The 57671-nt window shown below is 71.0% G+C and carries 57 protein-coding genes and 2 pseudogenes (2 of these 59 cut by a window edge); 34 read left to right on the top strand and 25 right to left on the bottom strand.

Annotated elements, in window-relative coordinates; translation table 11 throughout:
* On the bottom strand, positions 1–455 hold the beginning of the coding sequence (locus O7608_RS30105) for an acyl-CoA carboxylase subunit beta (protein WP_289211098.1). Its footprint begins 1138 nt before the window's first position; 455 of the gene's 1593 nt are visible here — the first part of the coding sequence; its start codon is at positions 453–455; the stop codon falls past the left edge of the window.
* Between the two features lie 132 nt (positions 456–587).
* On the opposite strand from O7608_RS30105, the gene O7608_RS30100 reads away from it, so the two are divergent.
* From O7608_RS30100 to O7608_RS30090, 3 genes and pseudogenes are all read left to right on the top strand, one after another.
* Positions 588–1079 carry a hypothetical protein gene (locus O7608_RS30100; RefSeq protein WP_289207761.1) on the top strand — a complete coding sequence of 164 codons (492 nt, stop codon included), beginning with the start codon at positions 588–590 and terminating at the stop codon, positions 1077–1079.
* 20 nt (positions 1080–1099) lie between these two features.
* Positions 1100–2029 (top strand): annotated as a pseudogene (locus O7608_RS30095) (biotin--[acetyl-CoA-carboxylase] ligase); the annotation flags it as partial.
* 158 nt (positions 2030–2187) lie between these two features.
* Complete coding sequence (locus tag O7608_RS30090; RefSeq protein ID WP_289207759.1) at positions 2188–2775, top strand: PH domain-containing protein; 588 nt, start codon at positions 2188–2190, stop codon at positions 2773–2775.
* A 68-nt stretch (positions 2776–2843) separates the two neighbouring features.
* On the opposite strand, the gene O7608_RS30085 is transcribed toward O7608_RS30090, so the two are convergent.
* The 3 genes from O7608_RS30085 to O7608_RS30075 all read right to left on the bottom strand — a co-directional run bounded on the left by O7608_RS30085 (position 2844) and on the right by O7608_RS30075 (position 4584).
* Complete coding sequence (locus tag O7608_RS30085; protein ID WP_289207758.1) at positions 2844–3341, bottom strand: MaoC/PaaZ C-terminal domain-containing protein; 498 nt, start codon at positions 3339–3341, stop codon at positions 2844–2846.
* Between the two features lie 8 nt (positions 3342–3349).
* Positions 3350–3979, bottom strand: a complete 630-nt coding sequence (locus O7608_RS30080; RefSeq protein WP_289207757.1) for a GtrA family protein — start codon at positions 3977–3979, stop codon at positions 3350–3352.
* Between the two features lie 68 nt (positions 3980–4047).
* A complete protein-coding gene (locus tag O7608_RS30075) occupies positions 4048–4584 on the bottom strand; it encodes a GtrA family protein (protein ID WP_289207756.1) in 537 nt (178 codons plus the stop codon).
* Between the two features lie 328 nt (positions 4585–4912).
* Here O7608_RS30075 and O7608_RS30070 point away from each other — a divergent pair, with 328 nt between their 5' ends.
* From O7608_RS30070 to O7608_RS30055, 4 genes are read left to right on the top strand one after another with little or no spacing between them, the layout of a single operon-like run.
* Entirely contained in the window at positions 4913–6760 is a 1848-nt protein-coding gene (locus O7608_RS30070; RefSeq protein WP_289207755.1) for a phosphoenolpyruvate carboxykinase (GTP), read from the top strand.
* A 20-nt stretch (positions 6761–6780) separates the two neighbouring features.
* Positions 6781–7686: a hypothetical protein gene (locus O7608_RS30065; protein ID WP_289207754.1), complete on the top strand. Its 906-nt coding sequence runs from the start codon at positions 6781–6783 to the stop codon at positions 7684–7686.
* Between the two features lie 12 nt (positions 7687–7698).
* On the top strand, positions 7699–8871 hold the full coding sequence (locus O7608_RS30060; protein WP_289207753.1) for a geranylgeranyl reductase family protein: 1173 nt from the start codon (positions 7699–7701) through the stop codon (positions 8869–8871).
* A gap of 10 nt (positions 8872–8881) precedes the next feature.
* Positions 8882–9652 (top strand): isoprenyl transferase, encoded by a 771-nt coding sequence (locus O7608_RS30055; RefSeq protein ID WP_289207752.1) that lies wholly within the window; start codon positions 8882–8884, stop codon positions 9650–9652.
* Between the two features lie 78 nt (positions 9653–9730).
* On the opposite strand, the gene otsB is transcribed toward O7608_RS30055, so the two are convergent.
* From otsB to O7608_RS30040, 3 genes are all read right to left on the bottom strand, one after another.
* The gene (gene otsB / locus O7608_RS30050; RefSeq protein ID WP_289207751.1) at positions 9731–10555 is read right to left on the bottom strand and encodes a trehalose-phosphatase; all 825 of its coding nucleotides are present in this window, start codon (positions 10553–10555) and stop codon (positions 9731–9733) included.
* 103 nt (positions 10556–10658) lie between these two features.
* Positions 10659–11033 (bottom strand): hypothetical protein, encoded by a 375-nt coding sequence (locus O7608_RS30045; RefSeq protein WP_289207750.1) that lies wholly within the window; start codon positions 11031–11033, stop codon positions 10659–10661.
* A 165-nt stretch (positions 11034–11198) separates the two neighbouring features.
* Entirely contained in the window at positions 11199–11639 is a 441-nt protein-coding gene (locus tag O7608_RS30040; RefSeq protein WP_289207749.1) for an XRE family transcriptional regulator, read from the bottom strand.
* Between the two features lie 265 nt (positions 11640–11904).
* On the opposite strand from O7608_RS30040, the gene O7608_RS30035 reads away from it, so the two are divergent.
* The 6 genes and pseudogenes from O7608_RS30035 (at position 11905) to O7608_RS30010 (ending at position 17551) form a co-directional block, all read left to right on the top strand.
* Entirely contained in the window at positions 11905–12249 is a 345-nt protein-coding gene (locus O7608_RS30035) for a hypothetical protein (protein ID WP_289207748.1), read from the top strand.
* Between the two features lie 22 nt (positions 12250–12271).
* A pseudogene (locus tag O7608_RS30030) lies at positions 12272–12469 on the top strand (hypothetical protein); the annotation flags it as partial.
* Between the two features lie 943 nt (positions 12470–13412).
* Positions 13413–14687, top strand: coding sequence for an RNA 5'-3' helicase PhoH2 (gene phoH2, locus O7608_RS30025; RefSeq protein ID WP_289207747.1), 1275 nt, complete (start codon positions 13413–13415; stop codon positions 14685–14687).
* Between the two features lie 301 nt (positions 14688–14988).
* Positions 14989–15675: an aggregation-promoting factor C-terminal-like domain-containing protein gene (locus O7608_RS30020; protein ID WP_289207746.1), complete on the top strand. Its 687-nt coding sequence runs from the start codon at positions 14989–14991 to the stop codon at positions 15673–15675.
* A gap of 147 nt (positions 15676–15822) precedes the next feature.
* A complete protein-coding gene (locus O7608_RS30015; protein ID WP_282225647.1) occupies positions 15823–16470 on the top strand; it encodes a rhomboid family intramembrane serine protease in 648 nt (215 codons plus the stop codon).
* 112 nt (positions 16471–16582) lie between these two features.
* On the top strand, positions 16583–17551 hold the full coding sequence (locus O7608_RS30010) for an NAD(P)/FAD-dependent oxidoreductase (RefSeq protein WP_289207745.1): 969 nt from the start codon (positions 16583–16585) through the stop codon (positions 17549–17551).
* A gap of 56 nt (positions 17552–17607) precedes the next feature.
* Here the strand turns inward: O7608_RS30010 and glpX are convergent, their stop codons facing one another.
* Positions 17608–18648 carry a class II fructose-bisphosphatase gene (gene glpX / locus O7608_RS30005; RefSeq protein WP_289207744.1) on the bottom strand — a complete coding sequence of 347 codons (1041 nt, stop codon included), beginning with the start codon at positions 18646–18648 and terminating at the stop codon, positions 17608–17610.
* A gap of 202 nt (positions 18649–18850) precedes the next feature.
* On the opposite strand from glpX, the gene O7608_RS30000 reads away from it, so the two are divergent.
* The 5 genes from O7608_RS30000 to O7608_RS29980 all read left to right on the top strand — a co-directional run bounded on the left by O7608_RS30000 (position 18851) and on the right by O7608_RS29980 (position 22218).
* Positions 18851–19486 carry a DUF4245 domain-containing protein gene (locus tag O7608_RS30000; RefSeq protein ID WP_289207743.1) on the top strand — a complete coding sequence of 212 codons (636 nt, stop codon included), beginning with the start codon at positions 18851–18853 and terminating at the stop codon, positions 19484–19486.
* Between the two features lie 78 nt (positions 19487–19564).
* Complete coding sequence (locus O7608_RS29995) at positions 19565–20230, top strand: GntR family transcriptional regulator (protein ID WP_282225651.1); 666 nt, start codon at positions 19565–19567, stop codon at positions 20228–20230.
* Positions 20231–20339: 109 nt separating this feature from the next.
* Positions 20340–21029: a biuret amidohydrolase gene (gene biuH, locus O7608_RS29990; protein ID WP_289207742.1), complete on the top strand. Its 690-nt coding sequence runs from the start codon at positions 20340–20342 to the stop codon at positions 21027–21029.
* Entirely contained in the window at positions 21026–21727 is a 702-nt protein-coding gene (locus O7608_RS29985) for a cysteine hydrolase family protein (RefSeq protein ID WP_289207741.1), read from the top strand. Before biuH ends, O7608_RS29985 begins: the two co-directional genes overlap by 4 nt.
* Complete coding sequence (locus tag O7608_RS29980) at positions 21724–22218, top strand: AtzH-like domain-containing protein (RefSeq protein WP_289207740.1); 495 nt, start codon at positions 21724–21726, stop codon at positions 22216–22218. Before O7608_RS29985 ends, O7608_RS29980 begins: the two co-directional genes overlap by 4 nt.
* Positions 22219–22237: 19 nt before the next feature.
* Here the strand turns inward: O7608_RS29980 and O7608_RS29975 are convergent, their stop codons facing one another.
* Both O7608_RS29975 and xseA read right to left on the bottom strand, forming a co-directional pair.
* Positions 22238–22513, bottom strand: a complete 276-nt coding sequence (locus O7608_RS29975) for an exodeoxyribonuclease VII small subunit (RefSeq protein WP_289207739.1) — start codon at positions 22511–22513, stop codon at positions 22238–22240.
* A gap of 13 nt (positions 22514–22526) precedes the next feature.
* Entirely contained in the window at positions 22527–23756 is a 1230-nt protein-coding gene (gene xseA, locus O7608_RS29970; protein ID WP_289207738.1) for an exodeoxyribonuclease VII large subunit, read from the bottom strand.
* 91 nt (positions 23757–23847) lie between these two features.
* On the opposite strand from xseA, the gene O7608_RS29965 reads away from it, so the two are divergent.
* The 3 genes from O7608_RS29965 to O7608_RS29955 all read left to right on the top strand — a co-directional run bounded on the left by O7608_RS29965 (position 23848) and on the right by O7608_RS29955 (position 26366).
* Positions 23848–24855 carry a 4-hydroxy-3-methylbut-2-enyl diphosphate reductase gene (locus O7608_RS29965; protein WP_289207737.1) on the top strand — a complete coding sequence of 336 codons (1008 nt, stop codon included), beginning with the start codon at positions 23848–23850 and terminating at the stop codon, positions 24853–24855.
* Positions 24856–24860: 5 nt separating this feature from the next.
* Entirely contained in the window at positions 24861–25310 is a 450-nt protein-coding gene (locus O7608_RS32235) for a hypothetical protein (RefSeq protein ID WP_289207736.1), read from the top strand.
* A 156-nt stretch (positions 25311–25466) separates the two neighbouring features.
* Positions 25467–26366, top strand: a complete 900-nt coding sequence (locus O7608_RS29955; RefSeq protein ID WP_289211097.1) for a sulfotransferase domain-containing protein — start codon at positions 25467–25469, stop codon at positions 26364–26366.
* Between the two features lie 124 nt (positions 26367–26490).
* Here O7608_RS29955 and O7608_RS29950 read toward each other — a convergent pair whose 3' ends face one another.
* Positions 26491–29748 (bottom strand): S8 family serine peptidase, encoded by a 3258-nt coding sequence (locus tag O7608_RS29950; RefSeq protein WP_289207735.1) that lies wholly within the window; start codon positions 29746–29748, stop codon positions 26491–26493.
* A 171-nt stretch (positions 29749–29919) separates the two neighbouring features.
* Complete coding sequence (locus O7608_RS29945) at positions 29920–31164, bottom strand: DNA recombination protein RmuC (protein ID WP_289207734.1); 1245 nt, start codon at positions 31162–31164, stop codon at positions 29920–29922.
* A 93-nt stretch (positions 31165–31257) separates the two neighbouring features.
* Between O7608_RS29945 and O7608_RS29940 the strand changes: the two genes are divergently transcribed.
* Entirely contained in the window at positions 31258–32028 is a 771-nt protein-coding gene (locus O7608_RS29940; RefSeq protein WP_289207733.1) for a hypothetical protein, read from the top strand.
* Positions 32029–32064: 36 nt separating this feature from the next.
* A complete protein-coding gene (locus tag O7608_RS29935; RefSeq protein ID WP_289207732.1) occupies positions 32065–32706 on the top strand; it encodes a hypothetical protein in 642 nt (213 codons plus the stop codon).
* Positions 32707–32757: 51 nt separating this feature from the next.
* On the opposite strand, the gene O7608_RS29930 is transcribed toward O7608_RS29935, so the two are convergent.
* Both O7608_RS29930 and O7608_RS29925 read right to left on the bottom strand, forming a co-directional pair.
* The gene (locus tag O7608_RS29930; RefSeq protein WP_289207731.1) at positions 32758–33513 is read right to left on the bottom strand and encodes an SGNH/GDSL hydrolase family protein; all 756 of its coding nucleotides are present in this window, start codon (positions 33511–33513) and stop codon (positions 32758–32760) included.
* A 101-nt stretch (positions 33514–33614) separates the two neighbouring features.
* Positions 33615–34232, bottom strand: a complete 618-nt coding sequence (locus O7608_RS29925) for a GNAT family N-acetyltransferase (protein ID WP_421357523.1) — start codon at positions 34230–34232, stop codon at positions 33615–33617.
* Between the two features lie 383 nt (positions 34233–34615).
* Here O7608_RS29925 and O7608_RS29920 point away from each other — a divergent pair, with 383 nt between their 5' ends.
* A complete protein-coding gene (locus O7608_RS29920) occupies positions 34616–38671 on the top strand; it encodes a beta strand repeat-containing protein (protein ID WP_289207730.1) in 4056 nt (1351 codons plus the stop codon).
* 127 nt (positions 38672–38798) lie between these two features.
* The gene (locus O7608_RS29915) at positions 38799–39629 is read left to right on the top strand and encodes a class I SAM-dependent methyltransferase (protein WP_289207729.1); all 831 of its coding nucleotides are present in this window, start codon (positions 38799–38801) and stop codon (positions 39627–39629) included.
* Positions 39630–39651: 22 nt separating this feature from the next.
* On the opposite strand, the gene O7608_RS29910 is transcribed toward O7608_RS29915, so the two are convergent.
* The 5 genes from O7608_RS29910 to O7608_RS29890 are packed head-to-tail and all read right to left on the bottom strand — an operon-like array spanning position 39652 to position 46699.
* Positions 39652–41532: an ABC transporter ATP-binding protein gene (locus O7608_RS29910; protein ID WP_421357521.1), complete on the bottom strand. Its 1881-nt coding sequence runs from the start codon at positions 41530–41532 to the stop codon at positions 39652–39654.
* Positions 41529–43313 (bottom strand): ABC transporter ATP-binding protein, encoded by a 1785-nt coding sequence (locus O7608_RS29905; RefSeq protein ID WP_289207728.1) that lies wholly within the window; start codon positions 43311–43313, stop codon positions 41529–41531. Before O7608_RS29905 ends, O7608_RS29910 begins: the two co-directional genes overlap by 4 nt.
* 30 nt (positions 43314–43343) lie before the next feature.
* Positions 43344–43865, bottom strand: a complete 522-nt coding sequence (locus O7608_RS29900; RefSeq protein WP_289207727.1) for a methylated-DNA--[protein]-cysteine S-methyltransferase — start codon at positions 43863–43865, stop codon at positions 43344–43346.
* Positions 43865–45415, bottom strand: a complete 1551-nt coding sequence (locus O7608_RS29895; protein WP_289207726.1) for a DNA-3-methyladenine glycosylase 2 family protein — start codon at positions 45413–45415, stop codon at positions 43865–43867. Before O7608_RS29895 ends, O7608_RS29900 begins: the two co-directional genes overlap by 1 nt.
* A 51-nt stretch (positions 45416–45466) precedes the next feature.
* Positions 45467–46699: an MFS transporter gene (locus O7608_RS29890; protein WP_289207725.1), complete on the bottom strand. Its 1233-nt coding sequence runs from the start codon at positions 46697–46699 to the stop codon at positions 45467–45469.
* Between the two features lie 164 nt (positions 46700–46863).
* On the opposite strand from O7608_RS29890, the gene O7608_RS29885 reads away from it, so the two are divergent.
* From O7608_RS29885 to ychF, 5 genes are all read left to right on the top strand, one after another.
* Entirely contained in the window at positions 46864–47787 is a 924-nt protein-coding gene (locus tag O7608_RS29885) for an ABC transporter ATP-binding protein (RefSeq protein ID WP_289207724.1), read from the top strand.
* Entirely contained in the window at positions 47784–49373 is a 1590-nt protein-coding gene (locus tag O7608_RS29880) for a fluoroquinolone export ABC transporter permease subunit (RefSeq protein WP_289207723.1), read from the top strand. Before O7608_RS29885 ends, O7608_RS29880 begins: the two co-directional genes overlap by 4 nt.
* A gap of 116 nt (positions 49374–49489) precedes the next feature.
* A complete protein-coding gene (locus O7608_RS29875; RefSeq protein WP_289207722.1) occupies positions 49490–49954 on the top strand; it encodes a hypothetical protein in 465 nt (154 codons plus the stop codon).
* Positions 49955–50035: 81 nt separating this feature from the next.
* Positions 50036–50542 carry a hypothetical protein gene (locus O7608_RS29870; protein WP_289207721.1) on the top strand — a complete coding sequence of 169 codons (507 nt, stop codon included), beginning with the start codon at positions 50036–50038 and terminating at the stop codon, positions 50540–50542.
* Between the two features lie 33 nt (positions 50543–50575).
* Positions 50576–51661 carry a redox-regulated ATPase YchF gene (ychF, locus tag O7608_RS29865; protein ID WP_282225676.1) on the top strand — a complete coding sequence of 362 codons (1086 nt, stop codon included), beginning with the start codon at positions 50576–50578 and terminating at the stop codon, positions 51659–51661.
* Here ychF and O7608_RS29860 read toward each other — a convergent pair.
* Positions 51651–52025: a Uma2 family endonuclease gene (locus tag O7608_RS29860; RefSeq protein WP_289207720.1), complete on the bottom strand. Its 375-nt coding sequence runs from the start codon at positions 52023–52025 to the stop codon at positions 51651–51653. The two genes, ychF and O7608_RS29860, sit on opposite strands and share 11 nt — an antisense overlap.
* A 74-nt stretch (positions 52026–52099) precedes the next feature.
* On the opposite strand from O7608_RS29860, the gene O7608_RS29855 reads away from it, so the two are divergent.
* The 3 genes from O7608_RS29855 (at position 52100) to O7608_RS29845 (ending at position 53352) form a co-directional block, all read left to right on the top strand.
* On the top strand, positions 52100–52339 hold the full coding sequence (locus O7608_RS29855; protein ID WP_289207719.1) for a hypothetical protein: 240 nt from the start codon (positions 52100–52102) through the stop codon (positions 52337–52339).
* Entirely contained in the window at positions 52336–52731 is a 396-nt protein-coding gene (locus O7608_RS29850; RefSeq protein WP_289207718.1) for a PIN domain-containing protein, read from the top strand. The genes O7608_RS29855 and O7608_RS29850 overlap by 4 nt, the downstream gene beginning before the upstream one ends.
* Positions 52732–53112: 381 nt before the next feature.
* Positions 53113–53352, top strand: a complete 240-nt coding sequence (locus O7608_RS29845) for a GntR family transcriptional regulator (RefSeq protein ID WP_289207717.1) — start codon at positions 53113–53115, stop codon at positions 53350–53352.
* A 95-nt stretch (positions 53353–53447) separates the two neighbouring features.
* Here O7608_RS29845 and O7608_RS29840 read toward each other — a convergent pair whose 3' ends face one another.
* The 4 genes from O7608_RS29840 to O7608_RS29825 all read right to left on the bottom strand — a co-directional run bounded on the left by O7608_RS29840 (position 53448) and on the right by O7608_RS29825 (position 56398).
* Positions 53448–54050: a hypothetical protein gene (locus O7608_RS29840; RefSeq protein ID WP_289207716.1), complete on the bottom strand. Its 603-nt coding sequence runs from the start codon at positions 54048–54050 to the stop codon at positions 53448–53450.
* 443 nt (positions 54051–54493) lie between these two features.
* Positions 54494–55597 carry a hypothetical protein gene (locus tag O7608_RS29835; RefSeq protein WP_289207715.1) on the bottom strand — a complete coding sequence of 368 codons (1104 nt, stop codon included), beginning with the start codon at positions 55595–55597 and terminating at the stop codon, positions 54494–54496.
* 53 nt (positions 55598–55650) lie between these two features.
* Complete coding sequence (locus O7608_RS29830; RefSeq protein ID WP_282225679.1) at positions 55651–56013, bottom strand: PH domain-containing protein; 363 nt, start codon at positions 56011–56013, stop codon at positions 55651–55653.
* A 73-nt stretch (positions 56014–56086) separates the two neighbouring features.
* Entirely contained in the window at positions 56087–56398 is a 312-nt protein-coding gene (locus tag O7608_RS29825) for a 4a-hydroxytetrahydrobiopterin dehydratase (protein ID WP_289207714.1), read from the bottom strand.
* Positions 56399–56565: 167 nt separating this feature from the next.
* On the opposite strand from O7608_RS29825, the gene O7608_RS29820 reads away from it, so the two are divergent.
* On the top strand, positions 56566–57000 hold the full coding sequence (locus O7608_RS29820) for a (deoxy)nucleoside triphosphate pyrophosphohydrolase (RefSeq protein ID WP_421361332.1): 435 nt from the start codon (positions 56566–56568) through the stop codon (positions 56998–57000).
* Here O7608_RS29820 and O7608_RS29815 read toward each other — a convergent pair.
* Positions 56994–57671, bottom strand: the 3' portion of a protein-coding gene (locus O7608_RS29815) for a GH12 family glycosyl hydrolase domain-containing protein (RefSeq protein WP_289207713.1). 99 nt of this gene lie beyond the right edge of the window; 678 of the gene's 777 nt are visible here — the last part of the coding sequence; the start codon falls outside the window, past its right edge — the gene reads right to left on this strand; it ends in the stop codon at positions 56994–56996. The genes O7608_RS29820 and O7608_RS29815 overlap by 7 nt on opposite strands.

Here is a 57671-nt window from a genome sequence, read left to right as displayed (position 1 = left end):
ACCACGCCCTCCTGGATCCGGGCGCCACCGGAGTCGTTGATCCCGACAACCGGGCAACCGACCTTCATCGCCAGGTCCATCACCTTGACGATCTTCTCGCCGAACACCTCGCCGAGGGAGCCGCCGAAGACCGTGAAGTCCTGGGCGAAGACGCAGACCTGCCGGCCGTCGACGGTGCCGTAGCCGGTGACCACCCCGTCGCCGTACGGGCGGGTGCGCTCCAGCCCGAAGTTCGTCGACCGGTGCCGGGCCAGCTCGTCCAACTCGACGAAGGACCCCTCGTCGAGCAGCATGGCGATTCGTTCCCGGGCGGTGCGTTTGCCCCGGGCGTGCTGTTTGTCCACCGCGCGGGCCGAGCCGGCGTGCACCGCCTCGTCGACCCGGCGCTCCAGGTCCGCCAACTTGCCGGCGGTGCTGTGGCGGTCGGTTCCGGTCCCTGCCTGCTCACTCGTCACGCCCACACCGCGGATGGTATCGACGCGCGGCGCGTCGGGCAGGTGCGGTCGGTGTGCGGTTCGCCTCAACCCGCTCGGTGCTCCGGTGCGACGGCGACGTTTCCTGGTTGTTGTCCGGTTCGTTACCCCACCGTGACGATGTTCGGAGTCGCGCTGTTCGCCGCCGGTCTGACGGTGCTGCTGGTCATGTGGCCGATGCTGCGCCCGGCCCGGCCCGCCACCGAGGCGTGGACCGTCGACGAGGCCACCGGGGCGTGGACCGTCGAGGAGACAGATCCGTCTGCTGACCGGTGGCCGGGTGGCCGGCGGCCCGCGCCCCGGCACCGGCGGGGTGGGCGTCGCCGTGCCGGCCGGGCCGGGCTGCCGCGTCGCCGCGTACCGGTGGGTGTGGCCCCGACGGCGTCGGTGCCCCGGCAGCGGCGCGGCGGCCGGGGTGCCGGCGACCTCCCGCCCCGGCCGGGCGCGGTGGGCGCCGTCAGCACCCCGTCGGAAGGCACCCCGTGGCAGGGTGCCACGCCGGCGGGGCCGCCGCCGGCCACCGTGCCGGTGATCGGTACGACAGTCGCCGGTACCCCGTACCGGGGCGTTGCGCCCGTACCGGACGGTCTCCGTCGGTTTCCGTGATCGCGCCGTAGGCTGGGCGGATGTCCGCTTCGCCGTACACCGATCTGGACCGTCCGCCGCTCGATCAGCGCGGGCTGCGCCGGGCGTTGGTCGTCCCTGGTGGACTCTGGACGGACCTGGAGGTCCGGCCGGTGACCAGGTCGACGAACATCGACGTACTGGCGGCGGCGCGGGCCGGAGCAGCCGAGGGCCTGGTGGTGGCGGCGGAACAACAGACCGCCGGGCGGGGGCGGCTGGGCCGCGACTGGGTCTCGCCGCCCCGCGCCGGGTTGGCGGTGAGCCTGCTGCTGCGTCCGGCGCTGGCCCGGCCCTCGCGGGGCTGGCCGGCGGTGCCACCGGCCCGCTACGGCTGGTTGCCGCTGCTGGCCGGGGTCGCGTTGGTCGAGGCGGTGTCCCGACTTGCCGAGTTGCCGGCCCGGCTGAAATGGCCCAACGATCTGCTGATCGGGGAGGCGAAGTGCGCGGGGATCCTCGCCGAGGCGGCTCCGGTCGGACCGGCCGCCCTCGCCGCTCCGGCGACACCACGGGAGGAACCGCAGTCGGATGCGTCGCCGACCGGCGGAGCCCCGGCGGTGGTGCTGGGCATCGGACTGAACGTGACGCTGAAGGTCGACGAGCTGCCGCCGTCGAGCTCCGGGCTGCCGGCCACCTCGCTGCAGTTGGCCGGGGCGGCGGCGACCGACCGCGACCCGTTGCTGCGGGCGCTGCTGCGCGGCGTCGAAAGCTGGTACGGGCGGTGGCGGGCCGCCGGTGGCGACCCGACGGCGGCCGGGCTGCGGCCGGCGTACCTGCGGCACTGCGCGACCATCGGCCGTGCGGTCCGGGTGACGCTACCGACCGGGGCGGTCCGGACCGGGGTGGCCGTCACCGTCGACGACGGCGGTCGGCTGGTGGTCCGGACCGCCGCCGGTGACCTGCCGGTGGCCGCCGGTGACGTGCTGCACGTACGGGCCGCCGACGCGGTGGACGGGTCAGCCGCCGACGACGCGCCGGGAAACGGTACGCACGGTTGACGGTCGCGGTGGCGGGAAGCCGCTACGGTCTTGCCGGCGCCGGTGTGCGGCGCGCCGGCCGGGCCGACGGCCCGGTTGTGGGCGAGGAGGTTGGCGTGGCGTTTCCCGAGGACATGCTCACCGATGACGAGCATGTCGTGTTGCATCTGCACCCGCACTGGAAGGCCCTGGTGGGGCCGGTAGCCGTGCTGGTGCTCGCGGTGGCCGCCGTGGTGGCCGGGTTCCTGTTGCTGCCCGCCGGCACCGGCGGCACCGTCGCGCTGTACGCGATCGCCGTCGCCGGGCTGGTGGCCGTGTCGTGGTTGACGGTCCGCCCGTTCCTGATCTGGCGGACCACCCACTACGTCTTCACCAACGAGCGGGTGGTGCTGCAGCACGGAGTCTTCTCCCGGGAACGGCGGGACATCCCGCTGAACCGGGTCAACGACCACTCGATGAGCCAGCGGTTCAGCGAACGGCTGCTGGGCTGCGGCACATTGACGATCGAGTCGGCCGGTGAGCGGGGGCAGACGGTGCTGGCCGACATTCCCGGCGTCGGTCGGGTGCAGACCACCCTGTATGAACTGGTGGAGAACCACCACGACCGGCACAGCCTGGGTGACGGCGAGATGCGGGAGATCCTCGACGAGGTCCGCCAGGACCGGGGCCAGGACCGGGCCGACGACACTCCGGCGGCCACCTGACCCACGCCCGGCCGGGTCCCGGCCCGACGCGGGCCGGGTCGGCCTGACCCGGTCCGCGTCAGGCCGGGTCAGGCCGGTGGGCCGTCGTCGCGCAGTGCGAACCAGCCGCGGAACCGGGTCCGCAGCACCTCCCGTTCGGGGCGGTCGTAGGTGTCGAGCCGGGTCAGCGACCCGACCAGGGTCACCGTGCCGAGACCCGGCCGGGCGTGGGACAGCCGACGGCTGAGCACGTCGAGGCGACCGGCCAGCCGGTCACCGGCGTACACCGGTGCCAGCCAGCGCAGTTCCTCCAGTCCGGGGGATGCGTCGGCGGCCGCCCGGGAGAGCACCGCGTCCACGTAGGCCCGCATGAACAGGCTGACGGTGAAGAAGCCGCTGGCGATCAACGCTCCGTGGTGACTGGTCCGGGCCAGCCCGGCGTCGACGTGGTACCACTGCGGGTCGAACCGTTGCGCGAAGCTGACCATCTCGCTGCCGTCGACCGTGGTGACGCCGAGGTCGAAGGATCCGCCGGGGGCGAGGTCCTCGAAGAACAGGTCGGCGTCAGCACCGGTGCCGGAGCGCACGACGTGGGTCAGTGGGGGGCCGGGCGGGACGCCGCTGTGGCGATCTCCGCAGGGTGGCGGGCCTCGCCCGGTTCGGCCAGCAGCGCGGGGCTGTCCGGCACCTGGACCGACGTCGACAACTGCGGGTCACGGTGCAGCTGCTGCGGGACGCGGCCGGTCGGCTGCGCCGGGTCGCTCGGGGCGGGTCCGCCGGCGGCCGCCCGAGGTGCCGGCCGGAAGACAAACGTCCGGTACGCCCAGAATCGGAAGATGGTGCCGAGGACCAGGCCGACGATCTTGATGATGTTCAGCGCCAGCAGCCCGTGGATGGAGAAGCCGTACTTCGCCAGGGCCAGGATCCCGACCTCGATCAGCAGGCCGGTGATGTTGAACAGGAAGAAGAGCACGTACTCCCGCTGGAGCGCCGACTTGGGCCGGTCCCGGTAGGTCCAGTACCGGTTCATGAAGTACGAGCTGGTGGTCGCCACGATGGCCGCGACCACCGTCGCCTTCAACTGGCCGTCGCTGAGCACGGTCAGTGCCAGCGCGTTGAACACCGCGAAGTTGATCACCGTATTGATGCCACCGACGGTGCCGAACTTGACGACCTCGCGGACGAACTTCTGCCAGCGCTCGGGCAGAAGGTTGAGTACTCGCATCAGATCACCATACGGTAGTTCGGTCCCCCACTCGGGTCGACCGGCGATCAGCCCCGCGCGACGTGCGGTTACTCACGTTCGGTCGCCGCCGCCGGGACCACGGCCGCAGCGGTGCCGACGAACACGAACCGGCGGTAGGCCCAGAACCGGAACAGAGTGCCCAGCGCGACCCCGACGACGTTGGCCGCGATGTTGTCCGCCAGCAGGGTACGGAACACCTCCGGCCAGATGCTGCCCAGCCCGTAGTGGCTGATGGCCAGGCAGCCGAGGCCGATGCCCAGACCGACGGCGTTGAAGAAGAAGTAGAGCCCGTACTCCCGGGCCAGCCCGGACCGGCCCCGGTGCCGCCAGGTCCAGAACCGGTTGCCGACGAAGGCCACCGAGGCGGCCACCACCGTCGACAGCGTCTTGGCGGTCAACGGCCCCAGCCCGAGCACACTGGCGGCGACGTTGAACCCAACGATGTCGATGATGAAGGCGATCCCGCCCACGATGCCGAACTTGCCCAGCTCGCGTACCAGTTGGCCGAACCGGTCGCGGAGCCGGTGGATCAACCCTGGAGGGGAGGCGGGCGCGGATGGCTCGCCGGTGGCGGACACGGACACGGCCCCGAGCGTAGCGGGTGCCACCCGTCGGCGGTGGACGGCACCGGTATTGCCGTCCGCACCGACTACCGTCTGTAGCTGGCGTTCCGGGTGGCCGAAGACCGGAAGAATGTGCGTAGAGCTGCGCGTGGGAGCGAGAAACAGCTCGTCAGATTGCATTCGTCGACATCTTGTGCAGTTCTTCACAAGCTCCCCAGCTGTCCTGAACGGTCGATCGGTTTACCCTGAGTCCAACTCCCGGACCTGTATCCCGGCGGTTGGACCAGTCCAGCCGCCGGTGCGGTGCACTCCAGGAACGAGGTCAGCGCCGACCATCGAGGAGATCGCCATGACTGCAACGGCCACCACGCCCGTACCGTCGAACAGTCCGAGCCCCGCTCCCACCGACCACCCCCGCCTGCTGTCCTGGGTGCGCGAGATCGCCGCACTGACCACGCCGGACCGCGTGGTCTGGGTCGACGGGTCGACCGCCGAATGGCACCGGCTCACCGACGAACTCGTCGACGCCGGCACCCTGGTGCGACTCGACGCCGAACGCCGCCCCAACTCCTTCTGGGCCCGTACCGACCCGACGGACGTGGCCCGCGTCGAGGAACGCACCTTCATCTGCTCGCCGGACGCCGCCGACGCCGGACCCACCAACAACTGGATGGACCCGGCCGAGATGAAGCGGGTGATGACCGAGCTGTACCGGGGCTGCATGCGGGGGCGGACCATGTACGTCGTCCCGTTCTGCATGGGCCCGCTGGACGCGCCGTCGCCGATGTTCGGGGTGGAGATCACCGACAGCGCGTACGTCGTCGCCTCGATGCGGATCATGACCCGGATGGGCGCCGAGGTGCTCGCCGCGATGGGCGACGACGCCGAGTTCGTACCGGCGCTGCACTCGGTCGGCGCGCCGCTGGAGCCGGGCCAGACCGACGTGCCGTGGCCGGCCAACGAGACCAAGTACATCTCGCACTTCCCGCAGACCCGGGAGATCTGGTCGTACGGGTCCGGCTACGGCGGCAACTCGCTGCTCGGCAAGAAGTGCTACGCGCTGCGGATCGCCAGCGTCATGGCCCGCGACGAAGGCTGGCTCGCCGAGCACATGCTGATCCTCAAACTGACCGCCCCGGACGGCCGGGTCCGCTACATCGCCGGGGCCTTCCCGTCGGCCTGCGGCAAGACGAACCTGGCGATGCTGGAGCCGACCATCCCCGGCTGGAAGGTCGAGACGATCGGCGACGACATCGCCTGGATGCGCTTCGGCGACGACGGCCGGCTCTGGGCGGTCAACCCCGAGTACGGGCTCTTCGGCGTCGCCCCCGGCACCGACTGGCGGACCAACGCCAACGCCATGCGGACCCTCGACCGGGGCAACTCCATCTTCACCAACGTCGCGCTGACCGACGACCGCGACGTCTGGTGGGAGGGGATGGGGGAGCCGCCGGCGCACCTGACCGACTGGCGGGGCCAGGACTGGAATCCGGGCCGGGGCACCGACGCCGCCCACCCGAACAGCCGGTTCTGCACCCCGATCACCCAGTGCCCGATCCTGGCCGACGAGTACCACGACCCGCGCGGGGTACCGATCGACGCGATCCTGTTCGGCGGCCGGCGGCGGACCACCGTACCGCTGGTCACCGAGGCGCGTGACTGGGTGCACGGCGTCTACCTCGGGGCCACGCTCTCCTCGGAGACCACCGCAGCGGCCACCGGCGAGGTCGGCGTGGTCCGCCGCGACCCGATGGCGATGCTGCCGTTCATCGGCTACCACGCCGGGGACTACTTCCGGCACTGGATCGAGATGGGCAAGGGTGTCGACGGCGACGCCGCCAAGCTGCCCCGGATCTTCTACGTCAACTGGTTCCGCCGCGACGACGAGGGCCGGTTCCTCTGGCCCGGCTTCGGGGAGAACTCCCGGGTGCTCAAGTGGATCGTCGAGCGTCTCGACGGTACGGGCGCGGCGGTCGACACCCCGATCGGCAACGTACCGACCGTCGACGCGCTGGACCTGACCGGCCTGGACGTCGACCCGGCCGACGTGGCCGCCGCGCTCGCCGTCGACCCCGCGCAGTGGCGCGCGGAGCTGCCACAGATCACCGAATGGTTCGAGCGGTTCGGCGACAAACTCCCCGGGGTGCTCTGGGCGGAGCTGGACGCGCTGCGGGTCCGACTGGACGCCGCCGGGTGAGCGTCGGCTAGCCTGCGCCGGTGGCGGCAGACCTTCCAGCTCCGGTCCGTCTGCTGGTCTGGTTGCTCGCCGTCACCGCCGCGGCCACCGTCGTGGTCGACCTGCTCAACTGGCAGTACGCGGCCGAGCAGGACTTCGCCATGGCGGTCCGGTCCGGGTGGGCGCTGCTGCGGGCGGTCGGTTTCCTGATCCTCATCCGGCAGGTGCGCAGGGCCCGGGCCGGTGCGCGACCGTTCGGGCTGATCCTGGCGGTGACGACGGTCTTCGCCCTCGGCCGGCTGGTGGTGCCCCGCTCCGGCGTACCGCTGCTGCCGCAGGTCGCCGGCTTCGGCCTGGTGGTCGGCCTCTGCGTGGCCGTGGTCTGGCTGCTGTACCGCTCACCGGTGGTCGGTGCCCATCTGGTACGCCATCCCGCCCGGCTGGTCCTCGACGGTGCCCGCCCGGCCTGGCGGGAGGCGCCGCCCCGGCGGCCGCCGGTCGCCGCCGGGCTGCTCATCGCCCGGGTGGCGGCGTTCACCTACCCCCCGCTGATGCTGGTGCCGGCCCTGGTGTCGATCGGGGTGCTGGTCGACGGCCGGCTGACCGCCACCCCGGCGGTGGTGGCCTGGATCGCGGTCGCCACCGCCACCAGCTGGCTGGTGCTGCTGGTGTCGTTCTTCATGCTGCGCGGCCGGCGCTGGGCACGCTGGCTGCTGGTCCTGGTCAGCCTCGGGGTGCTCGCCGTGGATCTGCCGCTGTGCTGGTGGCTGCTCGGCGTGGACGGGCTGGTCCGCGACGGCGCGCCGCTGGTGGTGGCGGTGGCGCTGGCCCTCTACGGTGTGTGGCGGGTCGGTCGCGCCGAGCGTGGCCGGCCGGCGACCAGCGTCGAGCACGGCCGGGGGACATCCGGTGCCGACCGGGAGGTCGCCGGCACCGACCCGGCCTGACGGGAGGTCCAGGTGGACGGTACGTCGGTCGTCGACGTCGCGGTGGTCGGTGCCGGGCCGGCCGGTGCCGCCGCGGCGATCGCCGCCCGCCGCGCCGGTGCCCGGGTGCTGCTGCTGGACCGGGCGGAGTTTCCCCGCGACAAGCCGTGCGGCGACGGCATCGCACCGCACGCCCTTGACGTGCTGGCCGGGTTGGCCGTGCCCGATCCGGTCGACGGGTTCGCCCCGGTCGGCCGGCTCCGGCTGGTCGCCCCGCACGGCGGGCAGGTCGCCGCCGAGCTGGTCCGTCCGGCGTACACGGTGCCGCGGGCCGTCTTCGACGCCCGGCTGGTCGCCGCCGCGGTCGCCGCCGGCGCGCGGCTGCGCCGGCACACCGTACGGCGGGTCACGGTCCGCGACGACCTGGTGCTGCTCGACGGCGAGATCGCGGCGCGGGCGGTGGTCGGCGCGGACGGCGCGGGATCGGTGGTACGCCGGGCGTTGGGCCACGGCCCCAACCCGGACGGACATCTGGCCCTGGCGATTCGCGGCTACGCGCCGGTCGGGGCCGTCACCAGCCCCGGCGAACAGCGGATCGTCACCACGGCGGCCGGTTGGCCGGCGTACGCCTGGGCCTTTCCGATCGGTGACGGCCGGGCGAACGTCGGGTACGGGGAGGTGCTGCGCGGCCGGCCGTTGACCCGGGCGCGGCTGCTGGACCGGTTGTGCGCGCTGCTGCCCGGCACCGACCTGGCGCAGGTCACCGACCTGCGGGCGCATCATCTGCCGCTGTCCACCCGGCGGCCGCCGGTGGGTGCCGGCCGGCTGGTGCTGGCCGGCGACGCGCTGTCGCTGATCAACCCGTTCACCGGCGAGGGCATCTTCTACGCGGTGTTGTCCGGTGCGCTGGCCGGTGCGGCGGCGGCCGGTACGCCGACGGTCGCCGCCCGCCGCTACCGGCAGGCGCTGCGTCGACGCCTCGGCGGGCATCTGCGGCACAGCGCCTTCGGCGCCTGGCTGGCCCGGCGGCCGACGACGGTGGACGCCGCCGTCGCGGCGGCGACGCGGGACCGGCACGTCTTCGACACCATCGTCGAACTCGGTCTCGGCGACGGCCGGCTGGACGCCGTCACGGTGCGTCGGCTCGCCGCGCAACTGACGATCCGCCGGGCAGCCGATACCGCGCGACGGCGTTCCGGTCGCTAGTCTGCTTACGATGACTCTGCGGGACCTGCTCTATTCGGTCTATGAGCGACGGCTCATGGCCAGACTGGCGGGCAAGCCGGTGCCCGGCCACGTGGGCGTGATGTGTGACGGCAACCGCCGCTGGGCCCGGGAGATGGGGTTCGTCGACCCCAACGACGGGCACCGGGTCGGTGCGGCGAAGATCAAGCACCTGTTGAACTGGTGTGACCAGGCCGGCATCGGCCACGTCACGCTCTATTTGCTGGCCACGGACAACCTCCGTCGACCGGCCCGCGAGCTGGATCCGCTGCTGAAGATCATCGAGGATCTGGTCACCGAGCTGGCGGAGGACGGCAACCCCTGGCGGTTGCGGATCGTCGGTGCGCTGGACCTGCTGCCCGGTGCCACCGCGACTGCGTTGAAGGCGGCCCAGGAGCGTACCCAGACCCGGTCCGACGGCGCGCAGGTCAACATCGCCGTGGGGTACGGCGGCCGTCGGGAGATCGCCGACGCCGTCCGGTCCCTGCTGTACGAGCACGCCAAGTCCGGTGGGACGCTGGAGGAGCTGGCCGAGGTGCTCGATGTCGACCACATCGCCGAGCACCTCTACACCCGTGGCCAGCCCGATCCCGACCTGGTCATTCGGACCAGCGGTGAGCAGCGGCTCTCCGGCTTCCTGCTCTGGCAGTCGGCGCATTCGGAGTTCTACTTCTGCGACGTCAACTGGCCGGACTTCCGGCGGGTGGACTTCCTGCGGGCGCTGCGGTCCTACGCCAACCGGCAACGTCGCTACGGTGCATGAGCCCGCAGGGGGTCGGCCGACGTGAGCCCGCAGGGGTCGGCCGACAGGCAACGGGCAGGTAGCTGGCTGGCGGGCCGGTCAGTCGAGGGCGAGCACCGCAGAGGTCAGGAAGTCGCCGAGTGCCTCGGGTGAGTCGATGGTGAGGTCGGCGGCAGCGGACACGTCGTGCCCGGTCTCGGAGTTGGCGACCGCCACGCACACCCCGAAGAAGTCCGGGTTGGCTTCCTGATGCGCCCGTAGCGCCGCGAAGGCCTTGATGTCCGACACGTCGTCGCCGAAGTACCAGGCGCAGCTGGCGGTGCCGACGGCCTCGCCGATGATGCTGCCCTTGTCCCGGTCGACCGGGGGCTTCAGCTCGAGCACCATCCGGCCGCTCTGGCTGCGCAGACCGAGCCGCTCGGCCTGGTCGTGGCCCCAGGACTCGACGACGCCCCCCAGCTCGGGGGCGGTCCGGTAGTGCAGCGCCACCGACAGCCGCTTGTACTCGACCAGGGTGCCGGCCGGTAGTTCGGCTCGGGCCCGGTCGGCGAGCTCGGCCATCGCGGGGACCCACGGTAGTGCCGCCGGCTCGGTCACCGTCGGCCCGGAGCCGTGGCTGTGCTCCAGCCCGTACAGCCCGTACAGGTCGACGTCGGTTATCTCCGCGAACTGGTCGCGGAGGAACTCGACGGGGCGGGCCGACACGATCGCGATCCGCTGCACCACCCCGGTGAGTGACTCGATCGCCGCCAGCACCTTGGGTGCCGGTTGCACCGAGGTGGGATCGTCGCCGACCGGGGCGAGGGTGCCGTCGAAGTCGAAGAACAGCACGCACCGGTCGGCGCGATCGATGGTGGCTCGCCATGCCTGCTCCGCGGTCAGCGGACGGGCCAAGCGCTGGTTTCCTGCATCGAACGGCCGCACGGGCGTCAGCGTACCTGCTGGCGAACGCAGTGCCAGACCTCTCGCCGGATGAACATCGGGCTACGCCGGCGCGGTCGACTACGGTCCGCCTACCGCCGGGCGGTCAGTCGTCGCCCCCACCCATCAGCCGACGACCATGCATCCGCGGTGGAAATTGCACGACTGCCGCGTCCTGTTGGTGACCTTGTCGGAGCAGATACCCCTCGACGAACCCGGCATTGCGATCGCCCACGTGGGCGTCGACTTCATTGAGCCGGGCAACGAGGAATTCGGTGAGCGCGGTGAGCCGCCCCTGCTGCCGGTCATTCAGGTGTGCGATGACCGCCACCAGGGTGGCGACGGCCGCGCAGGCGATGGCGAACATGTTCACCACCGGCGGCACCTGTCCGGTCCGCAGGAGAGCGACGACGATATTCGTGGTGGCGCAAAGGGTGACCGCGACGGCCGCGATCACTACTGCCGACCATTTGAGGGTCATCGGTATCGACCCCCCCTTCTGTCCCGCAGGGCTGTGTCCGGCCTTGTCCCGTCGCCCCCGCCGACGAACGAGCCCAAGCAGTACGGAGAGGAACGTTATCGTGACTCAGCGTGCAAGTGGGACGGAATCGGGCTGCTTGATCGGCTTTCTTTCGCCATCTGAGAACTACCCTGCTCGCTTGGGGCCTTTGCGAGGTTCGGCCGGTAGTGGGGGTCGGTAGGCGAGATACCGGATTGTCTCCCTGATGTGAAACTTCTCCGCATCGGAGACGTTGGGATCGACCAGCCGCCGCAGCAGGGCCTCCACGTCCGGATCCATCGGTGGGGCGCTCGGTGTCGGCCGGGCGTCGGTCGCCCGGTCCCAGCCGAGGACGCCGAAGGCGACGGTCGGGTTGATGCCGAGCCCGTCACAGAAGGCGACCACCCGTTCGGCCTCCGGGTCGCTGGACCATTCGCCCCGTACCCAGCGGTTGATGGTCTGTCGGGAGACACCGGTGCGGCGGGAGACCTCGGAGCCGGTCCAGGCGCGGGTCGCCCGCGCGTCGGCGAGCGCCTTGCGTACGAAGGCGGCGAAGGCGATCTTCCGCCCAGCGGAGCTGTCCGGCACCGGCCGACGGTACGGCGATTCGCCGTTCCGCCTGGGGGCGGGCACTCTCCTGTGCTGCGTCTGTGACAGAGCTTTGTGAATCTCTGTCGGGAAATTATCCCTTGTCGAGAGGGGTGTCACGGGTGCAGTCTAAGGACGTTGCTGAGGTGACGCTAATCAACCGAAAAGATGATGCTGTCACTTGCGCGTGACGCTTTACTCTACGTCACGTGCTTGAGACGCTTAGTGAGTGGAGTTGTCCCTTACGCGTGACGGAGACCGCTCGGTGACCGAGCTGGCCACCCGTGCCCAGGCCTTCGGCCTGATCGCCGACGCCGTGGCTTCGGGTCTCAGTGCGCCATGGCGGCTCTACCTCGCCCGGGGATGTCGCTACCTGTCCCTCAACGTCGGGGACCGGGGCGAGTGGAACGCCTGGCGTTCGCATCTGGGCTGCCCGGAGCTGAGCGTGCGGGTGTACGACGCCGGCGGGGAGATCAGACGGGCCTCGACGGCGGAAGTGGTGCTGGGCGGTTGCCGGATCAGTGTGGAGCTGGTCGAGGAGGTGCGGACCGACGACGTCGATCGGCTTCTCACCGACGACCCGACGTCGTGCGACTCGGAGGAACAATGATCAGACGGATCGGGGCGACCGGATGAGCCCGTTCTTCGCGGTCTTCCTCGTGCTGCTGCTGGCGTCGTCCAGCTATGCCGCCGGCCGGCTGCACGGACAGCTCAGCTACCGGATCGGCTACCGCTTCGGCTACCGCCAGGGCTACTTCGACGGGGACCGGGGTGCCTGGAGCCGCCGGCAGACCCGGACAGCGATCACCTCGATGCCGTCGGCGGAGGCCGTCCCGGTGGCAACGGCCGGCGCCCCACTGGCCGGCACCCCGCCGCTGGCGGCCCCGGCCCCGGCCCCGGCCCCGGCCCCGGCCCCGGCCCCGGCCCCGGCCCCGGCCCCGGCCCCGGCCCCGGCCCCGGCCCCGGCCCCGGCCCCGGCCCCGGCCCCGGTGCCGGTGCCGGTGCTGGTCGAGCGTCCGACGGCACCGGTGACCGCCGCCGCCCGCCAGGGCACGACGTACACCGGTGCGTCCTTCGCCGGCGGTGCCGGGCCGACCGGCGGTGCCGCCGGTACCGGAACGGCCGGTAGCGGTCGGCACGCCCGGGAGGTGCTCGTCGGGCGTCGTCCCTGAACCGTGACCACAGACTTTCCCGAGCGCGGCGTCGGCGTTGAGGCGGACGCGCCGCCGCGCGGGGAGCACCGGCGTCACCGCGCCGGGCTCCTCCCGGCCGGGATGCGTGCAGGGGGTGCGCATCCCGGCCGGCCACCCCGCACGAGGGCGGGTCAGGAGTGTGTCCGGCACGTGTCCACGCTGTTTCGCGGACCGGTACGGCGGGCCGCCGGGACGGCCGACGGGTGGGAACGGCTTCGAAGATCGGCTCGGATGCCTAGCCGAGGCCGGGATCCGGCAGCTAGCGTCTAAGCATGGTTCAGGGTCGTCCTGGACCAGCCGGACGCTCCGGACCTGCTGTTCGCATGGGTTCCGCATCCGACCCGTGCCCCCGGGCCCCGGTGGAGCCGGATCGCGGGCGGACCGGGTGCACGCCCGACGGAGCAGGCCTGTGACGAGTCGACGTACCACCCCCCGGGCCGATCAGGACCCGACCGCCACTGTCCCGTCCAGCCGCAGCCGGACCCGCCGCCGCACCTCGGACGCGTCCACCGCGTCCCGGTCGACGGGCACGTCCGCCGGCACCGACCGATCGGAGCCCGCCACCCCCTCCCGTGCGTACGTGCTGGACACCTCGGTCCTGCTGTCCGACCCGGGAGCGTTCCACCGCTTCGCCGAGCACGAGGTGGTGATCCCGCTGGTGGTCATCTCCGAGCTGGAGGGCAAGCGGCACCACCCGGAGCTGGGCTGGTTCGCCCGGCAGTCCCTGCGGATGCTCGACGAACTGCGGGTCCGCCACGGCCGGCTGGACCAGCCGGTGCCGGCCAACGACGTCGGCGGCACCCTGCGGGTCGAGCTCAACCACGCGGACACCGACGTGCTGCCGCCGGGCTTCCGCAACGAGTCCAACGACACCCGGATCCTGTCGGTCGCGCTGAGCATGGGTGCCGAGGGTCGCGACGTCGTCCTGGTCAGCAAGGACATGCCGCTGCGGGTCAAGGCGGCGTCGGTCGGTCTGGTCGCCGACGAGTACCGGCACGGTCAGGCCAGCGACCCGACCTGGACCGGCATGGCGGAGCTGGAACCCACCGACGAGCAGGTCACCCAGCTGTACGGGGGCGACGCGGTCGACCTGGACAGCGCCGCCGGGCTGCCCTGCCACACCGGGCTGGTGCTGCACGGCACCGGTGGTTCCGCGCTCGGGCGGGTGATGGCCGACAAGACGGTACGGCTGGTCCGCGGTGACCGGGAAGCGTTCGGCCTGCGGGGCCGCTCCGCCGAACAGCGGATCGCCCTCGATCTGCTGCTCGACGAGACGATCGGGATCGTCTCGCTGGGTGGGCGGGCCGGCACCGGCAAGTCGGCGCTGGCCCTGTGCGCCGGACTGGAAGCGGTGATGGAGCGGCGCCGGCACAAGAAGGTGATCGTGTTCCGTCCGCTGTACGCCGTCGGCGGCCAGGAGCTCGGCTACCTGCCGGGCTCGGAGTCGGAGAAGATGTCGCCCTGGGCGCAGGCGGTGTTCGACACCCTCGGCGCGGTGGTGCACGAGAACGTGATGGAGGAGGTGCTCGCCCGCGGCATGCTCGAGGTACTGCCGCTGACCCACATCCGGGGCCGTAGCCTCCACGACGCGTTCGTCATCGTCGACGAGGCACAGTCGCTGGAACGCAACGTCCTGCTGACCGTGCTGTCCCGGATCGGCCAGGGGTCGCGGGTGGTGCTCACCCACGACGTCGCCCAGCGGGACAACCTGCGGGTCGGGCGGCACGACGGCGTGACCGCGGTGATCGAGGCGCTGAAGGGCCATCCCCTGTTCGCGCATGTCACCCTGACCCGTTCGGAGCGGTCGCCCATCGCCGAAATGGTTACCGATCTGCTGGAGGACATCCCACGCTGAGCCACTGCGTGGGGGTGTTACGTCCGTATTCACCCCGAAGTGCGGCGTGACCAATGTCACAATGACGATCACGCGTTTCCCAAGGGCCTCACCGTGCGCGATGGTGGTCGGCGAGCGCGCGCACCGGCGGCGGCCTGTCGACGGACGTCGGTGGTGGCGCGCCGACCGACCCCCATCACGGTCGGCCGGCGCGCGACCCACCCGGTCGGGCGCTCACGGCGTGCCCGCCCCGCCGCGCCCCTCGCCGGGCGCTGCGGTCGGCGTACCGCCGTGCCCTTGCCCCCGACGAAGGGACCACTTCGTGAGTCGGCTGTGGAGTCGGTTCGGTCTCCGGGCACTCGCCGTCGGCCTGCTGGTGACAGGCGTCGCTGGCGGGTTCTACCTGGAGAGTGACCGGGACACCCAGCAACGCATCAGTGACGCCCGGTTGGCGGCACAGGCCGAGCAGGTCGAGCTCGAACTGCTCCGGCAACGCCGCGCCGAGCATCAGCGGGTCACGGTGCAGCGCCGAACCGCAGAGCGGGAGGCAGCGGAGAAGGCCACCGCTGCCGCCAAGTCCGAGGCCGCCAAGGTCAAGCGGGCCGAGCAGGTCACCCAGCAGAAGCAGGAACAGACGGCCCAGCAGCCGTCCAACTCTGGCGCGACCGTGCCGTTCACCGGCGAGATTCCCGCCTCCTGCGACGAGTTCAGCGGCAACCGGGCCATCGGCTGCGCCCTCACCCTGGAGCGCGGCTGGGGCCTCGACCAGTTCGCCTGCCTGAACAAGCTCTGGAACAAGGAGAGCGGCTGGAACCACAAGGCCTACAACGCGGCCTCCGGTGCCACCGGCATCCCCCAGGCGGTGCCGGGCAACAAGATGTCCTCGGCCGGTGCCGACTGGCAGACCAACCCGGCGACCCAGATCAAGTGGGGTCTCGGCTACATCGCGAACCGCTACACCAACCCCTGCGGTGCGTGGCAGATGTCGCAGGCCGAGGGCTGGTACTGACCAGCTCGGCTGCGACCCGGTCCGACACCCGGGCACAGCGCAGGACACCCGGCGGCGGTACGGAGGACTCCGTACCGCCGCCGGGTTTTTCCGCCCGTCCGCGCGCTCGGGTGGCAACGGTTGCGCGGACCTGATAGCTACTTGAGGATGGCGTACGGCGTGTCATCCTCCAGCGGCGACCCGAACCGGTTCGGGACCGAGGCCTTCTACGCCTCGCTCGGCCGGGCCTTCGTCGCGATGTGCGCCGTCGTGCCGGTGCTCTTCGTCATCGAGGCCTTCGACGTCTGGCTCAATGCCGGCTTCGACTACAGCGCCGGCATCATTCCCCGGCGCATCGCCGGCCTCGACGGGGTCTTCTTCGCCCCGTTCCTGCACCACGGCTTCGACCACCTCTACAGCAACAGCGTGCCACTGATCCTGCTCGGCACCTTCGTGTTGGCCGCCGGGGTACGGCGGTTCCTCTACTCGACCCTGGTGATCATCCTGGTCAGTGGAATCGGCGTGTGGTTCACCGGCTCACCGAACACCGTCGTCGTCGGTGCCAGCGGGGTCGTCTTCGGCTACCTCGGCCTGGTGCTGATGCGCGGCATCGTCGAGCGCACCTGGTGGAACCTCGGCGTGGTGCTGCTGGTCGGCCTGCTCTACGGCTGGCAACTGGTCGGCATCCTGCCCACCGACGCGTTGATCTCCTGGCAGGGGCATCTGTTCGGTTTCGTCGGCGGGGTGCTCGCGGCGATCCTGTTCCGCCGACGCAGCTACGACCCGTACGAGTCGGACCCACTCACCATGCCCTGACCTGGGCGGAGGCGTCCACCCAGGTGGGAATGGGTTGCCGCGCCGCGACGGGCGGACCTACGTTCGACGAACGGGTCGACGCGGACCCGACGGCGAGAGGTCCGGTGGTGGGATGCGCGCAGTCGACGTGGCGATCGTCGGTGCCGGGCCGACCGGGTTGTTCGCCGCCTACTACGCCGGATTCCGGGGGCTGTCCACGGCCGTCATCGACGCCCTGCCGGCCCCGGGCGGTCAGGTGGCGGCGATGTATCCGGAGAAAGCGATCTTCGACATCGCCGGGTTCCCCGTCATCAAGGGTCGGGAGCTGGTGGCGAACCTCGTCGAGCAGGCCGCGCCGTACCAGCCCGAGTACCTGCTCGGTGTCCGCGCCGACACCCTCGACCTGGTCGACGGCCGGCCGGTGCTCGGCCTGGCCGACGGTGCGCGGCTGGCCTGCGGTGCGGTGGTGATCACCGGAGGGATGGGCAGCTTCACCCCCCGGCCGCTGCCGGCGGCGGCCGGGTTCAGCGGCGACGGGATCGTCTACTTCGTGCCCCGGCTCGCCGACCTCACCGGGCACGACGTGGTGATCGTCGGCGGCGGTGACTCCGCGTTCGACTGGGCGCTGGCCCTGCAGCCGCTGGCTCGCTCGGTCACCATCGTGCACCGCCGCGACCGGTTCCGGGCCCACGCCGCGACCGTCGAGCGGGTGCGTGCCCTACCGGTCCGCATCGTCGTCAACGCCCAGCTCACAGCGGTACACGGCACCACCCGGGTGACCGGCGTCGACATCACCACCGGCGACGGCGGCCCGCAGACCGTGCCGGCGGACACCGTGGTCGCGGCGCTCGGCTTCACCGCCGATCTCGGGCCCCTCACGACCTGGGGCCTCGCGCTCGACAAGCGGCACATCCGGGTGGACAGCGCGATGGCCACCAACCTGCCCCGGGTCTTCGCCGCCGGCGACATCGCCGACTACCCGGGCAAGGTACGGCTCATCGCGACCGGGTTCGGCGAGGCGGCCACGGCGGTCAACAACGCCGCCGTGGCCATCGACCCCAGCGCGCACCTGTTCCCCGGTCACTCCTCCGACGGGACCTGACCCGCCGGCCCGCGCTGCCGCTGCCAGTTCCGGCGTTGGGCAGATGTCGGCGCTGCTCAGTCGCCGGCGTCGAGTTCGGCGATCGGTCGGCCGTCGAAGTCGACCGCCGAGTAGAGCGCCAGTTTCTCCAACCGGTGGTAGGAGTCGATGACCCGGATCGTGCCGCTCTTGGACCGCATCACGATCGACTGGGTGTAGGCACCGCCGGCCCGGTACCGTACGCCGCGCAGCAGGTCGCCCGAGGTCACGCCGGTGGCGACGAAGAAGCAGTTGTCGCCGGTCACCAGGTCGTCGGTGTCCAGCACCCGGTCCAGGTCGTGCCCGGCCGCGACGGCCTTGGCCCGTTCGTCGTCGTCGCGGGGCCAGAGCTTGCCCTGGATCGCCCCGCCCATGCACTTGAGCGCGCAGGCGGCGGTGATCCCCTCCGGGGTGCCGCCGATGCCCATCAGCACGTCGACGTCCGACTCGTCGCGGGCGGCCGAGATCGCCCCGGCGATGTCACCGTCGGAGAGGAAGTGGATCTGCGCGCCGGCGTCGCGGACCTGCCGGACCAGTTCGCCGTGGCGTTCCCGGTCCAGGATGCTCACCGTCACGTCGGAGATGCTGGACTTCTTCACCTTGGCGATCCGGCGCAGGTTCTCCCGCACACCGGCGTCGATGTCGATGACGTCGGCACAGTCCGGGCCGACGGCAAGCTTCTCCATGTAGAACACGGCGCTCGGGTCGAACATCGCGCCCCGCTCGGCGACCGCGAGCACGGCGAGGGCGTTGGGCATGCCCTTGCTCATCAGCGTGGTGCCGTCGATCGGGTCGACCGCGACGTCGACCTCGGGACCGGTGCCGTCGCCGACCTGTTCGCCGTTGTACAGCATCGGGGCGTTGTCCTTCTCGCCCTCGCCGATCACCACCACCCCGCGCATCTGAATCGAGTTGATCAGCTTGCGCATCGCGTCGACGGCGGCGCCGTCGCCGCCCTCCTTGTCACCACGACCCACCCAACGGCCGGCGGCCATCGCGGCGGCCTCGGTGACCCGGACCAGGTCCAGGGCCAGGTTACGGTCGAGATTCTGCGGCTGTCGGGTACGGGCTTCGGGCATCGGGGCTCCTCCTCGCGACGGTGCGGGGCGTGGGCCCTGGAGCGCGGCGGCTGTCGGCGGGTGCGTGCCGACCCCGCCCCGGCGGCGCCAGGTCCTGGAGGAATCCTGGCACGTCCGGCCGCGGGCGTGCCGGTGCGGGTGCACCGGGGCGGGTCGCCGGGGCCCCACGCGGCGGACCGTCGTGGGCTGGGACGATGGAACGATGGACGCAGCCGAGCCGACCGCCGGGGCCGCCGCGCAGCGAGCTGCCGGAGCCGCCGCCACCCCGAGCACCACCCTGGGCGCCGGGCCGACCGCTGGTGCGTCGACCGCTGGCGGTGACCGGTCGGGGCGTTCGCCCAGGGACATGGCGATGTCGCTGGCCGTCCTGCTGGTGCCGATCCTGCTGGTGTTCGTCGGGTACCAGGTCCTTCTGGGTGGCGACGAGCCGGTGGAGATCGACCCCGGCCCGGCCTACGAACAGGCCCGGTCGGCCGGCGAGTTTCCGGTGCTGGAGCCGGCCGGACTGGGCCCGGACTGGCATCCGGTGAGCGCCGGGTACCGGCCGGCGGGCCCCGAGGGGCCGACCCTGCGGATCGGCTACGTCACCGCCGACGGCGGAGCACTGCAGCTGGTGCAGAGCTCCCGGCCGGTCCCGCAGCTGCTGGTGGCCGAGCTGACCGCGACCGCGCAGCCGCAGGGTCAGGTCCAGATCGGGGCCGCGACCTGGCAGTGGTACGCGGCGCGGCCCGGCGAACGCGCCCTGGTGTGGCTGACCCCGCGGCGCAGCGTCCTGCTGGTCGGTAGCGCGACTGAGAGCGAGTTCACCGCGTTGGCCACCGCACTCGCCGCCAGGTGAGGCCCGGTCGGTCGGCCGCGCTGGCGCGGGAAACGGGCGGGAAACCGGTTGCGCGGCCCGGGTGGCAGACTCAACGGGGTGAGCGACGTGGCCGCATCGTCGGTGGATGGTGAGCTGGAGAGCATCAGCCTCGTGGAGCTGGCTGTGCGGCGGCTGCGTCGCGAGATCCTCAGCGGCAAGACCGACCCGGGGGAGCGGCTCGTCGAGGAGCACCTGACCCGCCGGCTCGGGATCAGCCGGGCACCGCTGCGTGAGGCGCTGCGCCTGCTCGCCCAGCAGGGCCTGGTGGAGCACGTGCCGCGGCGCGGGGTGCGGGTCGCGACTCTGTCCGACCGGGACGTCCAGGAGCTGTACGCGGTCCGCGACGTTCTGGAGCGGTACGCCGTGGAGACGGCGTTGCCGGTGCGCCGGGCCGGCGTACTCGGCGGGCTGCGGGCGGCGATCGAGGAGATGCGGCTGGCGACGGCGGTCGCCGACCGGCTGCGCATCGCCGAGGCACACCGGCGGTTCCACGTCGAACTGGTCGGCCTGGCCGGCAACCAGCAGCTGACCGCTGTCTACGAGTCGGTGCTGGTGAAGCTGCAGCTGTACATGGCGATCAACCTGCGTCGGGAGGCCGAGGTGGCGCAGCCGGTCGACGGCGTACACCGGCACGAGCGGCTGCTGGCCGCGATCGAGGCGGGCGACCCGGCGGTGGTGCTGCGGGAGCTGGCCGCCCACGGAGCCCGGACGTACCTCGGCTGACCAGCCCGGCCATCGCTCGGCCGGTGACGGCGTCACACGCTCGTTACCGCAGAATGCGCTGCCGGAAACAGTACGGTCGACAATCGACTGTACTGACGAAGGAGGCGCGATGGCCCGCATCGGTCCGGTCAAGGCCGACCCCTACCTCTGGCCGTACGACGGCGCCGCGCCGGTCGAACGCACCGCGCTGCTCTGCATCGACTGGCAGACCGACTTCTGCGGCCCGGGCGGCTACGTCGACGCCATGGGCTACGACATCAGCCTCACCCGGGCCGGCCTGCCGGCCACTGCCCGGCTGCTGGCCCACGCCCGCTCCCTCGGCATGCTCGTGGTGCACACCCGCGAAGGGCACGCGCCGGACCTGTCCGACCTGCCGGCCAACAAGAAGTGGCGGTCGGCCCGCATCGGCGCCGAGATCGGCGGCGCCGGCCCGTGCGGCCGAATCCTGATCAAGGGCGAGCCCGGCTGGGAGATCGTGCCCGAGGTCGCCCCGGTGGCCGGCGAGGTCGTCGTCGACAAGCCCGGTAAGGGCGCCTTCTACGCCACCAACCTCGACCTGGTCCTGCGTACCCACGGGATCACCCACCTGATCCTCACCGGGATCACCACCGACGTCTGCGTGCACACGACGATGCGCGAGGCCAACGACCGCGGCTACGAGTGCCTGATCCTGTCGGACTGCACCGGTGCCACCGACCCTGGCAACCACACCGCCGCCCTGCACATGGTCACCATGCAGGGCGGAGTGTTCGGCGCCGTGGCCACCGCCGACGACGTCATCGCGGCGACCGAGCGGTGAGCAGGCCCGTGGCGCACCGTCATCTGGTGCAGGTGCCGGCCCGGCCGGCGGCGTACGCCTTCGAACCGGCCACCACCGCGCTGCTCGTCATCGACATGCAGCGCGACTTCCTGGAGCCGGGTGGCTTCGGCGAGAGCCTCGGCAACGACGTCAGCCAGCTGCGGCGCACGATCGACCCGCTGCGCCGGGTGCTGGCCGCCGCCCGGGCGCTCGGGTTGACCGTGGTGCACACCCGCGAAGGACATCTGCCCGACCTGTCCGACTGCCCACCCGCGAAGCGCCAACGTGGGGCGCCGAGCCGGCGCATCGGTGACCCTGGACCGTACGGCCGGATCCTGATCCGTGGCGAGTACGGCCACGACATCGTCGACGAGCTCGCGCCGGTCCCCGGTGAGCCGGTGATCGACAAGCCGGGAAAGGGTGCCTTCTACGCCACCGAACTCGACGGCCTGCTCGGCGAACGATCGATCACCAGTCTGCTGGTCACCGGCGTCACCACCGAGGTCTGCGTGCACACCACCGTGCGGGAGGCCAACGACCGCGGCTACGAGTGCCTGGTACTCGCCGACTGCGTCGGCTCGTACTTCCCGCAGTTCCACACCGTCGGGTTGGAGATGATCGCCGCGCAGGGTGGCATCTTCGGCTGGGTCGCCGACTCGACCGACCTGCTCGCCGCCCTCGGGACGGCCACCCCGTGAGCGCCGAGGTGAACCCCCTGGATCTGGGCGCCGAGGTGAACCGCCCTGACGTGTGCGCCGAGGTCCGGGAAGCCTTCGACAGCTACGAGAAGGCGCTGGTCGACAACGACGTCGCGGCGATCGTCGGCTGGTTCTGGTCGTCGGAGCACACGGTGCGCTTCGGCATCGCCGACCACCAGTACGGCATCGACGAGCAGCGCCGCTGGCGGGCGGCGCAACCGCCGTTGCCGCCCGGCCGGCGGCTGCACGAGGTGCTTGTGACCACCTTCGGTGCCGACGTCGCCGTGGTCACCTGCCGGTTCGACTACCACCCCGCCGACCCCGCCAACCCCGCCGACCCCGCCGACCCCGTTGACCCCGCCGACCCTGGTCGGCAGTCGCAGACCTGGGTACGCGGCCCCGCCGGCTGGCGTATCGTCAGCGCCCACGTCTCCCAACCCGCCGCGATCTTGCACTTATCGACCGACAATTCGGACATTTCTTCGCGATAAGTGCAAGATCGCGGCGGTGTCAGGAGTCGGTGGTCGGGCGGGACTGACGGGCGGTGTCGAGGCGCTGGCGGGCACCGTCGAGCCAGCGCTGGCAGATGCCGGCGAGCTGCTCGCCGCGTTCCCACAGCGCCAGCGAGTCCTCCAACGACGTACCGCCGGACTCCAGCCGCTCCACCACCGAGGCCAGCTCGGCGCGGGCCTGCTCGTAGCTCAACGATTCCGCCGTCGCGGCCGCTTCGCCGGTCGACCCGCCTGCGGCACTGGCGCTGGCGGTGGCTGCCTTCTTCGTACTCACCTGGGTTGCCTCGTCAATCACGTCGGGCGGCGACGGCCGGCAGGTCGCCACCGGCGAGCCGGAGCCGCAGCGGGTCACCGGCGGCCACGTCGTCGGGGGAGCGGACCACCTGGCCGGCGGCGTCCTGCACGATCGCGTAACCCCGGTCGAGGGTCGCCGCCGGTGACAGCGCCCGCAGCCGGGCCAGAGTGTGCCCGAGCTCGGCGGTGCCGGCGGCGAGCCGGTGCGCCACGCAGCGGGTGGCCCGGTCACGCAGCACGTCGACCTCACCGGCCCGGCCCTCCAGCAGCACCTGCGGGCGGGCCAGCACCGGCCGGGACCGCACCATCTCCAGCCGGTGCGACTCCCGGTCGAGCATGCCGAGCACCGCGCGGTCCAGCCGGTGCCGGGCCAGGGCGATCAACCGCTGCTCCTCGGCCAGATCCGGCACCAGCCGTTTCGCGGCGTCCGTCGGGGTGGAGGCGCGTACGTCGGCCACGTAGTCCAGCAGCGGGGTGTCCGTCTCGTGGCCGATCGCACTGACCACCGGGGTCCGGCAGCCGAACACCGCCCGGCACAGTGCCTCGTCGGAGAATGGCAGCAGGTCCTCGACGCTGCCGCCGCCCCGGGCGACGACGATCACGTCGATCGACGGGTCCGCGTCGAGCACGGCGAGCGCGTCGAGCATCTGCGACACCGCCGTGGGGCCCTGCACGGCGACGTTGACCACCCGGAAGTCGACCGCCGGCCAGCGGCGGCGGGCGTTGGTCAACACGTCCCGCTCGGCGGCCGAGGCCCGACCGGTGATCAGCCCGATACGTTGCGGCAGAAACGGTGGGCGGCGTTTGCGGGCCCGGTCGAACAGTCCTTCGGCGGCCAGCAGCCGCTTCAGCTTCTCCAACCGGGCCAGCAGTTCACCCAGACCGACCTGGCGGATCTCGTCGGCGCGCAGGCTCAGCGTGCCCCGGGCCGGGTAGAACTCCGGCTTGGCGCGCAGCACCACCCGGGCACCGTCGGCCAGCTCCGGGGCACCGGCGTCGAGCACGTCCCGGTGGGTGGTGACGGTCAGACTCAGGTCGGCCGCCGGATCCCGCAGGGTCAGGAACACCGTGGTCGCGCCGGGCCGGCGGCTGATCTGCGCGACCTGGCCGTCGACCCAGACCCAGCCGAGCCGGCCGATCCAGGCGCTGATCTTCTGGCTGACCACCCGGACCGGCCACGGATCGTCCGCGGTGCTGCGCGGCGTCGTCTCGGTGTCGGTCACCCGGCCAGGGTACGGGCGGACCCCGACAACGCCGTCGCGCCCTGCCGCTCGTGCTCTGCCGTCCGGGCGGACGGCACGTAGACTCGGCCGGGTGAGCGAGCGTGAGGCGAATCCGGTCCGACCCAAGCGGGTGCTGCTGGCCAACCCCCGGGGCTACTGCGCCGGGGTCGACCGGGCGGTGCAGACCGTCGAGGAGGCGCTGAAGCTGTACGGTGCCCCGGTCTACGTCCGCAAGCAGATCGTGCACAACAAGCACGTCGTCTCGACCCTGGAGGCCCAGGGTGCGATCTTCGTCGAGGAGAACGAGGAGGTCCCGCACGGGGCGACCGTGGTGTTCTCTGCCCACGGCGTCGCCCCCGAGGTGCACGAGCAGGCCCGGGAGCGTTCGCTGAAGGCGATCGACGCGACCTGCCCGCTGGTGACCAAGGTGCACCAGGAGGCCCGCCGGTTCGCCGCCCAGGACTACGACATCCTGCTCATCGGGCACGAAGGCCATGAAGAGGTGATCGGCACCTCAGGCGAGGCCCCGGCGCACATTCAGCTGGTCGACGGCCCGGCCGACGCCGACTCGGTCACGGTACGGGACCCGGAGAAGGTCGTCTGGCTGTCCCAGACCACGCTGTCGGTGGACGAGACGATGGAGACCGTGGCGCGGCTCAAGCGCCGGCTGCCGATGCTGCAGTCACCGCCGACCGACGACATCTGCTACGCCACCCAGAACCGCCAGCAGGTGGTCAAGCAGTTCGCGGCGCAGTGTGACGTGATGCTGGTGGTCGGCTCCCGCAACTCGTCGAACTCGGTCCGGCTGGTCGAGGTGGCGCTCGACGCCGGCGCGCGGTCCGGTCATCTGATCGACTACGCCGCCGAGATCGACGACGCCTGGCTGGTCGGCGCGACGACGGTCGGGCTGACCTCCGGCGCCAGCGTGCCCGACGAGCTGGTGCAGCAGGTGGTCGACCACCTCGCCGCGCGGGGCTTCACCGACCTGGAGACGGTCACCACGGTCGAGGAGACGATCGCCTTCTCGCTCCCGTCCGAGCTGCGGCGGGACATGAAGGCGGCGGCTGCGGGAACGGACGTCCGCGCCGTCGCGTCCTAGATCATATGAGAGCGACTCGGATCGGCGTACCACTGCTGTTGGTCTGTCTGATGCTGGCGTCGGGGTGCGGCGCCGGCGGGCCCGGCACCGAGCCGGACCCGACCGACCCCGCGCCGACCACGGCCGTGACTTCGCCGCCGACCACGGCCGCGCCCTCGACGTCGGCCCCGACGCCACCGAGTGGAGGAGTCACCGTGAGTCCGACCCCGCAGACCCCGGGTCCGCCGGAGGACCTGCCGACTGGCTCCGCCCGGCCGATGACCCTGACCGGTACGGTGCAGCCCGGCGTCGAGCACAACTGCTTCCTGCTGGACGGCTACCTGCTGGTGGGCGGGCCGGCGGACCTGGTCCGGGCCGGTGCCCGGGTGCGGGTCACCGGGCACGTCCAGGCGGACCTGATGACCACCTGCCAGCAGGGCGTGCCGTTCGTGGTGCAGCGGGTCGAACCGGCCTGAGCCGGCGTCACCTCGGCCCGGACCGACGCGGCGTGGGCACCCCTGGCGACGGCGGATGCACCGCGCGTGCCCAGGTTGACCGGGCCGCCCGCGTGCATCATCATCTCCCCCTGAGGTGAGGTGACCCTCGCCCGGGCACAGACAAGGGCTAAGACGCTGATTAATCGGACCTGGACGTTCGCCAAGCACCACACGCCGAGTCCCGTGCGTATCGCGGTGCGGTGGACGATGCTGGAGACGCGGAACGCGCGAAGCCGCCTGACGGTTCCGGTGGTGGCGCGCAGCGAATACGACAACGTCTATCACTGTACGGTGCGCAAGACGGCCAGCCAGTGGGTCAAGGCGCTGGTCAGTGACCCGGTGGTGTACCGCTACTCCGGGCTGTTGCCCTTCGACCAGCGGGTGCACCGGCGGCGCTACCCCGACGCGATCCCGCCCGGCCGGATGGCCTCGTCGCTCTTCGTCGGGTACAAGCGCTTCAGCGCCATCCCCAAGCCGGAAAAGTACCGGGCGTTCTTCATCACCCGGGATCCGCGCGACATCGTCGTCTCCGGGTACTTCTCGCTGCGGAACTCGCACACCCCGATGGGTGACATCCTGCACCATCGCAAGATCCTGCAGGAGCTTCCGCGCAAGGAAGGCCTGCTGTACGTCATCCAGCATCTGAAGGACACCAACCTCTTCTCGGCGCTGCGCTCCTGGGTCGTCGCGCCCCCCGCGGAGACCTTCCGGCTGTTCAAGTACGAAGATCTCACCGGTGAGCGGCAGGTCGACGAGGTCGACCAGCTGATGCGCCACTGCGGGATCGTGCTGCCGTCGGCGGAGTTGACGGCGTTGCTCGACCGGCACGGGTTCGCCCGGATGCGCAAGACCCGCCTGGAGACCGAGGCGAAGGCCCACTACCGCAAGGGCAAGGCTGGCGACTGGCTCAACCATTTCGACGACGACATCTACGAAGCCTTCGTCGCGGCGACCGGTGATCTCGTCGAGCGGTGCGGCTATCCCAGCCGCGAGGAGTCGCTGCGCGCCCGCGAACAGGACCGGACCGAGGCGTAGCGGCCGTAACGGCACGCCGGGTCGCGTCGACCCGGCGGGTCCGCGCCGGGCACTCGTCGCGCCGGTACGCGAGAAGGGGCCCATCCCCTACGGGATGGGCCCCTTCTGCTGGTTGGCCGAGCGGTCAGCTCACCGAGCTGACCGAGACGCCGCCGCGTCCGATGACCGCGCCCAGATCGGTGACGACCAGCATCTCGCCGAACAGTTCCCGACCGGCCGCCGGAGCGGCGTCGACCGTGACACTGCCGGTGATGGTGGCACTGTCACCGTTGTCCAGATCGACCGCTGTCGGGTCGACCTCGATCGTGCCTAGCCCGGTCGAGTAGAACACGTCCAGGTAGTCGTACTCGGTCGTGCCGGTGGGCACCGAATATCCTTCGATCTCGATGTCGTACACGCCCGGTGCCGGGTTGTTGATCGTGACCTGCTCCTCCGAGTCACCGTCGGCGTTGTAGGCGACGAGCGTCCCGGCACGGTAGACGAACAGGTCCAGGTCGGCACCGAGATCACTGGTGTTGCCGATCTTGGTGAACAACCGGGTCGCCCCGGCCGGAACCGTCACCTGGAAGGACTGCGTCTCGAGGTCGGCGATCGTCGGCCGCTCGCTGTTCGACGAGCCGAGCGATCCGCCCTGGCCGGCGACGGTGACCGGGCCGAACGTGTTGCTGATCTCCCACTCGATCGGGGTCGCCTCACCGGGCGTGACATCCTCCAGCACGGTGGTGGCCGGGTCGACCGCCACGCCCAGCACCTCTGCGGTGAGGGTGTACGGGTTCTGCAGCATCGGCGAGGTCCGCCGCGACTCGACCTCGATCTCCCAGACACCCGGCAGCGGGTTCTGGTAGTCCCGCTCGTCCGGCTTGCAGACGTTCGGGTCGGAGAAGTTGGTGAAGCAGATCAGGCTGCTGCCGGACTCCAACGGCACACCGTACGGGTTGATCGCGAGGAACCGGGTCTGCGACCCTTCGGCGATTCCGGACAGGTTCACCTGCAGCGCCGTCGCACCCTCCGGCACGGTGACGAAGTACGAGGTGAAGCCGTTGCGGGCGACCCTGCCGGAGGCGCTGAACCCGTACTCCGGGCTGGTCAGCGCGTTGGACACGACCACCGCGTTCATGAACTCGAAGTCCACGGTCGAGGTGAACGGGTTGTCCACCCGCAGGATGGCGCTGCGCACGCCACTGGCCGGGGTGGCCCGTACGTTGATCGTGACGGGCTCGTTCAGCGGCAGGACGACCTGACCCGGGGCGGCGAAGGTGCCGTCGTTGCCGACCCAGTCGAGCTTGTGCAGCAGGTCGACGTCCGGGCCGGTGGTCCGGGTGATGGTGACCGGGTAGGACTTGAACTGGCCCGGCCGGTGCCCGCCGGCGTCGGCCGCGCACCGGTTGTAGACGCCGGTGCCCCGGTGCGGGGTGGCCAGGAATTCCGAGATCGGGGTGCAGACCGGAGCGTCCACGGTGTACTCCGCGGTCGTGACACCCTCGCGCAGCAGCTTCCAGGTGTCGGCGACGTGCAGCATGCCGTTGCCCTGAGTGTGCGCCGGCACGTTGTTGATCCACCGGGCGCCGCTGTAGAGCGCCCGCCGCAGCTGCGCGGTGCTGACCTCCAGGTCGTTGGCCTTCACTCCGGACAGCAGCAGCGCGACGGCGCCGGTGGCCTGCGGGGCGGCCATCGAGGTGCCGTTGTACATCGCGTAGCCCGGTGGCAGCGGGTAGCCGGCCTCGGGGACCGGGCCGCCCGCCTCGTAGCCGGCGACCGTCGAGATGGCCGAGCCCGGCGCGCTGATGTTCGGCTTGAAGCCACCGTCCTCACGCGGGCCGCGGGAGGAGAAGTTGAACATCCCGTTGCGGACGTTGACCTCGGAGCCGTAGTTGGCCAGCCAGGTGTCCTTGCTGATGCTCGCGCCGACGCTGACCACGCTGGACGCTACCGACGGGTCGCCGATGGTGTTCGTGCCGGGGCCGGAGTTGCCGGCGGAGATGAACATCTGCACGCCGTACTCGTCGATCAGGATGTTGTAGAGCGTCGCACGGGCGTTGTTGCCGTCGTTGAGCGCCGGCAGGCCGCCGATCGACATGTTGATGATGTCGACGCCCCGGTTGAGGACCAGGTCGACCATGCCGTCGGTGAGCGCCGCCGCGGTGCAGCCGCCGGCGAAGGTGCAGGCCCGGGAGGAGACCAGCTTGGCGCCGGGCGCCGCGCCGTCGAAGTCGGCGTTGCCGAGCATGTCGTTGGCGGCCACGATGCCCGCCACGTGGGTGCCGTGCGACGAGGAGATCAGGCCGATGTTGACGTAGTCGACCAGGCCGGGGCCGCCGACCGGGGTGGTGTCGACGCCGGTGCGGTACTCGACGACGAACGGCACCTGCTCGGAGATCGGCGTGGCCGGGTCGTCCGCGCCGAAGTGCCCGACGTCGAAACGCTCGTTGTACGGGCGCATGAGCGCGTCGTCGGTGAAGTCGAAGTTCTGGTTGGTGTCGACCCGCACGTCGCCGGTGGCCGGGTCGTAGAGGACGCCGAACCGGTCGGTGGTGTCGCCGTCGCGGTTGACGTCACCGCCGGACGCTCCGCCCACGGTGATGTTCTCCGAGAACAGGTTGATCCGGTAGGTGCCGGCCGGTGCGGTCCAGGTCACCCCGGCGTAGCTGAAGCTCGGGCCGGCGACCTGGGTCAGCATCGGCCGCCAGGTGCCGTCGTTCTCGTACACCGGGTCGACCGGGGTGACCCAGTCGACGATCTTGCGCTCACCGGTGGTGGTGGTCTGCAGCGCCGGGTGGTCCAGATCGACGCCGGAGTCCATGATGCCGACGACGACGTTGCGTCCGTCCCAGCGGGGGTGGCTCTTCTTGAACGAGACCGCGCCGGTCTCGTTCGTCGGCATGTACGGGTTGACCGCACCGGTGTCCGGTCCGGGACCGGTCGACTCGGTGGCCACGGAGGAAGCGGCCGGCAGGCTCTCCGGCGTCGGGTCCGGCAGCTGGATGGTCTCGTTGAGGTCGATCGCGGCGACGCCGGCGAGCTTCGATGCCTTGATGACGTTGCCCGTCGGCACCCGGGCCCGGACGTAACCGACCTCGTCGACCTGGTTGCCGATGACGCCGCCGAGCTTCTTCAGCTCCGCGGCGACCTTCGGGGCCTGGCCCTTGTCGGTGGCGACCAGCAGTGTGACGCTCTGCTCACTCTTGGCCTCGGCCTCGGCGAGCAGGTCAAGGTCGCGTGACCCCAACGTATCGGCAGGGGTGTCCTTCAAAACGTCGGCTTCGGTCGACGGGTTGGCGCTCGCGGTGGACGCACCACCCGCCAGCGTCACGGCACCGGCTGCCATGACGGATGCCAGGAGCGCGGCAGAGGTTCGCCGCCTCCAGATGCGGGGTTTACTCACGTTCTCTTCCTCCGGAAGAACTGGGCCCTGGGGTGCAGGACACGTGTGACCGCATCCTTTGTGCTCCGGACGATCGCTGTCACTACTTCTCACCGCGTTGTGACCAGCCCGTGACATGCACATTTTTGAATGACCGGTGAGACGGTAGCGAATTGCCTGCAATGAGTGAGGTCAATCGAGAGTTTTCCTGCTCAACCCGTCCACTCGGGACGTGTCCGACCCGTCGTGTGTCAGGTACGGCCGGCTGTCGTCGACCGTGCCGGAGGCCACCGGATCCAGCTCCGGTGCCTGCACCTGTCGCGGCACCACCTCGACCTGGGCCGGCGCGGCCAGCTCGGCGTCGGAGACCCCGAGATCGGCCAGCTTGCGGGCACTCACCAGGACCCGCGCCTCCAACGAACCCACCGCCCGGTTGTACGCGGTGACCGCGCCGCCCAACGCGTTGCCCAGCTTCGTCACGTGTTCGCCGAGCGTGCTCAACCGCCCGTACAGCTCCCGGGCCAGCGAGTGCACCGCCACCGCGTTGCGGGCCAGCGCCTCCTGCCGCCACGAATACGCCACCGTGCGCAGCAACGCCACCAACGTCGCCGGAGTGGCCAGAACGATGTCCCGACTGAATGCGTGCTCCAACAACGTCGGATCCCGCTGCAACGCGGCGTCCAGGAACGGATCCGCCGGCACGAACAGCACCACGAACTCGGGGGTCTGGGCAAAGGCCGACCAGTACCGTTTGCCGGCCAACGCGTCCACATGCGCCCGCAGCTGTCGGGCGTGGCCGTCCAGCTGCTGGTCGCGGGTCCGCTCCTTCCGTGCCTCCATCGCCGACAGGTACGCGTCGAACGGCGCCTTCGCGTCGACCACCACGCTGCGCCCACCGTGCAGCCGGACCACCAGGTCGGGCCGGACGGACTGCTCGTCGGTGCTCGCCGTGACCTGTTCGGCGAAGTCGCAGTGTTCCAGCATTCCGGCCGCCTCGACGATGCGGCGCAGCTGGTGCTCCCCCCACCGGCCCCGCACCTGTGGCGCACGCAACGCGGCGACCAGCTGCTTGGTCTCGGTCCGCAGCTCGCCGGAGACCGTCGTCATCGCCCGCACCTGCTCACGCAGCTCGGCGTAGGCGTCGACCCGGTCGTGCTCCAGCTCGGCGACGCGCTGCTCGTAGCGGCGCAGCGTGTCGTGCAGCGGCGCCACCGCCCGCGCCACCGCCTCCTGCGACTGGGCGGTTGCCTCGTACGACAAGGCCCGCAGCGACTGCTCCAGCCGCCCCTCACCGTCCCTGGTCGCCTGCAGGGTGGCGGCCAGGCGGGCGATCTCCGTCGCCGACCGGGCCCGCGCGGCCAGCCAGCCGAGCGCCCCACCACAACCCAGACAGACGACCACCACCGCCACCGTCGAGACATCCACGTCGGGAAGCATGTCAAACACCCACGACGTACGCCCGTCGTGCCGGCGGTGTCGGCTGGCGGCGGTGTTGGCTGGTGGTGGATCAGGGCGGCTACCGTCGTAGGCATGGAATTTCTTCTGCTCCTGGTTCTGGTGGCGCTGCTCGCCGGCGGTGCGCTGTGGTGGCGGCGGGAGAGCACCGCCCGCAAGGAGCGCGCGCTGGCCGACGCCCGCGCCGAGGCGCAGCGTTGGTACGAACGGCTCGGCGGGCAGGTGATGAACCTGCACGGCGACGCCCCGGCGGTGAAGCAGGCCCTGCTGGACGCCGGTGAGCGCTACAACGCCGCCGGTTCGCAGCTGGAGCAGGCCCGCAGCGTCACCCAGTTCGAGCTGGCCCGGGAGACCGCCCTGGAAGGGCTGGCCTACGTGCGGGCCGCCCGGGTGGCGCTCGGCATCGACCCGGGCCCGGAGCTGCCGCCACTGGCCGCCGCCCGGGGTGCCGGGCAGCTCACCAAGGAGCGCGAGGTCGACGTGCAGGGGCAGACCTTCCGGGCCGGGCCCAACCCGGGCCCGCAGACCCCGCACTACTACCCGGGCGGCTACCACCAGGGTCGGCCGGTGCCCGCCGGCTGGTACTCCCAGCCGCTGTGGAAGCCGGCGCTGGCCGGTGCGGCCGGTGCCCTCGGCGGCATGCTGATCTTCAGCGCGTTGTTCTCCCCGGCGTTCGGCGACCCCGGCTACGACGCCGGCGCCGCCGCCGGTGACGACGCCGGAGCCGGTGGCGAGGACTTCTCCGGCGGTGAGGACTTCTCCGGCGGTGAGGACTTCGGCGGTGGCGAGGACTTCGGTGGCGGCGATTTCGGTGGCGGTGACTTCGGCGGGTTCGGGGATTTCTGACCGTCGGAGGTAGGGCTAGCCGGATGGTGCGCCGGCATGCCGGCCGGCAGAGTCGTCGTCGTGGACACGAACGGTCAGACTCGACGCGGTTGGCTCGCCGGAATCGGCGCGGGGGCCCTGGCCACCGGTACGGTGACCGCCCTTGCCCAGGCGACGGGCCGGTTCCACTGGTGGGCCGGCTTCGTTCTGGTACCTGGTGCGTTGCTGGCTGCCTGCGGCGGGCCGCTGCTGGCCCGGGGCGGCGGTCGGGCCTTCGGCGGGTACGTGATCGCCTGCGCCGGTGCCCTGGTCTTCGCCGTCGGGACGCTGCTCATGTTGGGGCTGACGGGCGTCGGTTGGCCGGTGATGATCATCCTGCCGTGCCTGGCGATTGCTGGCACCTACCACTGGCGGCCGGAGCATCCGCTCGGCGGCGGGCTACACCGTACGGTCGCGTTGCTGAGCCTGACCGGTGCCGGGCTCGGTGCGACGTTCCTGCTGATCACCACCGGCGTCGTCGATCTCGCGGGCACCGGTTGGTGGGGGGCGTTCATGATGCTGGCGGCTGTCGCGGTCCTCGGTAACGCGGTCGACCTCGGCCGGCACCAGATGCCGTACCGGCTGCAAGCGGTGACCCTGCTCGCCGGTCCGGCGGTGGTGGCCTTCCTGCTCGGCCTGCGCTTCCTGCGCGGCTGGTGACGCCCGGGGACATTGCTGGCCGGGCCGAGCAGCCCCAGCCGCGCGGTCGGTTCAGGCCGGCTGGACCGGCACCCAGTCGAAGTACTTCGCGGTCCGCCCGTCGCCGGAGGATCGGCCCCGCAACCGCCGGTGCACCCACGGCACCACGAACTCCCGGTAGTAGCGGGCCTCGGCCAGCAGACCTCGTCGCGTACCGGCCGGTGCCGGCTCGACCACGTGCGCCTCGGTCGCGTACCCGAGCCCGGCGAGCACCAGACTCGCTACCCGACGGTGCCCGGCCGAGTTCAGATGCAGCCGGTCGGTCGACCAGTACTGCTCGCGGCGGATCTCGACGTCGCTGAACACGTCGACGAACTCCAGGCCGTGCCGGGCGGCGAGGTCCGCGGTGGCGGCGGTCAGCGCCACCCCGCGCCGGCGCATCACGTTGCCGAACGGCAACCGCGCGCTCGGGTCACCGCCGCTGAGCAGGACCAGCCGTACGCCGGCGGCGGCGCAGCGGCGGACCGCGCCCTCGGTGAGCGCCAGCAGCCGGTCCAGGTCGGCACCGGGGCGCATCATGTCGTTGCCGCCACCGTTGAGCGTGATCATCGTCGGGGCGGGGGACATCGACAGCGCTCGGTCCAGCTGGTCGGTGACGATCGGCTCCAGCAACCGGCCCCGGATCGCCAGGTTCGCGTACTGCACGGTCGTGCCGTGGGCGGCGGCGAGCCCGGCGGCGACGAGGTCGGCCCAGCCCCGGGTGGTGCCGTCGGGCAGCTCGTCGCCGAGCCCTTCGGTGAAGCTGTCACCGATCGCCACGTACCGCACCGCGACCTCCCGTCCCCGTGGACCACACCGGCCCCCGCCACGCGCGGCCATCAAGCTACCCGCCGGTGACCGCGCACCGCTGTGACGCGGATCCCGCCGGATCAGTCCAGACCGGAGTGCTGCATTATCCAGATGGTCAGCGGGTCGGCCGCCATCTGCCGGACCACCTGCCAACCGGCGTGCTGATACCGCTGCACGTTCGCCGGGTTGCTGGTCTCCAGGACGGCGGGCAGGCCGTCGGCTGCGGCTCGGCGCAGCCCGGCCCGCATCACCGCCCCACCCCACCCCTGGCCGGCCCGGTCCGGCCGGGTGCCGAGCACCCCGAGGTACCAGAACGGGGTGGCCGGCAGCGCCGCGTGCACGGCCATGTCGTACCGGCGGACCCGGGCCAGTGCGTCGGCGGGCAGCACCTCGGCGAGGTCGTCGGTGTCGCCGGATCCGGTGTCGGCGGCGTCGACGTCCGGCCGTTGCCACATCGCCACCGCGTCGCCGCCACCGACGGTCCAGACCGTGCCGTGCGGCACCCGGCGGTCGAACAGCCGGCCGAAGAAGGCCCCGGCGCAGTGCGGGTAGCTGGCGTCGTCAGGGAACAGGTACCGCAGCACCGGGTCGGCGACGAACGCCGCGACCAGCGTGTCGACGGTGCGGCCACGGTCGGCGGCGGTGGCCACGGCGACCTGCGGCGGGGGTGCGGTGTCGGGTGAACCGGGATGCTGCACCGGCCGACTATACGGGCTGCGTTCCGGTGGCGTACGGACGGCAACCCTAGCCGCTGGCCCGGGTGGCATCCGGCGAATGGCGGAAATGGATTCGTTCAGCCGACGCCTCGCGGTCCGGCCAGCGCACTCGCGGTCGACAGACGTCTCGAACCACATGACCGTCTCGCGTTTTGCGCCACTTGCCCGATTTGTGATCGTTCTTGTTTGTGATGGATGGGCCCTGAGGCCCGTCCGGCACCTGTTGAGGACGAGACGAGGGAAACGTGCAGTCAACAATGAAACGAGTCGCCGGCCTCTCCCTGGCCGCGCTACTTGGGACCGCTGGCGGCTTGGCGGTGACCACACCGGCCTACGCCGCCCCCGGCGACGCGCATGCCAGAGGCGTGATCGTCGACCTGTCCGCAGAAGTGCTCGGCATTCCGGTGATCGAGGCCAGCGCGGTGATCGGGTCGGTGGACGCCCCACCCGCCGGCGGCACCGAGACCGAGACCCTGATTGACATCACTCTGCCGGGTGCCATCGGCGTCGCCGCCGACGGCACCGTCCTGGAGGTGAGCGCGACCAGAGGCCCGATCTCGTCGTTCGCCTCATCCTCAGTCGCCGACGTGTCATTGGACATCCTCGGCGTGAATGTGCTGACCGCCTCGGCGGTCGAGGCCGCTGTCAGTTGCCCGTTCGTCGGGCCGCAGACGGCCGACACGACGTTGGTCGGGCTGACCGTGTTCGGCTCACCCGAGGTGCTAATTCCCAATGGGCCGAGCCTCGACGTGAGCGCCGCGGTGACGGTGCCTGGTCTGGTCGGAGCGACGCTCGACGTGTCGCTGTCGCGTACCGAGACCGTCACCGCCGACAGCGCGGCGGCGGCCACCATCGTGCTTACCGCGACTCTCACCGGAGAGGTCCTCGGGATCCCGGTGAGCATTCCAGTCGGTGAAGTCATCATCGCGGAGGCCACCTGCGAACGCCCAGCCGCGCCGGCGCCGCCGACTGCGTCGTCGATTGATCCGGATTCTGGTCCGCAGTCTGGTGGTCAGACGGTGACGATCACGGGTTCGGGGTTTGTGCCGGGTGACACGGCGGTGACGTTTGACGGGTTGCCGGCTACTGATGTGGTGGTGGATCCGTCGGGTACGTCGTTGACGGCGGTGACTCCGGCGCATGCGCCTGGTGTGGTCGATGTGGTGGTGACCACTGATGGTGGTTCGACTGATCCGTTGGCGTACACGTATCTGGCTGATGGTTCGGATGCGGTGGTGACGGGTCTGGATCCTGATTTCGGGCCGACGTCTGGTGGGACGACGGTGACGATTACTGGTTCGGGTTTCACTGGGGCTACCGGTGTCACGTTTGATGGCGTGGCGGGTACGGGGTTTGCGGTGAATCCGGCTGGTACGGAGATCACGGTGGTGACTCCGCCGGGTGCTGCTGGTCCGGCTGATGTGGTGTTGGTGTTCCCGGCTGGTACTGCGGATGCGGGGATCTTCACCTATGTGCCGCCGACGATTGATTCGGTGGTGCCGGATTCGGGTCCGAACACGGGTGGTACCACGGTGACGATCACGGGTTCCGGGTTCACTGGGGCGACTGATGTGACGTTCGGTGGTGTGCCGGGGACTGATCTGGTGGTGGATCCGTCGGGTACGTCGTTGACGGTGGTGACGCCGCCGGGGCCGGTGGGTCCGGTTGATGTGGTGGTGGTGTTGCCGGGTGACGACGCGGTCGCTCCGGACGGCTTCACCTATGTGGTCGGGCCGCCGACTGCGTCGTCGATTGATCCGGATTCTGGTCCGCAGTCTGGTGGTCAGACGGTGACGATCACGGGTTCGGGGTTTGTGCCGGGTGACACGGCGGTGACGTTTGACGGGTTGCCGGCTACTGATGTGGTGGTGGATCCGTCGGGTACGTCGTTGACGGCGGTGACTCCGGCGCATGCGCCTGGTGTGGTCGATGTGGTGGTGACCACTGATGGTGGTTCGACTGATCCGTTGGCGTACACGTATCTGGCTGATGGTTCGGATGCGGTGGTGACGGGTCTGGATCCTGATTTCGGGCCGACGTCTGGTGGGACGACGGTGACGATTACTGGTTCGGGTTTCACTGGGGCTACCGGTGTCACGTTTGATGGCGTGGCGGGTACGGGGTTTGCGGTGAATCCGGCTGGTACGGAGATCACGGTGGTGACTCCGCCGGGTGCTGCTGGTCCGGCTGATGTGGTGTTGGTGTTCCCGGCTGGTACTGCGGATGCGGGGATCTTCACCTATGTGCCGCCGACGATTGATTCGGTGGTGCCGGATTCGGGTCCGAACACGGGTGGTACCACGGTGACGATCACGGGTTCCGGGTTCACTGGGGCGACTGATGTGACGTTCGGTGGTGTGCCGGGGACTGATCTGGTGGTGGATCCGTCGGGTACGTCGTTGACGGTGGTGACGCCGCCGGGGCCGGTGGGTCCGGTTGATGTGGTGGTGGTGTTGCCGGGTGACGACGCGGTCGCTCCGGACGGCTTCACCTATGTGGTCGGGCCGCCGACTGCGTCGTCGATTGATCCGGATTCTGGTCCGCAGTCTGGTGGTCAGACGGTGACGATCACGGGTTCGGGGTTTGTGCCGGGTGACACGGCGGTGACGTTTGACGGGTTGCCGGCTACTGATGTGGTGGTGGATCCGTCGGGTACGTCGTTGACGGCGGTGACTCCGGCGCATGCGCCTGGTGTGGTCGATGTGGTGGTGACCACTGATGGTGGTTCGACTGATCCGTTGGCGTACACGTATCTGGCTGATGGTTCGGATGCGGTGGTGACGGGTCTGGATCCTGATTTCGGGCCGACGTCTGGTGGGACGACGGTGACGATTACTGGTTCGGGTTTCACTGGGGCTACCGGTGTCACGTTTGATGGCGTGGCGGGTACGGGGTTTGCGGTGAATCCGGCTGGTACGGAGATCACGGTGGTGACTCCGCCGGGTGCTGCTGGTCCGGCTGATGTGGTGTTGGTGTTCCCGGCTGGTACTGCGGATGCGGGGATCTTCACCTATGTGCCGCCGACGATTGATTCGGTGGTGCCGGATTCGGGTCCGAACACGGGTGGTACCACGGTGACGATCACGGGTTCCGGGTTCACTGGGGCGACTGATGTGACGTTCGGTGGTGTGCCGGGGACTGATCTGGTGGTGGATCCGTCGGGTACGTCGTTGACGGTGGTGACGCCGCCGGGGCCGGTGGGTCCGGTTGATGTGGTGGTGGTGTTGCCGGGTGACGACGCGGTCGCTCCGGACGGCTTCACCTATGTGGTCGGGCCGCCGACTGCGTCGTCGATTGATCCGGATTCTGGTCCGCAGTCTGGTGGTCAGACGGTGACGATCACGGGTTCGGGGTTTGTGCCGGGTGACACGGCGGTGACGTTTGACGGGTTGCCGGCTACTGATGTGGTGGTGGATCCGTCGGGTACGTCGTTGACGGCGGTGACTCCGGCGCATGCGCCTGGTGTGGTCGATGTGGTGGTGACCACTGATGGTGGTTCGACTGATCCGTTGGCGTACACGTATCTGGCTGATGGTTCGGATGCGGTGGTGACGGGTCTGGATCCTGATTTCGGGCCGACGTCTGGTGGGACGACGGTGACGATTACTGGTTCGGGTTTCACTGGGGCTACCGGTGTCACGTTTGATGGCGTGGCGGGTACGGGGTTTGCGGTGAATCCGGCTGGTACGGAGATCACGGTGGTGACTCCGCCGGGTGCTGCTGGTCCGGCTGATGTGGTGTTGGTGTTCCCGGCTGGTACTGCGGATGCGGGGATCTTCACCTATGTGCCGCCGACGATTGATTCGGTGGTGCCGGATTCGGGTCCGAACACGGGTGGTACCACGGTGACGATCACGGGTTCCGGGTTCACTGGGGCGACTGATGTGACGTTCGGTGGTGTGCCGGGGACTGATCTGGTGGTGGATCCGTCGGGTACGTCGTTGACGGTGGTGACGCCGCCGGGGCCGGTGGGTCCGGTTGATGTGGTGGTGGTGTTGCCGGGTGACGACGCGGTCGCTCCGGACGGCTTCACCTACTCGGGTGGCCCGGCACCGGTGATCGACTCGGTCGACCCCGGTCAGGGACCGGCCAACGGCGGGACCACAGTGGTCGTCGGAGGCAGCGGCTTCATCCCGGGCCAGACGACCGTGACGATCTGCGGCAAGACGATCCCAGCGAACAAGGTCACGGTCAACAGTTCCGGGACCTCGCTGACCTTCGTCACTCCGCCGTGCGACGTCAAGCACACGACCATCACGGTGACCACACCGAACGGCACCTCGAACGCGGTCGCCTTCCGGTACGTGGGGCTGCCGGTCACCGGTAGCGCGACCACGAATCTGATCACCAGCGGTGGTGCACTCGTGGCCATGGGTATCGCGCTGCTTCTCCTTGCCCGGAGGCGCGCGAACATGGCGTGACGACGACAGGGGACGGAGCGGGTGGTCCGGGGACGAACGACTCTCCGGGCCACCCGCTCGCCGCTGTCGGTTCGCCGTACCGATAAACGGGATGTCGGGATCGGGAAGCGGTGGCATCGTCAGCCACATGACTGCCGACTACCTCGATATCAACCGGGCCAGCTGGGACGAACGCGCTCCGGCACACGCCGCGTCACCGGACTACCGGGTCGCCGAGCTGCTCGCCGACCCGACCGGGCTCAGCGACGTGGTCCGGTTCGACGTGCCGCGCCTTGGTGACCTCACCGGCGTACGCGGGGTGCACCTGCAGTGTCACATCGGCACCGACACTCTGTCGCTGGCCCGGCTGGGCGCGACGATGACCGGCCTGGACCTGTCCGGGGCGTCGCTGGCCGAGGCCCGCCGGATCGCCGCCGCCGCGCAGACCCATATCGAGTACGTCGAAGCCGACGTCTACCGGGCCGTCGAGGTGCTCGGTGCCGGCCGGTTCGACCTGGTCTTCACCGGCATCGGGGCGCTCTGCTGGCTGCCCAGCGCGCGCCGCTGGGCCGAGACGGTGGCCGGCCTGCTGCGACCGGGTGGCCGGCTGTTCCTGCGCGAGGGGCATCCGGCGCTGTGGGCGATCGACGAGACCCGTCCGGACGGGCTGCTGGTGCTGGACCTGCCGTACTTCGAGACGGAGCAGCCGCTGGTGTGGGACGAGGCCGGCACCTACGTCGACACCGACGCCAACTTCACCCACAACCTGACGCACTCGTGGAACCACGGCATCGGGGAGATCTTCACCGCACTGACCGCTGCCGGGCTGCGGGTGACCGACCTGGTCGAGCACGACAGTGTGCCGTGGAACGCGCTGCCCGGCCGGATGACCAGGGGCGACGACGGCGAGTGGCGGCTGACCGAACGCCCGCAGCGGCTGCCGCTGAGCTACACGCTGCAGGCGGTGAAGCTCAGCTGAGGCTATCGCGCCTGGTCGTGCCTCAGCTGAGGCTGTCGCGCCACTGGTCGTGCAGGGTGGCGTACCGGCCGCCGGCGGCGACCAGGTCGGCCGGTGCCCCGTCCTCGACGATCCGACCGCCGTCGAGGACCAGCACCCGGTCGGCGATCTGCACGGTGGACAGCCGGTGGGCGATGACCAGCGCGGTCCGCCCCCGCCCGGCGGGACCACCGGTCAGCATCGTCTGCAACGCCCGCTGCACCAGCCGCTCGGTCGGTACGTCCAACGACGAGGTCGCCTCGTCGAGAATCAGCACTGCCGGGTCGGCGAGCATCGCGCGGGCGAACGCGACCAGCTGCCGCTGCCCGGCGGAGAGCCGCCCACCGCGACGGTGCACGTCGGTGGCGTAGCCGTCGGGCAGTTCGACGATGAACTCGTGCGCGCCGATCGCCCGCGCGGCGGCCTCGATCTCGGCGTCGGTGGCGTCCGGCCGGCCGAACCGGATGTTGTCCGCCACGCTGCCGGCGAAGAGATGGTTCTCCTGGGTCACCATGATCACGTGGCGGCGCAGGTCGGACCCGGCGACGTCGCGCAGGTCGACGCCGTCGAGGGTGACCGCGCCGGACTGCGGGTCGTAGAGTCGGGCCACCAGCTTCGCGATCGTCGACTTGCCGGCCCCGGTCGCCCCGACCAGGGCGACCGTCTGCCCTGCCGGGATCCGTACGGTCAGCTCTGGCAGCACCAGCCGGTCCGGCCGGTAGCCGAAGGTGACCGCGTGCAGCGCGACCGTGCCCCGTACCGGCACCGGCAGCGGTCGCGGGCGGGCCGGTTCGGGCACCTCGGGTCGCTCGTCGAGGACCCCGGACAACTTCTCCAGTGCGGCGGTGGCCGACTGCAGCGAGTTGTAGAACTGGCTGAGCTCCTGCATCGGTTCGAAGAACCGGCGCAGATACAACAGGAACGCGGCGAGTACTCCGATCTCGGTCTCGCCCTGCAGCACCTGCCAGCCGCCGTAGGTGAGCACGATGGCGACCGCGACGTTGCCGATCCCCTTCAACGCCGGCGAGTAGATCGCGATCAGCCGGAACGCCCGCAGGTTGGCCGATCGGAAGCCGTCGTTCACCTCGGTGAAGATCTCCTGGTTGCGGGCCTCGCGGCCGAACGCGTGCACCGCCCGTACGCCGCCCAGCGACTCGACGAAGTGGACGATCAGCAGGGCGACGGCCTCCCGGGTCCGCCGGTAGGCCACGGTGGAGGCGCGGGCGAACCAGACCGAGATCCACAGCAGGAACGGGAACGCCAGTAGCGTCACCACCGCCAGCGGCGTGTCCAGCCACAGCAGGATGCCGGCCACCGAGACCACCGAGAGCCCGGCCAGCACCAGGTCGTCGATGCCGCCTTCGACGAGTTCGGCGATCGAGTCCATGTCGCTGGTCAGCCGGGCGACCACCCGGCCGGAGGTGTACCGCTCGTGGAAGTCGACCGACAGCCGCAGAAAGTGCCGGTACACCCGCTGGCGCAGCTCGAGCAGGATCGCCTGCCCGATCCGGGCCGACAGGATGAGAAAGGTGCGCTTGCCGGCGTACTCGGCGATCGTCGCGGCCAGGAAGGCGAGGCCGACCGCGGCCAGCGGGCCGACCGTGCCGTCGTCGCGCAGCAGCGGGATGGCCTGGTCGATGCCGACCATGACCAGGTACGGTCCGGCCATCGCGGCGGCGTTCTGCAGCAGCAGCAGGGCGACCGCGACGCCGATCATCCGTCGGTGCGGCCGGGTCAACGAGCCGAGCAGGGCCCGGCTGCGGGCCCGTAGCCGGGCCGGGTCGCCACCGGCAGCCTGGTCGGACCCGCTCAGGTGGTCCATCCGGTCGTCGGCCACCCCCCGCCAGTCCGGCTGCCCTCCGACGGTGCCGTTGCCGCTGGTCACGCTGACCTGACGAGGCCGTGTCCGTCGGCGGAGAGCACCGCCCGGTACGCGGGCACGGTGGCGAGCAGCTCGGTGTGGGTGCCGACCGCCACGATCCGCCCCTCCGCCAGCAGCGCGACCCGGTCGGCGAGTGCCACTGTGGATGGACGGTGGACGACCAGCAGGGCGGTGGTGCCGGCGAGCACCCGGCGCAGCGCCTTCTCCACCAGCGCCTCGGTGTGCACGTCCAGCGCCGACAACGGATCGTCGAGGACCAGCACCCGGGGACGGCCGAGCACCGCGCGGGCCAGCGCCAGCCGCTGCCGTTGCCCGCCGGACAGTGACAGCCCCTGCTCGCCGATGCGGGTGCGTAACCCCCACGGCAGGTCGTCGACGAAGTCGGCCTGGGCCAGGCGTAGCGCCGCGCGCACTTCGGCGTCGGTGGCGTCGGGGCGGCCGAGGGTCAGGTTCTCCCGGACCGACATCGAGAACAACGTCGGGTCCTCGAAGGCGACGCCGACGCAGCGGCGCAGCTCGTCCAGGCGCAGGTCACGCAGGTCGTGCCCGTCCAGGGTGATCCGTCCGCCGGTCACGTCGTACAGCCGGGGCACCAGGGAGACCAGGCTGGTCTTGCCGCAGCCGGTCAGGCCCGCGATGGCCAGCGTCTCACCCGGGCGTACGGTCAGGTCGACGCCGCGCAGCACCGGCGCCCGCGCGCCCGGGTAGCCGAAGGTCACTGCCTCGAAGCGCAGCTCGCCGCGGACCTCGTCGACCCGGATCCCGGTGGCGCCGGGCCGGTCGGTGATCGTCGGTGGGGTGTCCAGCACCTCGTGGATCCGGTCGGCGGCGGTCATCGCCTCCTGCGCCTGGGCGATGATCCAGCCGAGCGACCGGATCGGCCAGACGAGCATCAGCTGCAACGTCACGAACGCGACCAGCTGCCCGATGGTGAGTTGCTCGTACACGACGGCGGCGGCACCGGCGACCAGCACCACGGCGAGCGCCATGTTCGGCACCAGGTCGTAGCGGGCGGAGGCGCGGGCGAGCAGCCGCCCCTTGCCGACCGCGGTGTCGTGCAGGGCGCGGGCCCGGTGGGCGAACCGTTCGGTCAGCAACGGCCCCCGGCCGAGCGAGGTGATGGTCCGCAAACCCTGCGCGGACTCCTCCACCAGGGTGGCCAGGTCGCCCTGTTGATCCTGCAGCCGGCGGGAGATCCGCAGGTACGCCCGGGTGAAGTGGCGGCTGAACAGATACAGCGGGACGGCGCTGGCCGCCACGACCAGCCCCAACGGCCAGTGCAGGTGCAGCAGCAGCGCGACGACGGTGACATACGTCGCCGTGTTGAGTAGCAGAAAGAGCAACCCGAAGGAAAGGAATCGACGGATTACTGACAGATCGCTGGTGGCACGGGACAACAACTGCCCGGACTGCCATTGATCGTGAAAGGCGACCGGGAGCCGTTGCAGGTGGGCGTAGATGTCGTCGCGGATGGTGCTTTCCATCCCGATCGACGACGCGCTCTGCGTCCACCGCCGGATGAAGATCAGCGCCGCCTCGACCACGCCGAGCAGCAGCGCGAGTCCACCGAGGAGCAACAGCCCGGTGGGCTCGCCGGCCGCCACCGGACCGTCCACCACTCCCGCGATGACCAGCGGAATGGCGATGCCGGCGGCGGTCGCGGCGGCGGCGGCACCGAGCAGCCAGCCGAGCTGGCCGAGGTGCGGACGCAGGTAGCGGCGGAGCCGCCAGAGATTGTGGACGGCGGGTCGGGGTCGCGATGATCGATCGAGTGCGTCGTCCACAATAAGACGGTAGCCGGTACCGGCGTTTCTTCACTGCCCCCGATCGGTCACCTCTCGCTCATGATCGAGCAACCATTTCTTGATCGACAACCCCCATCGGTAGCCGCCCAGTGAACCGTCGCTGCGCAACACCCGGTGGCAGGGCACGATCAGGGCGACCGCGTTGCGACCGCAGGCGTTCGCCGCCGCGCGGATCGCCGCCGGTCGACCGGCCAACGTGGCGAACTCGCGGTAGGTCACCGGCTGGCCCGCCTTGACCTCCCGCAGCACCGACCAGGCGTCGTTGAGGAACTCGCCGCTGTACTGCCGGACCGGCAGGGTGTCGAGGGCGGTCAGCTCACCGGCCAGATAGGACCGGACCGCGGCGGTGACCGCCCCCAGCTCGGCCCGCTCGCGCACCGACGCCCGGACGACCGGGGTGATCAGCGGCAGCAGCGGCCCGGTGCCGTCGGTGAAACCGCCGGCCCGGACCGCGCCGTCGGCGTCGACGACCAGGGTGAACGGGCCGACCGGCGTCGGCACCGCCGCCGCGTCCAGGGTGACAGGTAGCATCAGGGATTCCTTCCGGCGCCGACCAGCGCCAATCGATTGTGGATAGTGACAGACTGCCACAGGCGCAACGTCGCGTACGACCGCCACGGCCGCCATCGGGTGGCGTGCGTGGTCAGCCCGGACACCGCGGTGGGCAGGTCGAGCAGCCGGGCGCCGTGGCGCACGCCCAGGTCGGTGCCGAGCAGGACGTCGGGGTCGGCCAGCGCCCGCATCGCCACGTACCCGGTCGTCCAGGGCCCGATTCCGGGCAGCGCGCCGAGCCGGTCGACCAGCTCGGCCCGGTCGGCGCCGGGGTCGAGCTCGACGGTGCCGTCGGCGACGGCGACAGCCAGCGTACGCAGCGTCGCCCGCCGCGCCGCCGGCATCGCGAACGCCGCGTCGGGCAGTTCCAGCAGTTCGGTCGGCGACGGGAACGGCACCAGCTCGTCGGCGACCGGCTGTCTGTCGCCGTCGGGTGCCGTCGGGTCGTCGCCGTCGGGTGCCGTCGGGTCGCCGGCGGCCGCCGCGCAGAGCCGGGCGAGGACCCGGCGGGCGGCGGCGACCGAGATCTGCTGGCCGACGACCGCCCGGACCGCCAGTTCGAAGCCGTCGACCGTGCCCGGCACCCGCATCCCTGGCGTGGCGGCGACGACCGGCGCGAACGCCGGCTCCGCGCCGAGCGTCGCGTCCACCGCCACCGGGTCGGCGTCCAGGTCGAACAACGCCCGGCAGCGAGCCACCGCGGGGGCCAGGTCGCGCAGGTCGGCCAGGCGGAACGTCGCGGCGAAGTGGTCGGCGTGCGGGGTCACCGCGACGGTGCCGGGTCCGTGCGGCAGCCGCAACGCCCGGCGGTACGCCGAGTCGCAGGCCGCCTCCACGCCGGGCACCGCCCGCGCCGCCAGGAAATCCAGTACGGCGTCGGTCGGCATCGGCTGGCGGAACGCCAACCGGACCGTGATCGCCCCGAGCGTGTCGGCGTCACCGGCCCGGTCCGGGCCGGTCCCGGCGGCGCGGACCCGGCCCCGCAGCACCGTCGGCGCGAGCCCGTACACCGTCCGGAACGTGTCGTTGAACTGGCGTACGCTGCCGAACCCGGCGGCGAACGCGATGTCCGTGACGGTCAGCGCGGTCCGCTCGATGAGGATCCGGGCGGTCTGCGCCCGCTGGGCCCGGGCCAGTGCCAACGGGCCGGCGCCGAGCTGGTCGGTCAGCACCCGGTTGAGGTGCCGTTCGGTGTAGCCGAGCCGCCGGGCCAGTCCGGACACCCCGTCGCGGTCCACCACCCCGTCGCGGATCAGTCGCATCGCCCGCCCCACCAGGTCGGCCCGCAGGTCCCAGTCCGGCGAGCCCGGTGTGGCGTCCGGGTGGCAGCGGCGACAGGCGCGCAGCCCGGCCTGTTGCGCGGCCGCCGCCGAGACGAAGAACCGGACGTTGACCCGTTTCGGGGTGACCGCCGGACACGACGGCCGGCAGTAGATGCCGGTCGAGGTCACGCCGGTGTAGAACCAGCCGTCGAAGCGTTGGTCGCGGCTGTCCACCGCCCGGTAGCACCGCTCGAAGTCGAGCTCCATGGGTCGAATCCTGCCTGCCGCGCCGACGCTGCGGCTGGCGGGAATCGGACCTTACCTCCCGGCCCCGGCCCCGGCACCGTTCTCGGCACCGTCCCCGTTCTCGGCCCCGTCGCCGTCGCCGTCGGGCAGCGGACGGGCCGCGCCGGCCACCAGCAGACCGATCAGCAACGCGCCGAGCACCACCAGCAACGACCGCAGGATGCCGACCTGCTCGGCCAGGAAACCCACCAGCGGCGGGCCGGCAAGGAACGCGGTGTAGCCGATCGAACTGACCACCGACACCCGTACCGCCGCCCGGTCGGCCTGGTCGGCGGCCGCGCTCATCCCGACCGGGAAGCCGAGCGACGCGCCCGCGCCCCACAGCAGCGCCCCGACCATCGCCCACGGCAGCGACGGGCCGAACACCACCGACGTCAACCCGACGACGGCCAGCACGGCGGTGGCGCGCAGCACCGGCACCCGGCCCCAGCGGGCCAGGGCGGTGCCGCCGACCATCCGGGCACCGGTCATCGCCGCGACGAAGACCCCGAACGCGACCGCGCCGACCGCGTCGCCCACCCGGTAGCCGTCGACGACCGCCAGCGTCAACCAGTCGTTGGCCACCCCTTCGGTGAACGCGAACGCCAGCACCACCAGACCGATCAGCAGGGTGCGCGGCTCCGCCCAGGCCCGCAGCACCCCTGACCGGGGCGCGGACTCACCGGGCACCCGGGCCGGCACCGGCAGGAACATCCGGACGGCGGCGGCGACCGCGACGATCGCCAGCAGCGCGGTGGCGGCCAGCTGCCAGTCCACCGGTACGCCGAGCCAGGCGCAGCCGGCCCCGGCGAGCGCGCCGGAGACCGTACCCAGGCTGAAGCCGGCGTGGAAGCGGGGCATCAGCGGCCGACCGAGTCGGCGCTCGACGTCGGCGCCTTCCACGTTCATCGCCACGTCCCAGCTGCTCACCCCGGTGCCGGTGAGGAACAGCCCGGCGCCGGCCAGCGGCGACGACCCGATCGCCACATTGAGCGCGACGGCGAGCATCCCGACGGTCACCGCCGAGGTGCCGAGCAGCACGGTGCGACGCGGCCCGATGGCGTGCACCAGCGGCCCGGACAGCGGCAGCGCGCTGACCGCCCCCGCCGACATGCACAGCAGCAGCAGGCCGAACTGGGCGTTGGTCAGCTCGAGCGCGTCGCGGATGGCCGGCGTACGGGAAATCCAGGACGCGAAAGCCAGGCCGCTGACCCCGAACGCGACACCGACCGCGATCCGGGCCCGCTCGACCGTCGGCCGCGCCACGACAGTCGACCTGTCCGTCACCACGTTCCCCGCCTCCCCGTCGCCGCCCACCAGGCCGGCCGGTGCCGGACGATGCCGGCAGCCATCTGCACAGACGGTAGATCACTTGAAACTGTTAGGTAACATGACGATGCTCACCGTCCGGCCGTCCCGGGGAGGCCGCCGTGCCCGCGTCCCCGCCCGCTGCCAGCCCACCGTCCGCGATCGTGGTGGACCAGCTGCGGGTGCGCTACCGCGACTCACCCCGGTACGCCGTCGACGGCGTCTCGTTCAGCGTCGCCGCCGGCGAGGTCTTCGGCCTGCTGGGGCCCAACGGGGCCGGCAAGTCGACCACCGCCCGGGTGCTGACCGGGCTGCTGCGCGACTACCAGGGCCGGGCCGAGCTGCTCGGCCGGCCGCTGCACAGCTGGGGGCCCGAGCTGTACGAGCGGGTCGGCGTCAGCTTCGAACTACCCGCGCACTTCGCCCGGCTGACCGCCCGGGAGAACCTGCGGGCGGTCGCCGGCCTGTACCGGTCGCCGACCGAACCACCCGACGTGCTGCTCGACCAGGTGGATCTCGCCGCCGACGCCGACCGGCCCGTCGCCGGCTTCTCCAAGGGCATGCAGCTGCGGCTCAACCTGGCGCGGGCGCTGATCCACCGACCGGAGGTGCTCTTCCTCGACGAGCCCACCTCCGGGCTGGACCCGGTGCACGCCGGCGCGGTCCGGCAGCTGATCCGCCGGCAGGCGGCGCAGGGCCGCACCGTCCTGCTGACCACCCACGACATGACCACCGCCGAAAGCGTCTGCGACCGGGTGGCGTTCGTCGTCGACGGCCGGGTCGTCGCCGTGGACACCCCGCGCGGGCACCGGCTGCGCCACGGCCGGTCGACCGTACTGGTCGAGTACCGCGCCGACGGGACCCTGGCCCGGCGGGAGTACGACCTGGCCACCCTCGGTGCCGACGGCGACTTCGCCGCGCTGCTGCGGGCCGGCCGGATCGAGACCATGCACACCCGGGAAGCCACCTTCGAACAGGTCTTCGTCGCGGTCACCGCCGCCGGTGCGCCCGCGCCGACCGGTGACGCCGCCGGCCCACCGCCGTGAACCGGTCGCGCCGCCGCGCCGCCGCTGCACGCCGCAGCCTGCGACGGCTGGCCACCGCCGTGGCACTGGAGGTACGTGTCGAGTGGCGCTACCGGATCGTCGCGGTCGCGGCGGTCTTCGCCCTCGGGTGGACGGTGCCGCTGCTCGCCGTACCGGCCCCGGCGGCCCGGACCCTGGGCCCGGTCCTGCTGTTCGTCGACACCGCCGCTTTCGGTGCCTTCTTCATCGCGCTGCTGCTGATCACCGAACGCGCCGAGGGAGCACTGGCCGCGCTGCGGGTCACACCGTTGCGCGCCGGCGAGCAGGTCGGGGCGAAACTCGGCGTACTGACCGGGTTGTCGGTGGTCGCGGCGGTGCCGATCGTCGCCGTCGTCGTCGGCCGGGACGGCGGTACGTGGTCGACCGTCGCCGCAGCCGGCCTGGCGTTGCTCGGAGTGGCGCTGACCGCGCTGTTGATCCTCCTCGCGTCGCTGCTGCTGGTGCTGCGGCAGCCGACAGTCGCCGGATACCTGACCGCCGCGCCGCTGGTGCTGCTGCCGGGTCTCGCCGTGCCACTGGCGTACCTGACCGGACTGCTCGACCATCCCGTCGGCCAACTGGTGCCGACCACCGGCACCGCCGAGCTGATCCGGGCCGGGCTCGCCGGGACGGCGGCCGTCAGCTGGTGGCAGGTCGGGGCGTCGACCGGGTACGCCGCCGGGTGGATCGTCGGGGCGACACTGCTCGCCCTCCGGCGGTTCGACCGGGTCTTCGCCGCCCCGGACGCCGCCCGGCGATCGGCGGTGACCCCCGCCCGGCCGGCGGCGCGGCCGGTGCCCCGGTCGGGGTGGCCGGTGGGCTGGCTGCCCGCGCTGCTGCGGGTCGACCTGCGGGCGCTCGGCGCGGACCGGCTGCTGGCCGTCCTGCTCTGCGCCCCGCTGCTGCTCGCGGTGGCGCTGCGGTTCGGGGTGCCGTCGGCGACCGCCTTCGTCGACCAGCGGTACGGCGTGGACCTCGCCGCGCACCGCGACCTGCTGCTGGCCCTGCTGGTGCTCGCCCACGTACCGGTGATCGGCGGGATGGTCGGGGCGCTGCTGCTGCTCGACGACGTCGACGAACGACGGCTGCTGCTGATCCGGGTCACCCCGGTGACTCTGCAGCGTTACCTCGGCTACCGGGTCGGGGTCACCGCCGCGCTGACGACGGTCGGCCTGTTGATCGCCGTACCGCTCAGCGGGTTGGCCGACGCGGACCCGCGCTGGCTGGTCCCGGCGGTGCTGGTCGCCGCCGGCCAGGCGGTGCTCGTGCTGCTGGCGGTCACCGGGTACGCGGCGAACAAGGTGCACGGGCTGGCCCTGCTGAAGCTGTTCGGTGGCGCGGTGATGGTCCTTGCCGCGCTGCCCTGGCTGCCGGTGCCCGCACAGTGGCCGGCGGCGGCGTCCTGGCCGGTGGCGCTGCTGCCACCGGCGGCGGTCAGCCTGACCCAGCAGGCCGGCGCGGCCGGAGCCTACTGGCCCGCCTGCGGGTACGCCGCGCTCGGCGCGACGGTGACCGTCGTCGGTGCGACGCTGCTGGCCCGCCGGGTGTCGACCCGGTTCACCAGCTGACCGGTACGCCACCCGAGGCATCCGCTGATCTCGATCGACCTGATCGGGTGGATGTCGGGATCGATCGATAAGCTGGTGCGGTTCGCCCCACCTCGATCAAGGAGTCGGTAGATCCCATGCGTCACCTACTGGCCAGCGTCGCCCTCGGCTCGGCCCTGCTGTTGAGCCTTGCCGCCTGCGGCACCGAACCGCCGACGAACTCCGCGTCGCCGCCCCCCGCCAACACCACCGCCAGCGAGGCCGACATCCTGGCCGCCACGAACGCCGCCTGCAACCAGGCGGTCTCGATGAGCAACGACTTCGCGACCGGGTTCGAGCGGGATGCCAAGCTGCTCTTCCCCGAGGACGCCAGTGTCGCGACGCAGGTGTCGGCAGAGGACTTCGAGGCGCAGATGCGGGCCTGGTCGGCGACGCTGACCTCGCTGGCGACCGGTCCGGTCGACGAGGAGCTGCGGACCGTGCTGGCGGAGAGCACCACCGCGATCGAAGCGGCGACCGAAGTGGGGGAGACCCCGTTCACCGACGAGCAGATCGCTGCGGTCACGGCCGTACCGGAGAAGCTGGGTGCCGTCTGCCAGTGAGGGTGGGAGGGGTTGACCTGGGGCGGGTGCGGGCGTTGGGTAGCCTGCTCCAGTTTGCTCACCCCCATTGGACGGATCACGATGCGACGTACCCTGATCACCGCCGCCGTCACCACGGCGCTGGCACTCACCCTGGCCGGCTGTGGCGGCGCGGACACCGACACCGACGCCGCCGCTGACCCGAGCCCCCAGCCGTCGGCCAGCGCCCCGGCCGACGCGCAACCGGCCGAGTCCGCCGACGACGAGGCCGCCGTCGCCACGAAGGCGGCGTGCGACATGGCGGTGCCGGCCAGCGAGGCGAACACCGCGAACATCGAGGACGACTTCGACAAGCTGATCGCCGCAGCGGTCGAGGGCGGGTCGGCGCCGGAGACCGCCGAGTCCGAGTTCCGGAGCAAGCTCGCCGGCTGGACCGGGATGCTGCAGTCGCTCGCCGTCGACCCGGTCGACGCCGACGTACAGCAGGCGCTGACCGAGGCCGCCGATGTCGTCGCCCAGATCAACGACCCGGACGACAACACCCCGATGGGTCAGGTGACCGGGCTGCTGACCGAGGCGACCGACAAGCTCAAGGCCGCCTGCGCCTGACCCGCTGCCGGGCGCTGCGTAGACTCGACCGACGTGAGTCTCACCATCGGCATCGTCGGCCTGCCCAACGTCGGCAAGAGCACCCTGTTCAACGCGCTCACCAAGAACGACGTCCTCGCGGCGAACTACCCGTTCGCCACGATCGAGCCGAACGTCGGTGTGGTGGGGCTGCCGGACGGGCGGCTGGACAAGCTCGCGGAGATCTTCGGCTCGCAGAAGATCATCCCGGCGCCGGTGTCGTTCGTCGACATCGCGGGCCTGGTGCGGGGCGCGTCCAAGGGGCAGGGCCGGGGCAACGCCTTCCTGGCGAACATCCGTGACGCCTCGGCGATCTGCCAGGTGGTGCGGGTGTTCGCCGACCCCAACGTGGTGCACGTCGACGGCAAGGTGTCGCCGGGTGACGACATCGAGACGATCAACACCGAGCTGATCCTGGCCGATCTGCAGACGTTGGAGAAGGCGCTGCCCCGGCTGGAGAAGGAAGCCCGGCTGCGCAAGGACCGGGTGGCGATCCACACCGCGGCGAAGGCCGCCGCCGAGCTGCTCGACGGCGGCACCACGCTGTACGCGGGGGCGACCGCCGCCGGCATCGACGTCGCCGAGCTGCGCGAGCTGCACCTGCTGACCACCAAGCCGTTCCTGTACGTCTTCAACGTCGACGAGGACGAGCTGGGCAACGCCGCGCTCCTCGACGAGCTGCGGGCCCTGGTCGCCCCGGCCGAGGCGGTCTTCATGGACGCCAAGATCGAGTCCGAGCTGATCGACCTGCCCGACGACGAGGCGCTGGAGCTGCTGGAGTCGATCGGGCAGAGCGAGCCGGGGCTCCACCAGCTGATCCGGGTCGGTTTCCGCACCCTGGGGCTGCAGACGTACCTCACCGCCGGGCCGAAGGAGGCACGGGCCTGGACCATCCCGGTCGGGGCGACCGCGCCGGAGGCCGCCGGGGTGATCCACTCGGACTTCCAGCGCGGCTTCATCAAGGCCGAGATCGTCTCGTTCGACGATCTGGTCGCGGCCGGGACCATGGCGGCGGCGAAGGCGGCCGGCAAGGTCCGGATCGAAGGCAAGGAGTACGTCATGCAGGACGGCGACGTCGTCGAGTTCCGCTTCAACGTCTGATCCCGGGGCGGGTGCCCGCACCGGTCACCTCCACGACCAGCAGAGTCTCCTCGGACGTGTAGTAGGTCCGGAACGGATCGTAGGCCGCCGCTGCGGCCACCAGGTCGGGCTCCGGGCGGTTCCATCTGTCGAGTCGGATCGTGATCTCCCGGTCGACCTCGACGCCCGGCGGTGCCTGGTCGGTCAAACTGTTCACCAGCGCGGTGACGATACGTGCGTGCCAGACCCGCTGGGGGGACACCGTGAAGACGAGTGCTCCATCGATCAGTTCGGTGTGACGAGGCGCCTCGGCGAGCTTGTCGAGGTCATCGGCGTACCTCCCCTCGGGGCAGGGCGGTCGCATCCACTCGGGCACTGCGGTCATGTTCTTCACCGCAACATCGGTAGTCGGAGCCATGCGTGCTCCAGTATGCGGTAATACCATGGTATGGTCGCGGGATGGCGAGGACGAAGAAGGTCACGATCACGCTGCCGGCAGAGTTGCTGGAGAGCATGAAGACGCACACCGACAACGTCTCCGGCTACCTGACCGAGCTGGCCGAGCGGGCCGAGCGGCGAAGGCTCCTTCGTGAGGAGTTGGACGGCTATCAGGCTGAATTCGGGGCGTTCACCGACCAGGAGATGGCCGAGGCGCGAACGCTCCTGCACGGGACCGGGGAGACGGAGCGCGCGGCGTGAGCCTCGAGTCACTAGTGCTCGACTCGCAAGGTCTCGCCGGCTGGATCGATCGGGATCGCAAGGTGATGCGCCTGCTGGAGCAGGCCGAGCGTGACGGGGCAGACCTTGCCGTCTCGGCTGCCACGACCATTGAGGTTTCGCATTCCAAGGTAGACATTGCGCGGCTGGGCTGGCTGCTGTCCCGGGTCCGAGTGGAGGCGGTGACAAAGGAAAGCGCCTGCCGTAGCGTGGAGTTGTTGAAGGCGGCGGGGCTGCACGGGCACAAGTACGCCATCGATGCCATGGTCGCCGAGGTGGCGCTTCGACTTCCTGCGCCTGTGGTCGTTCTGACATCGGATGTCGACGACATGACCAAGTTGTGCGGGCGGCGGGTCCGGGTTATCAGGCTGTAGAGCTGCGCCTCAGTCGGTAGAGGGCCTTGGCGCCTTCGCCGGAGTCGGCCCAGATCTGGACCGTCCCGTGCTCCGGCAGCACTCTCGGCCCGACCACCAGGATCCCCGGCTCCTGAGGGGTCGTCACATCGCCGCGCGTGCTTCGCTTGGGGGCTCGCGGCGTGGGTGAAGTCTCGGGCTGGCCGCCGGGCGACGGCGTCTCGGGCAGAATGTTCACGGGCGCGACCTCGTTTCGCGTCAAGGCCCTCGGCGAGCGCTACCACGCGAGCCGAGGGCCGCTCTGTCTTCGTGAATCCGACACTAGTTGAACCTGTCCACCCTGTCCATAGAGTGAACGAGATAGACAGAACGGCTCGGCTGGACAGGTGGCAGCCTGTTGGAATGATCGACCCTTGGTCGCCGCGTTCGTTTGCCGAGCAGGTGACCGACGCCCTGAAGGCGAGGATCGACAGCGGCGAGTGGCCGCCTGGGCACAAGCTGCCTGGCGAGGTGACGCTGGCGCAGACGTACGGCGTGGCGCGCGGCACCGTGCGGGCTGCACTCGACGCGTTGCGCGAGGAAGGCCGAGTGGTCACCTTCACCGGGCGCGGCACATTCGTCACCCCGGATAGGCAGTCCTGAGTCAGGAATGCGTCGAAGGGCCGGACCCCGGGTACGGGGTCCGGCCCTTCGGTCGTTGTGCTGGGGTCAGGCTGCTGCGGTCAGTTGGGGCCGGGTCAGCTGTTCCAGTGCTGGGCGACGAGTTCGGCGGCCTGGGTCTCCCACTGGGCGTAGTGGTCCGGGTACGCCGACACCTGCACGGTCTGCGCGGCCTCGGTCAGCGGCATGTCCTGCCAGCCGTCGACGGCCTTCAACCCGTTGAGGAACGCGGTGGTGGAGTATTCGACGTCGGTGATCTGCTCCACCGTGCCCCAGCCGGACGACGGCCGCTGCTGGAACAGGCCCTGCGAGTCGTGGTCGTTACGGTCACCCAGGTGGCCCAGGTTCTCCAGCTTCGACTCCTGCAGCGCGGTCGCGATCGCGACCACGGCGGCCCGCTCGTCCATGCCCGCCTTCTTCGTGGCGGCGATGATGCCCTTGACGTTGTCGGTCTGCTCGCTGCTCAGGTCGATGCGGGACTGTTCGCCCTGCACGCCGTGCGGGATGAGCTTGGCGGTGTCGACGCCGCTGTCGCTCGCGGCTGCGGCGGCGGGTGCGGCGAGGGCGGTGGGGGCGTGGTCGGCGGCCAGGGCGGGGCCGGCGATCGCGCCGCCGGCGAGGGTGAGGCCGGCGATGCCCAGGGCGGTGGTGCGCAGGGTGCGGGTGATGATCGTGGTCATAGGGGGGGCCACCTTCCGTTTTCCGAGGGGGCACACCCGCCGCTCGGGCCCCTCAAGCGTGCCGGGGCGGGCGGTCGTGTGGGGTGTGCGGTAAACGGTCGTCCGGGTGGTACGGGGACGCGGCGGCGGCTTCTCGCCCGCTCGGGGCTGGCCTTCCGTGCGTCGCGACCATGTCCAACCACGTGGGCCGGCCGGTCATTCCCCGCAGTGGCCTCGCGGTCCGCCACGTCACCGACCGTGACGGCACCGGACAGGGACACCCGTCCGGACGATATACCTCAGAGGAATAATTATTCCTCACAGGAATACTGCTCTACCGCAGTACCGGTCCGCCAGGACACCCACGCGGGGGGACGGGCAGGCCGGTCGGGGCTGGGCAGATACAACCACGTCGGCGGCCGGGCTATTTCCGGGTGCGGGCGGCCGAGGCGGAAGGGACGGCGTCACTTGTGGGTGATCAGTGACTCCTGCCGCTGCAACAGCTGGTAGACGATCGACGCCGGCGTGCCGTCGGCTGGGCGCAGCCGGACGACCACCGTGTCGCCGTCCTGGCGTACCTCGGGCTCGGTGAACCGCTGCGACCAGGGCTGTCCGGTGCTGGAGCTGCCCTGTTCCAGCAGGGTGACCAAGGCTTCCGCGTTGGCCTTCGCGGAGTCGGCGTCCGCATGGGCATAGGCGAGCACCATGACGGGCGCGCCGTCGTGGGCGAGCCCGCCAGCGACCCCGTCGAACGCAGCGGGCAGCGTCTGCCCGGCCCGCCCGCCGCCGTAGTCGCCGCCGACCCGGAACAACACCGAGTACGCCTGCTCGGCGTCCATTGCTTCGGCGAGTGCGACTGCGGCCGGCGTGTCGGCGAACGACGCGGCCCCGTTGTCGAGCGCGGTCGCCGTCTCGGAGTTGCCGGCCACTGTCAGCCTGCCGTCGGCCAGCCGCAGGTGCAGCGGCTGACCGAATGGTCGGGCGACGGTGCGTCCGGCCAGGTCGATGCTGCCGTCGGCGTTGCCGAGTTGCCATCCGCCGTCGGTGGGCTCACCCATCGCGTCGGTCTTCCGGTCGCTGTCGAAGCGGCCGCCGAGCACGCTCATCACGTTCGGCGGATTGCTGTGTTCGACGTACCAGGAGACGTCGAGCACCGACCAGCCGAGCTCGGCCGCGAACCCGGCGAGGTCGGGGTTCCCGGCCGGTACCGCCTGCTGAGGCAGCAGCGCAGCCACCTCCGCCGGTCCGTCGGCGCTCGCGCCGGTGGACAACGCCGCGAGGTAGCCGCGGACCGCCTCGGCGTCGGCGGGGTCGGTCGGCCGGGCCAGCCCGGCGAGCTCGGCCGCCCGGTCGAGATCGGCCATCTGCAGCACGATCTCGTCGTCGGCGAGTCGCTGCGGTAGCAGCGCCAGCCGTTCGGCGAACGTGGGTCGAGCCGCGCTGGCGGACCCCGCCGGTCCGGCCGGCGACGGGCCGGCGGCGTCGTCGCTGTCAGTGTCGCCACAGCCGGCGGCGAACAGGGTCAGAACAAGTCCGGTGGCGGTGGCGCCAAGCATGATCCGCTTCACGACCGGCACCGTAACAACCCTGGTCCAGGGCATTGGCGACCGATGGGGCCCGGTCACGAGATGTAGTGCAGGATCACGTTGTGTACGTGGTGTGACTTCTGGTCGCCCCGGAACTCGACCTCGTAGGTGTGCGTGCCGACGTTGATGGCGATGGCGCCGGTGGAGAAGTACGAGCCACCCCAGGACTTGTTGCTCACCACGCTGACGCTGGTGATCTTCGAGTACGGGATGCTGGTGATGGCGACCTTCTTGCCGACGAAGGACTTGTCCTGGATGATCACGCGGCGGTTGGTCAGCCCGATGAAGCCGGTGCCGGTGCCGATCGCGTCGTAGACCGCGATCACCTGCTCGCCGTCGAGGAGCCCACTTTCGATCTGCCGTAGTTGCTCGCGTCGGTCGTACGCAACATTCGCCATGATCCGAGGGTAGGTCGCATCGACAAGCCGGCCCTGATTGTGACCGGCCGCGATGCAAGCCAGGGGAGTCGGATCAGGCGGCGTCGATGATCGTACGGTAGGCGTCCTCGATCCGGGCGGCGAGCGTCACGTCACCTTCGGTGATCTTGTCGCCATCCGGATCACCCAGGCAGATCTGGGTGTGCCCGTCCGCCCGACGTACCTGCGGTCGTAGGTGCAGGGCGTCGGCCGCGACCTTGATCCGCTCGGTCAGCTCGGCGTGCTGGCTGTCGTCGAGCAGCAGGGTCCGATGGATCTGCTGGCCGTCCTGGGTCCACCCGTCCAGCTGGGTCAGCGCGTCGCTAAGGTAGTCGCGGCCTACCCGGCCGGGCCAGATTGCTCGCAAAGCCACACCTCCCAGGCGTCGTTGCCGGCTTGTGGCCAAATCGTCGCCATCCTGTGTCTTGGTCGGTGGCCCCCAGTCTGGCCGCTGACTGGCTGGTGTGTCCACGTCCACCCTTCCGTCATCTACTGTCCGTGCAGACAGCAGGGTTACCCGAATTGCTGATTGATCTGGCAGGCTGGTCTGCTGTGCGGACCGGGCAGTCAAGGCGTCAGGTAGTGGTGGGGGCGGCGATCGTCCGCGATGGGCAGGTGCTGGCCTGCGCGCGGGCACACCCGCCGAGCACGGCGGGAAAATGGGAATTTCCCGGCGGAAAGGTGGAAACCGGTGAGTCGGAGATCGACGCACTGGTCCGGGAGTGTCACGAAGAGTTGGGCGTGGCGGTCGCGGTCGGGCAGCGGCTCGGCGGTGACCAGGTGCTCGGGCACGGTCGGTCGGTTCTGCGGGTCTACCTGGCCAGCCTGCTCGGGTCGGCTCAGCCCACCGCGCTGGAGCACGCCGAGTTGCGATGGCTGGCCGCCGACGAACTCGACCAGGTCACCTGGCTGCCGGCGGACCAGCCCATCGTCGCCATACTCGGGCCGTACCTGCGTCAGCCTCAGTAATTGATCTTGACCTCGAACGACCGGGAGCCGAGTCCGGCGCCGCCGTGCCAGATTTCGAAGCCCGCCTCGATTCCGGTGAGGTACCAGTCACGGTCGATGTACCCCCGGCCCACGGCGTCGCGGGTGAAGGCCGCCAGTTCCAGATCCTCCGCCCGGTCGGTCGGGCTGGTCCGCACGTACGCGACGTAGTTCCAGTGCCAGTCGGCGTGGTAGACGTCCCAGGTCGCCCCGGCCAGGGTGACGTCGCTGGCGACCAGCGTGCCGGCGGGTTCGGCACCGCCGTCGTGGTCCAGCCAGACCATCAGTTCCGCGCCGTCCGGCGAGCGGTGGGCGTTCGCGTCCGTGTGGAACCACAGGTCGTACGTGGCGTTCCACCGGCCCTCGGCGTCGGCGGCGTCGAACGTCCAGTCGGAGCGGGCCGACCGCAGCTGCCGTACCTTGATCGGCAGCCCGCTGCCGACCGTGCAGTTGCCCCAGTGGCAGCCCTGGTAGATCGTCGGGTACGCGGCCGCCGACCCGGTGCGCTTGTCGTGCTCGGATCGGCTGACGGTGAACCGGCCCTCCTCGGTGACCCGTAGGCACTGCAGGGTGCCGGCTCCCCAGACGTTGTTCATCACCACGTACCGCTTGTCGGCGATGCTGACCGTGTCTGTCCGTCCGCAGAGCTCGCC

It is taken from the genome of Solwaraspora sp. WMMA2056, from assembly GCF_030345095.1.
Classification (GTDB): Bacteria; Actinomycetota; Actinomycetes; order Mycobacteriales; family Micromonosporaceae; genus Micromonospora_E.
Note: the sequence above shows the minus strand (reverse complement) of the source record. Positions and strands in the feature narration are given on the sequence as shown.

Coding starts and splice junctions, on each gene's coding strand:
- glpX (WP_289207744.1), bottom strand. CDS start 18,648: ATGCCCGAAGCCCGTACCCGACAGCCGCAGAATCTCGACCGTAACCTG.
- O7608_RS30000 (WP_289207743.1), top strand. CDS start 18,851: ATGGACGCAGCCGAGCCGACCGCCGGGGCCGCCGCGCAGCGAGCTGCC.
- O7608_RS30070 (WP_289207755.1), top strand. CDS start 4,913: ATGACTGCAACGGCCACCACGCCCGTACCGTCGAACAGTCCGAGCCCC.
- O7608_RS29870 (WP_289207721.1), top strand. CDS start 50,036: ATGCGACGTACCCTGATCACCGCCGCCGTCACCACGGCGCTGGCACTC.
- O7608_RS30010 (WP_289207745.1), top strand. CDS start 16,583: ATGCGCGCAGTCGACGTGGCGATCGTCGGTGCCGGGCCGACCGGGTTG.
- O7608_RS29855 (WP_289207719.1), top strand. CDS start 52,100: ATGGCGAGGACGAAGAAGGTCACGATCACGCTGCCGGCAGAGTTGCTG.
- O7608_RS29895 (WP_289207726.1), bottom strand. CDS start 45,415: ATGGAGCTCGACTTCGAGCGGTGCTACCGGGCGGTGGACAGCCGCGAC.
- O7608_RS30080 (WP_289207757.1), bottom strand. CDS start 3,979: ATGCGAGTACTCAACCTTCTGCCCGAGCGCTGGCAGAAGTTCGTCCGC.
- O7608_RS30055 (WP_289207752.1), top strand. CDS start 8,882: ATGACTCTGCGGGACCTGCTCTATTCGGTCTATGAGCGACGGCTCATG.
- O7608_RS30045 (WP_289207750.1), bottom strand. CDS start 11,033: ATGACCCTCAAATGGTCGGCAGTAGTGATCGCGGCCGTCGCGGTCACC.
- O7608_RS29945 (WP_289207734.1), bottom strand. CDS start 31,164: ATGCTTCCCGACGTGGATGTCTCGACGGTGGCGGTGGTGGTCGTCTGT.
- biuH (WP_289207742.1), top strand. CDS start 20,340: ATGGCCCGCATCGGTCCGGTCAAGGCCGACCCCTACCTCTGGCCGTAC.
- O7608_RS29935 (WP_289207732.1), top strand. CDS start 32,065: ATGCCGGCCGGCAGAGTCGTCGTCGTGGACACGAACGGTCAGACTCGA.
- O7608_RS29860 (WP_289207720.1), bottom strand. CDS start 52,025: ATGACCGCAGTGCCCGAGTGGATGCGACCGCCCTGCCCCGAGGGGAGG.
- O7608_RS29875 (WP_289207722.1), top strand. CDS start 49,490: ATGCGTCACCTACTGGCCAGCGTCGCCCTCGGCTCGGCCCTGCTGTTG.
- O7608_RS29900 (WP_289207727.1), bottom strand. CDS start 43,865: ATGCTACCTGTCACCCTGGACGCGGCGGCGGTGCCGACGCCGGTCGGC.
- O7608_RS29840 (WP_289207716.1), bottom strand. CDS start 54,050: ATGACCACGATCATCACCCGCACCCTGCGCACCACCGCCCTGGGCATC.
- O7608_RS29845 (WP_289207717.1), top strand. CDS start 53,113: ATGATCGACCCTTGGTCGCCGCGTTCGTTTGCCGAGCAGGTGACCGAC.
- O7608_RS29940 (WP_289207733.1), top strand. CDS start 31,258: ATGGAATTTCTTCTGCTCCTGGTTCTGGTGGCGCTGCTCGCCGGCGGT.
- O7608_RS30015 (WP_282225647.1), top strand. CDS start 15,823: ATGGCGTACGGCGTGTCATCCTCCAGCGGCGACCCGAACCGGTTCGGG.
- O7608_RS29830 (WP_282225679.1), bottom strand. CDS start 56,013: ATGGCGAATGTTGCGTACGACCGACGCGAGCAACTACGGCAGATCGAA.
- O7608_RS32235 (WP_289207736.1), top strand. CDS start 24,861: ATGAGAGCGACTCGGATCGGCGTACCACTGCTGTTGGTCTGTCTGATG.
- O7608_RS29915 (WP_289207729.1), top strand. CDS start 38,799: ATGACTGCCGACTACCTCGATATCAACCGGGCCAGCTGGGACGAACGC.